The organism is Corynebacterium phoceense, from assembly GCF_900092335.1.
Taxonomy (GTDB): domain Bacteria; phylum Actinomycetota; class Actinomycetes; order Mycobacteriales; family Mycobacteriaceae; genus Corynebacterium; species Corynebacterium phoceense.
The window spans coordinates 33,773-81,075 of the sequence record NZ_LT596207.1 but is presented as its reverse complement, the minus strand read 5'-3'; the positions used below and the strand labels follow the sequence as shown (position 1 = coordinate 81,075).

59 protein-coding genes and 1 pseudogene are annotated in these 47,303 nt (G+C 64.3%); 45 read left to right on the top strand and 15 right to left on the bottom strand.

Going from position 1 to position 47,303, the window contains the following annotated elements; all coding sequences use genetic code 11:
- The 4 genes from BN9444_RS00475 to BN9444_RS00460 form a co-directional block, all read right to left on the bottom strand.
- Positions 1–735: Asp23/Gls24 family envelope stress response protein (locus tag BN9444_RS00475; protein ID WP_141681476.1), on the bottom strand; the 735-nt coding region annotated here is incomplete at its 3' end.
- The gene (locus BN9444_RS00470) at positions 735–926 is read right to left on the bottom strand and encodes a hypothetical protein (protein ID WP_066489099.1); all 192 of its coding nucleotides are present in this window, start codon (positions 924–926) and stop codon (positions 735–737) included. The genes BN9444_RS00475 and BN9444_RS00470, both read right to left, overlap by 1 nt.
- 25 nt (positions 927–951) lie before the next feature.
- Positions 952–1,281 carry a hypothetical protein gene (locus BN9444_RS00465; protein ID WP_066489096.1) on the bottom strand — a complete coding sequence of 110 codons (330 nt, stop codon included), beginning with the start codon at positions 1,279–1,281 and terminating at the stop codon, positions 952–954.
- Between the two features lie 6 nt (positions 1,282–1,287).
- Positions 1,288–1,764 (bottom strand): Asp23/Gls24 family envelope stress response protein, encoded by a 477-nt coding sequence (locus BN9444_RS00460; RefSeq protein ID WP_066489094.1) that lies wholly within the window; start codon positions 1,762–1,764, stop codon positions 1,288–1,290.
- A gap of 695 nt (positions 1,765–2,459) precedes the next feature.
- On the opposite strand from BN9444_RS00460, the gene rpsJ reads away from it, so the two are divergent.
- The 12 genes from rpsJ to BN9444_RS00400 all read left to right on the top strand — a co-directional run bounded on the left by rpsJ (position 2,460) and on the right by BN9444_RS00400 (position 8,287).
- A complete protein-coding gene (gene rpsJ / locus BN9444_RS00455) occupies positions 2,460–2,765 on the top strand; it encodes a 30S ribosomal protein S10 (RefSeq protein WP_003848085.1) in 306 nt (101 codons plus the stop codon).
- Between the two features lie 36 nt (positions 2,766–2,801).
- Complete coding sequence (rplC, locus tag BN9444_RS00450; protein ID WP_066489092.1) at positions 2,802–3,458, top strand: 50S ribosomal protein L3; 657 nt, start codon at positions 2,802–2,804, stop codon at positions 3,456–3,458.
- The gene (gene rplD / locus BN9444_RS00445; protein WP_066489091.1) at positions 3,455–4,117 is read left to right on the top strand and encodes a 50S ribosomal protein L4; all 663 of its coding nucleotides are present in this window, start codon (positions 3,455–3,457) and stop codon (positions 4,115–4,117) included. Before rplC ends, rplD begins: the two co-directional genes overlap by 4 nt.
- On the top strand, positions 4,117–4,419 hold the full coding sequence (gene rplW, locus BN9444_RS00440) for a 50S ribosomal protein L23 (protein ID WP_066489088.1): 303 nt from the start codon (positions 4,117–4,119) through the stop codon (positions 4,417–4,419). The genes rplD and rplW overlap by 1 nt, the downstream gene beginning before the upstream one ends.
- 26 nt (positions 4,420–4,445) lie before the next feature.
- Positions 4,446–5,282 carry a 50S ribosomal protein L2 gene (gene rplB, locus BN9444_RS00435; protein ID WP_066489085.1) on the top strand — a complete coding sequence of 279 codons (837 nt, stop codon included), beginning with the start codon at positions 4,446–4,448 and terminating at the stop codon, positions 5,280–5,282.
- Between the two features lie 13 nt (positions 5,283–5,295).
- Positions 5,296–5,574 (top strand): 30S ribosomal protein S19, encoded by a 279-nt coding sequence (gene rpsS / locus BN9444_RS00430; protein ID WP_066489082.1) that lies wholly within the window; start codon positions 5,296–5,298, stop codon positions 5,572–5,574.
- Positions 5,575–5,577: 3 nt separating this feature from the next.
- Complete coding sequence (gene rplV / locus BN9444_RS00425; protein WP_066489072.1) at positions 5,578–5,940, top strand: 50S ribosomal protein L22; 363 nt, start codon at positions 5,578–5,580, stop codon at positions 5,938–5,940.
- A complete protein-coding gene (gene rpsC / locus BN9444_RS00420; protein WP_066489069.1) occupies positions 5,940–6,686 on the top strand; it encodes a 30S ribosomal protein S3 in 747 nt (248 codons plus the stop codon). The genes rplV and rpsC overlap by 1 nt, the downstream gene beginning before the upstream one ends.
- A 3-nt stretch (positions 6,687–6,689) precedes the next feature.
- Positions 6,690–7,106, top strand: a complete 417-nt coding sequence (gene rplP / locus BN9444_RS00415) for a 50S ribosomal protein L16 (protein WP_066489064.1) — start codon at positions 6,690–6,692, stop codon at positions 7,104–7,106.
- Positions 7,106–7,336 (top strand): 50S ribosomal protein L29, encoded by a 231-nt coding sequence (gene rpmC, locus BN9444_RS00410; protein ID WP_066489061.1) that lies wholly within the window; start codon positions 7,106–7,108, stop codon positions 7,334–7,336. Before rplP ends, rpmC begins: the two co-directional genes overlap by 1 nt.
- Positions 7,337–7,339: 3 nt before the next feature.
- Positions 7,340–7,621, top strand: a complete 282-nt coding sequence (gene rpsQ / locus BN9444_RS00405) for a 30S ribosomal protein S17 (protein WP_066489059.1) — start codon at positions 7,340–7,342, stop codon at positions 7,619–7,621.
- A 63-nt stretch (positions 7,622–7,684) separates the two neighbouring features.
- Positions 7,685–8,287 (top strand): LppP/LprE family lipoprotein, encoded by a 603-nt coding sequence (locus tag BN9444_RS00400; RefSeq protein WP_066489058.1) that lies wholly within the window; start codon positions 7,685–7,687, stop codon positions 8,285–8,287.
- Positions 8,288–8,337: 50 nt separating this feature from the next.
- Here BN9444_RS00400 and BN9444_RS00395 read toward each other — a convergent pair whose 3' ends face one another.
- From BN9444_RS00395 to BN9444_RS00385, 3 genes are all read right to left on the bottom strand, one after another.
- Positions 8,338–9,150, bottom strand: coding sequence for a hypothetical protein (locus tag BN9444_RS00395; protein WP_068801238.1), 813 nt, complete (start codon positions 9,148–9,150; stop codon positions 8,338–8,340).
- Between the two features lie 263 nt (positions 9,151–9,413).
- Positions 9,414–10,064, bottom strand: coding sequence for a sortase family protein (locus BN9444_RS00390; protein WP_233423525.1), 651 nt, complete (start codon positions 10,062–10,064; stop codon positions 9,414–9,416).
- 231 nt (positions 10,065–10,295) lie between these two features.
- Positions 10,296–11,192: a carbohydrate kinase family protein gene (locus tag BN9444_RS00385; protein ID WP_066489052.1), complete on the bottom strand. Its 897-nt coding sequence runs from the start codon at positions 11,190–11,192 to the stop codon at positions 10,296–10,298.
- A 23-nt stretch (positions 11,193–11,215) separates the two neighbouring features.
- On the opposite strand from BN9444_RS00385, the gene BN9444_RS00380 reads away from it, so the two are divergent.
- The 8 genes from BN9444_RS00380 (at position 11,216) to BN9444_RS00340 (ending at position 20,066) form a co-directional block, all read left to right on the top strand.
- Positions 11,216–12,532: a glycoside hydrolase family 32 protein gene (locus BN9444_RS00380; RefSeq protein ID WP_068801237.1), complete on the top strand. Its 1,317-nt coding sequence runs from the start codon at positions 11,216–11,218 to the stop codon at positions 12,530–12,532.
- A 137-nt stretch (positions 12,533–12,669) separates the two neighbouring features.
- Positions 12,670–14,655 carry a sucrose-specific PTS transporter subunit IIBC gene (locus BN9444_RS00375; protein ID WP_066489041.1) on the top strand — a complete coding sequence of 662 codons (1,986 nt, stop codon included), beginning with the start codon at positions 12,670–12,672 and terminating at the stop codon, positions 14,653–14,655.
- Positions 14,656–17,071: 2,416 nt separating this feature from the next.
- Positions 17,072–17,440 carry a 50S ribosomal protein L14 gene (gene rplN / locus BN9444_RS00360; protein WP_066489032.1) on the top strand — a complete coding sequence of 123 codons (369 nt, stop codon included), beginning with the start codon at positions 17,072–17,074 and terminating at the stop codon, positions 17,438–17,440.
- A gap of 3 nt (positions 17,441–17,443) precedes the next feature.
- Positions 17,444–17,758 carry a 50S ribosomal protein L24 gene (gene rplX, locus BN9444_RS00355; protein WP_066489030.1) on the top strand — a complete coding sequence of 105 codons (315 nt, stop codon included), beginning with the start codon at positions 17,444–17,446 and terminating at the stop codon, positions 17,756–17,758.
- A gap of 2 nt (positions 17,759–17,760) precedes the next feature.
- The gene (rplE, locus tag BN9444_RS00350; RefSeq protein ID WP_066489028.1) at positions 17,761–18,312 is read left to right on the top strand and encodes a 50S ribosomal protein L5; all 552 of its coding nucleotides are present in this window, start codon (positions 17,761–17,763) and stop codon (positions 18,310–18,312) included.
- 124 nt (positions 18,313–18,436) lie between these two features.
- Positions 18,437–19,222 (top strand): formate/nitrite transporter family protein, encoded by a 786-nt coding sequence (locus tag BN9444_RS00345; RefSeq protein ID WP_068801235.1) that lies wholly within the window; start codon positions 18,437–18,439, stop codon positions 19,220–19,222.
- 5 nt (positions 19,223–19,227) lie between these two features.
- Positions 19,228–19,389 (top strand): 3-hydroxyacyl-CoA dehydrogenase NAD-binding domain-containing protein, encoded by a 162-nt coding sequence (locus BN9444_RS14920; protein ID WP_230383983.1) that lies wholly within the window; start codon positions 19,228–19,230, stop codon positions 19,387–19,389.
- Positions 19,356–20,066: a 3-hydroxyacyl-CoA dehydrogenase NAD-binding domain-containing protein gene (locus BN9444_RS00340; RefSeq protein ID WP_231732357.1), complete on the top strand. Its 711-nt coding sequence runs from the start codon at positions 19,356–19,358 to the stop codon at positions 20,064–20,066. Before BN9444_RS14920 ends, BN9444_RS00340 begins: the two co-directional genes overlap by 34 nt.
- 13 nt (positions 20,067–20,079) lie before the next feature.
- Here BN9444_RS00340 and BN9444_RS00335 read toward each other — a convergent pair whose 3' ends face one another.
- From BN9444_RS00335 to BN9444_RS00320, 4 genes are all read right to left on the bottom strand, one after another.
- Positions 20,080–20,622 (bottom strand): hypothetical protein, encoded by a 543-nt coding sequence (locus BN9444_RS00335; RefSeq protein ID WP_068801234.1) that lies wholly within the window; start codon positions 20,620–20,622, stop codon positions 20,080–20,082.
- Positions 20,619–21,452 (bottom strand): formate dehydrogenase accessory sulfurtransferase FdhD, encoded by an 834-nt coding sequence (fdhD, locus tag BN9444_RS00330; protein WP_066513058.1) that lies wholly within the window; start codon positions 21,450–21,452, stop codon positions 20,619–20,621. The genes BN9444_RS00335 and fdhD overlap by 4 nt, the downstream gene beginning before the upstream one ends.
- Complete coding sequence (locus BN9444_RS00325; RefSeq protein ID WP_066513056.1) at positions 21,452–21,697, bottom strand: DUF6457 domain-containing protein; 246 nt, start codon at positions 21,695–21,697, stop codon at positions 21,452–21,454. The genes fdhD and BN9444_RS00325 overlap by 1 nt, the downstream gene beginning before the upstream one ends.
- Before the next feature lie 77 nt (positions 21,698–21,774).
- Positions 21,775–24,066 carry an FdhF/YdeP family oxidoreductase gene (locus tag BN9444_RS00320; RefSeq protein ID WP_068801233.1) on the bottom strand — a complete coding sequence of 764 codons (2,292 nt, stop codon included), beginning with the start codon at positions 24,064–24,066 and terminating at the stop codon, positions 21,775–21,777.
- Between the two features lie 352 nt (positions 24,067–24,418).
- Between BN9444_RS00320 and rpsH the strand changes: the two genes are divergently transcribed.
- The 7 genes from rpsH to BN9444_RS00285 all read left to right on the top strand — a co-directional run bounded on the left by rpsH (position 24,419) and on the right by BN9444_RS00285 (position 27,480).
- Positions 24,419–24,802: a 30S ribosomal protein S8 gene (rpsH, locus tag BN9444_RS00315; protein ID WP_066489007.1), complete on the top strand. Its 384-nt coding sequence runs from the start codon at positions 24,419–24,421 to the stop codon at positions 24,800–24,802.
- A gap of 14 nt (positions 24,803–24,816) precedes the next feature.
- Positions 24,817–25,353: a 50S ribosomal protein L6 gene (gene rplF, locus BN9444_RS00310; protein WP_066489003.1), complete on the top strand. Its 537-nt coding sequence runs from the start codon at positions 24,817–24,819 to the stop codon at positions 25,351–25,353.
- A 3-nt stretch (positions 25,354–25,356) separates the two neighbouring features.
- Positions 25,357–25,758, top strand: a complete 402-nt coding sequence (gene rplR / locus BN9444_RS00305; protein ID WP_066488998.1) for a 50S ribosomal protein L18 — start codon at positions 25,357–25,359, stop codon at positions 25,756–25,758.
- Positions 25,759–25,798: 40 nt separating this feature from the next.
- The gene (gene rpsE, locus BN9444_RS00300; RefSeq protein WP_066488996.1) at positions 25,799–26,440 is read left to right on the top strand and encodes a 30S ribosomal protein S5; all 642 of its coding nucleotides are present in this window, start codon (positions 25,799–25,801) and stop codon (positions 26,438–26,440) included.
- A 3-nt stretch (positions 26,441–26,443) separates the two neighbouring features.
- Positions 26,444–26,629 carry a 50S ribosomal protein L30 gene (gene rpmD / locus BN9444_RS00295; protein WP_066488994.1) on the top strand — a complete coding sequence of 62 codons (186 nt, stop codon included), beginning with the start codon at positions 26,444–26,446 and terminating at the stop codon, positions 26,627–26,629.
- A 3-nt stretch (positions 26,630–26,632) separates the two neighbouring features.
- The gene (gene rplO / locus BN9444_RS00290; RefSeq protein WP_066488981.1) at positions 26,633–27,085 is read left to right on the top strand and encodes a 50S ribosomal protein L15; all 453 of its coding nucleotides are present in this window, start codon (positions 26,633–26,635) and stop codon (positions 27,083–27,085) included.
- A gap of 65 nt (positions 27,086–27,150) precedes the next feature.
- Complete coding sequence (locus BN9444_RS00285) at positions 27,151–27,480, top strand: CoA transferase (protein ID WP_068801232.1); 330 nt, start codon at positions 27,151–27,153, stop codon at positions 27,478–27,480.
- A 325-nt stretch (positions 27,481–27,805) separates the two neighbouring features.
- Here BN9444_RS00285 and BN9444_RS00280 read toward each other — a convergent pair whose 3' ends face one another.
- Complete coding sequence (locus tag BN9444_RS00280) at positions 27,806–28,372, bottom strand: HNH endonuclease signature motif containing protein (protein WP_068801231.1); 567 nt, start codon at positions 28,370–28,372, stop codon at positions 27,806–27,808.
- Between the two features lie 109 nt (positions 28,373–28,481).
- On the opposite strand from BN9444_RS00280, the gene BN9444_RS00275 reads away from it, so the two are divergent.
- The 11 genes from BN9444_RS00275 (at position 28,482) to rplQ (ending at position 36,793) form a co-directional block, all read left to right on the top strand.
- Positions 28,482–28,736 (top strand): hypothetical protein, encoded by a 255-nt coding sequence (locus BN9444_RS00275; protein ID WP_068801230.1) that lies wholly within the window; start codon positions 28,482–28,484, stop codon positions 28,734–28,736.
- 779 nt (positions 28,737–29,515) lie between these two features.
- Positions 29,516–30,841, top strand: coding sequence for a preprotein translocase subunit SecY (gene secY / locus BN9444_RS00270; RefSeq protein WP_066486322.1), 1,326 nt, complete (start codon positions 29,516–29,518; stop codon positions 30,839–30,841).
- The gene (locus BN9444_RS00265) at positions 30,841–31,386 is read left to right on the top strand and encodes an adenylate kinase (RefSeq protein WP_068801229.1); all 546 of its coding nucleotides are present in this window, start codon (positions 30,841–30,843) and stop codon (positions 31,384–31,386) included. Before secY ends, BN9444_RS00265 begins: the two co-directional genes overlap by 1 nt.
- An 84-nt stretch (positions 31,387–31,470) precedes the next feature.
- Positions 31,471–32,259: a type I methionyl aminopeptidase gene (map, locus tag BN9444_RS00260; RefSeq protein WP_066511123.1), complete on the top strand. Its 789-nt coding sequence runs from the start codon at positions 31,471–31,473 to the stop codon at positions 32,257–32,259.
- Positions 32,260–32,376: 117 nt separating this feature from the next.
- Positions 32,377–33,168: a L,D-transpeptidase gene (locus tag BN9444_RS00255; RefSeq protein ID WP_066486305.1), complete on the top strand. Its 792-nt coding sequence runs from the start codon at positions 32,377–32,379 to the stop codon at positions 33,166–33,168.
- 198 nt (positions 33,169–33,366) lie between these two features.
- Positions 33,367–33,585 carry a translation initiation factor IF-1 gene (infA, locus tag BN9444_RS00250; protein ID WP_004566852.1) on the top strand — a complete coding sequence of 73 codons (219 nt, stop codon included), beginning with the start codon at positions 33,367–33,369 and terminating at the stop codon, positions 33,583–33,585.
- 211 nt (positions 33,586–33,796) lie between these two features.
- The gene (gene rpsM, locus BN9444_RS00245; RefSeq protein ID WP_066486295.1) at positions 33,797–34,165 is read left to right on the top strand and encodes a 30S ribosomal protein S13; all 369 of its coding nucleotides are present in this window, start codon (positions 33,797–33,799) and stop codon (positions 34,163–34,165) included.
- Positions 34,166–34,168: 3 nt separating this feature from the next.
- Positions 34,169–34,573 (top strand): 30S ribosomal protein S11, encoded by a 405-nt coding sequence (rpsK, locus tag BN9444_RS00240; RefSeq protein WP_066486287.1) that lies wholly within the window; start codon positions 34,169–34,171, stop codon positions 34,571–34,573.
- A gap of 29 nt (positions 34,574–34,602) precedes the next feature.
- Complete coding sequence (gene rpsD / locus BN9444_RS00235) at positions 34,603–35,208, top strand: 30S ribosomal protein S4 (protein WP_066486284.1); 606 nt, start codon at positions 34,603–34,605, stop codon at positions 35,206–35,208.
- Between the two features lie 69 nt (positions 35,209–35,277).
- Positions 35,278–36,288 (top strand): DNA-directed RNA polymerase subunit alpha, encoded by a 1,011-nt coding sequence (locus tag BN9444_RS00230; protein ID WP_068801228.1) that lies wholly within the window; start codon positions 35,278–35,280, stop codon positions 36,286–36,288.
- A 49-nt stretch (positions 36,289–36,337) separates the two neighbouring features.
- Positions 36,338–36,793: a 50S ribosomal protein L17 gene (rplQ, locus tag BN9444_RS00225; protein WP_066486273.1), complete on the top strand. Its 456-nt coding sequence runs from the start codon at positions 36,338–36,340 to the stop codon at positions 36,791–36,793.
- Between the two features lie 113 nt (positions 36,794–36,906).
- Here the strand turns inward: rplQ and BN9444_RS00220 are convergent, their stop codons facing one another.
- On the bottom strand, positions 36,907–37,254 hold the full coding sequence (locus BN9444_RS00220) for a hypothetical protein (protein WP_068801227.1): 348 nt from the start codon (positions 37,252–37,254) through the stop codon (positions 36,907–36,909).
- 189 nt (positions 37,255–37,443) lie between these two features.
- Here BN9444_RS00220 and truA point away from each other — a divergent pair, with 189 nt between their 5' ends.
- The 3 genes and pseudogenes from truA (at position 37,444) to BN9444_RS14915 (ending at position 39,438) form a co-directional block, all read left to right on the top strand.
- Positions 37,444–38,301, top strand: a complete 858-nt coding sequence (gene truA / locus BN9444_RS00215) for a tRNA pseudouridine(38-40) synthase TruA (RefSeq protein ID WP_066511117.1) — start codon at positions 37,444–37,446, stop codon at positions 38,299–38,301.
- 62 nt (positions 38,302–38,363) lie between these two features.
- Positions 38,364–39,191 (top strand): annotated as a pseudogene (eccB, locus tag BN9444_RS00210) (type VII secretion protein EccB); the annotation flags it as partial.
- Complete coding sequence (locus tag BN9444_RS14915) at positions 39,082–39,438, top strand: type VII secretion protein EccB (RefSeq protein ID WP_233423539.1); 357 nt, start codon at positions 39,082–39,084, stop codon at positions 39,436–39,438. The pseudogene eccB and the gene BN9444_RS14915, both read left to right, overlap by 110 nt.
- Positions 39,439–39,651: 213 nt before the next feature.
- On the opposite strand, the gene BN9444_RS15420 is transcribed toward BN9444_RS14915, so the two are convergent.
- Positions 39,652–40,197 (bottom strand): S8 family serine peptidase, encoded by a 546-nt coding sequence (locus BN9444_RS15420; RefSeq protein WP_068801226.1) that lies wholly within the window; start codon positions 40,195–40,197, stop codon positions 39,652–39,654.
- A gap of 89 nt (positions 40,198–40,286) precedes the next feature.
- Positions 40,287–41,030: a type VII secretion integral membrane protein EccD gene (eccD, locus tag BN9444_RS00200; protein ID WP_478219557.1), complete on the bottom strand. Its 744-nt coding sequence runs from the start codon at positions 41,028–41,030 to the stop codon at positions 40,287–40,289.
- A gap of 223 nt (positions 41,031–41,253) precedes the next feature.
- Between eccD and eccCa the strand changes: the two genes are divergently transcribed.
- From eccCa to BN9444_RS00180, 4 genes are all read left to right on the top strand, one after another.
- On the top strand, positions 41,254–44,934 hold the full coding sequence (gene eccCa, locus BN9444_RS00195; protein ID WP_066486359.1) for a type VII secretion protein EccCa: 3,681 nt from the start codon (positions 41,254–41,256) through the stop codon (positions 44,932–44,934).
- A 1-nt stretch (position 44,935) separates the two neighbouring features.
- Complete coding sequence (locus BN9444_RS00190; RefSeq protein ID WP_066486255.1) at positions 44,936–45,973, top strand: type VII secretion-associated protein; 1,038 nt, start codon at positions 44,936–44,938, stop codon at positions 45,971–45,973.
- 190 nt (positions 45,974–46,163) lie between these two features.
- The gene (locus BN9444_RS00185) at positions 46,164–46,481 is read left to right on the top strand and encodes a WXG100 family type VII secretion target (RefSeq protein ID WP_066486252.1); all 318 of its coding nucleotides are present in this window, start codon (positions 46,164–46,166) and stop codon (positions 46,479–46,481) included.
- A 94-nt stretch (positions 46,482–46,575) separates the two neighbouring features.
- The gene (locus BN9444_RS00180; protein WP_066486245.1) at positions 46,576–46,863 is read left to right on the top strand and encodes a WXG100 family type VII secretion target; all 288 of its coding nucleotides are present in this window, start codon (positions 46,576–46,578) and stop codon (positions 46,861–46,863) included.
- The last annotated feature ends 440 nt before the right edge of the window (positions 46,864–47,303 follow it).

The window sequence follows — 47,303 nt, the reverse complement described above, 5'->3', positions numbered from 1 at the left end:
GGTGGAGACCGCGCGGAGCGGCGCAGACGCGGCGGAGTGCGCGGCGACCTCGACCGGGAGCGGCACGAAGTCCGGTGTCGCTTCGGGCGAGCGCACGGCAGGTGCTGTGGGAGTGTCCGGCGAGACGATATGCACCGTGTTCGTCGTGGTGGTCGGGCGCAGTGGACGCGGCTCGGGTATCGCGGGCGAGGCGATGCGCGAAGGTGCGGCCTCGGGATGCCACGGTTGCTTCGTCACGTGCGCGGCGACGTTTTCTGCGGTGACGCGCTCGCCCGGGATGGTGTGCCCGACGATGACGTTGACGCGAGTGGGCTGGAAGCCACTCATGGCGACGACTTCCTCTGCGATGGCGGAGCGTACGCGCGCGGCAATGTCGGTGACAGGCGAGGGCCATACGGTGGCGATGGCGACGTCGATGGCCACGGTCCACGTGTCCGGGTCCATCTGGATGGCCATGCGCGGAAAGTTCTGTCCGCCGATCTTCTTCCACGTGCCCGAGACCTTGGCGGTGCCGGGAACGCGCGCGATAGCGGCCGACACGATATATTCCATCGTGCGCAGGCCGAGCCGGTTGGAGCCGTGATGGTGGGCCGTGTCCATGATGGCGGGTGCCGAGACGGCGTCATCAGCATTGATGCCTCCGGGAGCAGCGGCGGCCGCCGCGTTGAGTCCCGGTGTGATGGTCTCCGGCGTGACATTCGTCCACGCGCCGGGGGAGGGCGAGGCATGCGTCATTATCCGCGACCCTTGCCAATCATCTGGTTCCACAGATCCAGCACGTTGAGCTTGCCATCGAAGTGGGCGCCGGCGAGCCCGCCCACGACGGCCAGCACGACGGAGAGGAGCAGAAGCTGCCACCCGCCGAAGTAGGCCAGGAACGCGAGCGCGATGCCTGCCACGATGCCCAGCGTGGTGTAGTTCTTCATCGGAGGCCTTTCTTTACTGTGTTTTCTATCGTGTCGTGTGCTTATCGGGCGCGGCAACGTCGGCGATGACGACGTCGAGGCGCGTGAGTTCCGGAACGGCGCGGCGAGCCGCAGCCTGGACGGCGGGGCCAAGCTCCGTGAGCGGTGGGCCGTCGAAGGCGGCGACCACGTGCGTCTCGATCTGTGTGTCGTCCTTCGGACTCAGGAACCGCAGGCCCGGAATACGCTCGCCCGGAAAGAGCAGCGCCACCTCTCCGTAGCGCCCCGGCGCCAAATCTGCGACGCCGGGCACCGCGCGCAGCGCGGTGACCAGGTCGCGTGCCTGCTCGAGGGATAAAAGGAAGCGTTCCGCCATGCGGGCTTAGGCTTGGGGCTCGACGGCGGTGGAGGGGGCATCGGCAGGCTCGGCCTCCTTGGGCAGGCGCACGTCGTGGACGGTGACGTCCACGCGATTGACCTCCAGGCCCGTCATGCGCTCGATGGCGGTCATGATATTGCGACGGATGGCCTCCGCGAGCTCGTGGATGGCGACGCCGTACTCCGCGATGATGGCGACGGCGACGGTGGCCGCGCCGTTCGCGACCTCGACGTCGACGCCCTGGCGGACGTCCTCAGTGCCGCCGAAGGACTCGCGAATGGAGCCCATCATGCGGGCGCCGCCGCCACCGAGGGCTGCCACGCCGGAGACCTCGCGGGCGGCAATACCGGCGATCTTGGAGACGACCGTGGTCTCGATGGTCGTGGTGCCGAACTCGGTCTCGAGATTCTTATTGACGTGCTGCTCGGTGGTGGCGGGCTCGGTGCTCTGCGTGGCTTCCGGCGTGGTGTTCTCGGCCATGGTGTGGTGCCCTTTCTTAACGTGCGAATGCTTTATATATAAGGATAGGCCCGGGGCCGCCGGGCGCGTGGTATCTACCGTAGTGCGAAACGCGCTTTCCGTGGGGGCGGTCGCGCGACGTTGCCGCAGGTTGATGCTTAAACGTGATTTTCGGCACTTTGCTGGCAGAGGTTTGTCTTATGTGGCGCGACGTGCTTAAATACAGGGGTTGCTTTAACAGGGCAATGCAAGCCAGGCGCGAGCGAGCTCGCGCGTTAGGTTGGGCATTGACGCTGGTAGGGCGAACATGACGCCTTTGCAGTTGTAGCGGGATTTCCTTCGGAATCAACGGCAACGAGAAGGTCTGTTTATCGGGTAAGGCCCGCGACTTAAGTAGTGGCACACCCCGAGAGGCAGAACCAGAGAAGGGGCATGGCAAATAAACAGCGGCAGTATACGAATGGATTTAAGCGTTTCACGCCCCAATCCCTTCCTATGTGATTGACATTCGGGTCTTGTACCCCGTCATAAGCACTGCGACTGGTTATTGAGCCGGCTCGCATCTTGTGGTCATCATGGATTTAAATCAACCACTGGCGTTGAGCCTGGACCTTGTCTGGACAACGTTATAGAGAAATCGAGAAGCAATTTCCCACCGCTTCACGCCCCGGATACGCCGGGAATGTGAATGTGGGGAAGCGAGGAAGAGGATAAGCGTGGCGGGACAAAAAATCCGCATTCGGCTGAAGGCCTACGACCACGAGGCAATTGACGCTTCTGCAAAGAAGATTGTCGAGACCGTCACCCGTACGGGTGCTCGTGTTGTCGGCCCGGTGCCGCTCCCCACCGAAAAGAACGTATACGCCGTTATTCGTTCTCCGCACAAGTACAAGGACTCTCGCGAGCACTTCGAGATGCGCACTCACAAGCGCCTCATCGACATTCTCGACCCGACTCCGAAGACCGTTGATGCCCTTATGCGCATCGACCTTCCGGCAAGCGTCGACGTCAACATTCAGTAGCGTTCGACTAGAGAACTAATTGGTGGAGAACTAACAATGAGTGAAAACGAGATCAAGGGCATTCTGGGCACGAAGCTCGGCATGACCCAGGTCTTCGACGAGGACAACCGCGTTGTGCCGGTCACCGTCGTCGAGGCTGGGCCGTGCGTCGTTACCCAGATTCGTACCGTTGAAACCGATGGCTACAACGCCATCCAGATCGCCTTTGGCGAAATCGCCCCGCGCAAGGTCAACAAGCCGGGCACGGGCCACTTCAAGAAGGCTGGCGTGACCCCGCGCCGCCACGTCGCCGAGATCCGCATGGACGACACCTCTGCATACGAGGTCGGCCAGGAAGTTAAGGCTGACATCTTCGAGGGCATCACCTTCGTCGACGTCACCGGCACGACCAAGGGTCACGGCTACGCCGGCGCCATGAAGCGCCACGGCTTTGCCGGCCAGGGCGCTGCCCACGGTAACCAGGCTGCTCACCGTCGCGTTGGCGGTATCGGCGCCTGCGCTACCCCGGCACGTGTCTTCAAGGGCACCCGCATGGCAGGCCGCATGGGCCGTGACCGCGTCACGACCCAGAACCTGAAGATTCAGAAGATCGATGCCGAGTCCAACCTGCTGCTCATCAAGGGTGCTATCCCGGGTGCGCGCGGCGGCCTCGTCACCGTTAAGACCGCAGTGAAGGGCGGTGCACACGCATGAGCAACCTCAAGCTAGACGTCCTGACCGCTGACGGTAAGACCAACGGCTCCGTTGATCTGCCGGCCGAGATCTTTGACACCGAGGCATCCATCGCTTTGATGCACCAGGTTGTCAACGCTCAGCTTGCAGCAGCACGCCAGGGCACCCACAAGGCCAAGACCCGCGGCGAGGTCCGCGGTGGTGGCCGTAAGCCGTTCCGCCAGAAGGGCACCGGCCGCGCACGCCAGGGCTCGATCCGCGCACCGCACTACACCGGTGGCGGCATCTCCCACGGCCCGGTTCCGCGCGACTACGCCCAGCGCACCCCGAAGCGCATGATCAAGCAGGCCCTCTTCGGTGCCCTGTCTGACCGTGCACGCAACGAGCGCATCCACGTCGTCGAAGAGCTCGTTCCGGGCCAGACGCCCTCGACCAAGTCTGCTAAGGCTTTCATCGAGCGCATCTCCTCGAACAAGAACGTGCTACTGGTCCTCGGCCGTGAAGACGTGACCGCTCGCCGCAGCGCCAACAACCTGCCCAACGTCCACATCCTGGACGCTGGCCAGCTCAACACCTACGACGTCCTCAACTCGGACGACGTGGTGTTCTCCGTTGAGGCTCTGCACACCTTCGTCACCCGCGCAACTGGCGCTGACAAGAAAGCAGAGGAGGAGAACTAATGGCTAAGATCGCTAACCCGCGCGACATCATACTCGCACCGGTCGTCTCCGAGAAGTCCTACGGTCTGATGGAGCAGAACACTTACACGTTCTTCGTCAACCCGGACTCCAACAAGACCCAGATCAAGGATGCCATCGAGCAGATCTTCGGCGTTGAGGTCGACTCCGTGAACACCGCAAACCGTGCCGGCAAGCGCAAGCGCACCCGCACCGGTTTCGGCCAGCGTAAGTCCACCAAGCGCGCCTACGTGACTCTGCGTGAAGGCAGCGACGCTATCGACATCTTTGGCGCTCAAGCGTAAGAGAAGGTCGAGGTAAAGGAAAAACTATGGCTATTCGTAAGTACAAGCCGACAACCCCGGGTCGCCGCCAGAGCTCCGTCTCCCAGTTCGAGGAGATCACTCGCTCGACCCCGGAGAAGTCCCTGCTGCGTCCCCTGTCTAAGACCGGTGGCCGCAACAACTACGGTCGCATCACCACCCGCCACATCGGCGGTGGCCACAAGCGCCGTTACCGTCTGATCGACTTCCGTCGTTCGGACAAGGACGGTATCCCGGCCAAGGTCGCTCACATCGAGTACGACCCGAACCGTACCGCCAACATTGCACTGCTGCACTACCGTGACGGTGAGAAGCGCTACATCATCGCCCCCAAGGGCCTGACGCAGGGCACCATCGTCGAGTCGGGCGCTAACGCAGATATCAAGGTGGGCAACAACCTGCCGCTGCGCAACATCCCGACTGGTACCACGATCCACGCAGTCGAGCTCAAGCCGGGCGCTGGCGCTAAGCTGGCCCGCTCTGCTGGTGCCTCCATCCAGCTGCTGGGTAAGGAAGGCAAGTACGCCATCCTGCGTATGCCGTCTTCTGAAATCCGCCGCGTCGACATCCGTTGCCGCGCCACCGTGGGTGAGGTCGGCAACGCTGACCAGATGAACATCCGCTGGGGCAAGGCTGGCCGTATGCGCTGGAAGGGCGTTCGCCCGACCGTCCGTGGTGTCGTTATGAACCCGGTCGACCACCCGCACGGTGGTGGTGAGGGTAAGACCTCCGGTGGTCGCCACCCGGTGTCCCCGTGGGGTCACAAGGAGGGTCGCACCCGCAACCCGAACCGTTACTCGAACAACATGATCGTGCGCCGTCGTCGCCCGAACAAGAAGCGCTAAGAGGAGGTAAACAATGCCACGCAGCCTTAAGAAGGGCCCGTTCGTCGATGAGCACCTCCTCAACAAGGTGGATGCTCAGAACGAGGCCGGCACCAAGCAGGTCATCAAGACCTGGTCTCGCCGCTCGACCATTCTCCCCGATTTCATTGGCCACACTTTCGCCGTCCACGACGGTCGCAAGCACGTGCCGGTGTTCATCGAGGACTCCATGGTCGGTCACAAGCTCGGTGAGTTCGCACCAACCAAGACCTTTAAGGGTCACGTCAAGGCCGACACGAAGGGACGTCGATAAGCGATGAGTGACACCATCACCTCCGCATCCGCAACGGCCCGCTACGTCCGCGTCACCCCGATGAAGGCACGCCGCGTCATCGATCTGGTTCGCGGTAAGTCAGTAGCAGAGGCACTTGCCATCCTGAAGTACGCTCCGCAGGACGCCGCTAAGCCGGTGGCCAAGGTTGTCGCTTCCGCGGCCGCCAACGCTGAGAACAACTTCGGTCTGGATCCGCGCACGCTCGTTATCTCCGAGGCTTACGCCAACGAGGGCCCGACCATGCGTCGTTTCCAGCCCCGCGCACAGGGTCGCGCGTTCATGATCCGCAAGCGCACCAGCCACATCACCGTGGTTGTCGAAAGCCAGAAGGAAGGTGCCAAGTAATGGGCCAGAAAATCCATCCTCACGGCCTCCGTCTGGGTATCTCCACCGAGTGGAAGACCCACTGGTTCGCCGACAAGGACTACGCCAACTACGTGGCTGAGGACATCAAGATCCGTCAGTACCTCGAGAAGGGCCTCGACCGCGCCGGCATCGCCGACGTCGTCATCGAGCGCACCCGCGACCGCGTTCGCGTCGACATTCACACCGCCCGCCCGGGCATCGTGATTGGCCGCCGTGGCGCTGAGGCCGACCGCATCCGCCGCGAGCTCGAGAAGCTCACCGGCAAGATGGTTGCCCTCAACATTCTCGAGGTCAAGCAGGTCGACGCCAACGCGACCCTCGTTGCTCAGTCCATCGCTGAGCAGCTGGTCAACCGCGTTGCTTTCCGTCGTGCCATGCGTAAGGCCATCCAGTCCGCTATGCGCCAGCCGCAGGTCAAGGGCATCAAGGTGCTCCTGTCCGGTCGTCTGGGCGGCGCCGAGATGTCCCGCAACGAGCGCTACCACGAGGGTCGCGTTCCGCTGCACACCCTGCGCGCAGAGATCGATTACGGCACCGCAGAGGCTCACACCACGTTCGGCCGCATTGGCGTCAAGGTGTGGATCTACAAGGGTGACGTCATCGGCGGCGTCAAGGAGTCCGATTTGAACGCTCCGGCTGCTGGCCGTGGCCGCGGCGACCGCAACGGTCGCCCGCGCCGTGGTGGCCAGCGCCGTCAGCGCGCACAGCAGAAGCAGGAGGGCTAATCCATGCTGATTCCTAAGCGCGTTAAGTACCGCCGCCAGCACCGCCCGACTCGTACGGGTGTGTCCAAGGGCGGTAACCGCATCGCTTTCGGTGACTACGCCATCCAGGCTCTCGAGCCGGCATACATCACCAACCGTCAGATTGAGGCCGCACGTATTGCCATCAACCGCCACGTCAAGCGTGGTGGCAAGGTGTGGATCAACATTTTCCCGGACCGTCCGTTGACCCAGAAGCCGCTCGGCGTGCGTATGGGTTCCGGTAAGGGCCCGGTTGAGAAGTGGGTCGCCAACGTTAAGCCGGGCCGCGTCCTCTTCGAGATGTCCTACCCGACCGAGGAAGTTGCTATCGAGGCTCTGCGCCGTGCGGCTCAGAAGCTTCCCTGCAAGGTCCGCATCATCAAGAAGGAGGACCAGTTCTAATGGCAACCGGTACCCCCGCGCACGAGTTCCGTGAGCTCGACAATGCTGAGCTGGAGACCCGCCTCAAGGACGCGAAGGAAGAGCTGTTCAACCTTCGTTTCCAGAAGGCCACTGGCCAGCTGACCAACAACCAGCGCATCGGCACTGTTAAGCGCGACATCGCCCGCATCTACACCGTTCTTCGCGAGCGCGAGCTGGGCCTGTCCGTTGTTCCGGGAGCTGAGGCTTAAATCATGAGTGAGGCAAACGTGAACGAGAAGAAGGAGCGCGGTGCGCGCAAGACCCGCACCGGCATCGTGGTTTCCGACAAGATGAACAAGACCATTGTCGTCGAGCTCGAAGACCGCAAGCAGCACGCCTTGTACGGCAAGATCATGCGTTCTAACAAGAAGGTTAAGGCGCATGACGAGAACGAGACCGCCGGCATCGGCGACCGCGTTCTCATCGCCGAGACTGCGCCTATCTCCAAAGATAAGCACTACCGTCTCGTCGAGATCGTGGAGAAGGCTAAGTAAACTAGCCCCACGGTAAACGCCCCAGCACCCCTGGTGTTGGGGCGTTTCGCTATAGTGGGCCCCATGTCCCGCACCCTATTGCTCCCCGTGATCCTCACCGCTGCGGCGCTCACGGCCTGCTCCGCGGGCTCCTCAGAGCCCACCACCGTGACGGTGACCCAAAGCCCCCAGCTTTCCGATGCCCCCTCCGCGGCCCCGCAGGCTCCCTCCAGCATCGCGCAGCCTACTGCTGACCAACCGCTGCCTGACACCCCACCCACCGAGGCCCCCTCCTGTGCGCCGGTCACGGGGGAGCAGGCTGTGGCGGAGAATATCGGCACGTTGGAGAAGTACAACGGCTGGGAGTGGGATGCCGAGTACGCCTACACGGACGACTTCGATCCGTGCCTGGCACTGTCCTACATCGTGGTCCCTATCGTGGGCGGCACTTCTTCTTCGCCGTACCACGTCATGCTCTTCCACAAGGGCGAGTACCTCGGCACCGCGACGCAGGAGCCACGCGGGTTCGCGCCCAGGATCACGCAGACGAGCGATGACTCCATCTCCGTGGGCTACGTCTACGTCCGCGAGGGCGATTCAAATGCCGCGCCCAGCGGGCTTAACGAAGTGCAGTTCACGTGGGACGAGGCTGAGCAGCGCGTCGTCATGACGGGCTCGCCGGACTAAAACGCGAAAGGCCGCCACCCCGAGGGGTGGCGGCCTGTTCTCGTTGTGTCCTAGGCGAACTTACGGCGTGCGACGAAGGCAGCCGCGCCGAAGACAGAGAACACGAGCAGCGCGAAGAGGGCGCGTGCTGCGGTGTTGGAGCCGGTCTCAGCGTTCATGCCGCGCTCGCCGGACGGGACCTGGCCCTGGGTGTCTGGGGTCGGGGTGACGGGCTGGCCAGACTGCTCCTGGATCTCCTTGATGTGGCCCTTCTTCAGGTCCTTGGAGATACGGATTTCTTCCTCGGTCGGGGTAGAGTCCTTGCGGGACTTGTCCTGGACGTAGGTGGAGCCGTCCTGGTTGAGATACCAGGTGATGCCGCCGATGACGAGCAGCGGCGGGAGGACCTTGCCCGCGATCTCGCCGGCGTCGAAGTTGCCGCCAGAGCGCTCGGACTTCTTCTCGACGACCGGGACGCCCGGGACCTCGTAGCCCTTCTCGCGGTAGCAGTTCTGATCTTCCTCGATGAGCTTCTTGATCTCGCCGGAGCGGGTGAGCTCCACGTTGTTGAGCGGCATCTCGGAGGCGGCGCGCTCGGCGGTGTCGACCCATTCGCCGGAGCCGTGCAGGTAGACAACCTTGTTGCCCGTGAGCACGTAGGACTGTGCCTTGTCGGAGGTCTCAGCCTTCGGCGGCGTCGGCGCGCACTCGAGCTTGGTCGGAACGACCGGGGTGGCCGGGGTCTGGCCCAGGACCTGCGGGGTGACGGTGGGCTGCATGTCTGCGGCCGACGGCATGTCAGACGCAAGGGCAGTAGGGGCGGCTGCGAAGGCGATGACGCCGGACATGGCGACAGCAGCCAGGGAAGTGCCGAGACGCTTCATGTTTACTCCTGTGAAAAAGAAGGGACTGTGGAAGAAAAAGACTGTAGTCAAAGCTGCCGTTCCTTATGTCACAACAGCAACATGGGAAACACTAATCTCAGAAATAAGCAACTGTGTGCATTGCTTTCGGCGTGTCGCGGCAGGAAAAATCCCCGCGCGTGGCGGGGATGGTCGGGTCGGCGTTCCTCCTGTGCATGGCAGTGCGCGGCGGCGTCGCGCGGATTTCCTGGGAGTTTTCGCCCGTGCGGGTGATTCGGTGCGGCTTAGGCTGACGCGGGGGCTGCGGGCCCGGCGCCGTTCGAAGCGTCTGCACCGTCAATGACGCCCTCGTAGGACCAACCGACGACGGCGTTCTTCACCGACGCCTCGAGGAGATTCGCCGGCTGGATGCAGCTGATGGTGAGCAGCCGGCCCGGCATGGGCCCGGTGCCCCACACGTCCGGGTCATCCGCGAGGCCTTCTTTGACCGGGTCGTGGAAGTCCGTGGCGGAGTACATGAGCCACTTCTCGCCGGAGGCTGCGGTACGCACGTAGAGCTTGTCGCCCTCGTGGACCTTGTGCTCGTTACGGGTGCCGTCGTAGAGATTATTAAACACGGCGGGCACACCCGCGGCGGTGTGACCGGCGATGACCACGATGTCCGGTGCGTCCGTCCCCGGCAGCGAGTACGGCCGGTCCGCGGCGGTGTAGGTGCAGGCCTTGTCGAGCGATGCTGGGTCGAGCGCGTTGTCCTTCGTGCGGCACGCGCCCTCGTCGAATTGCGCGCGGACGTTGATGGCGGGGATATACATCTCCACTGCGGCGGCCTGCTCGATGGTTGGCGCCTCCACGGTCGTCGTGGGGGCTTCGCTCAGTGCTGCAGGGGCTTCCGGTTCCTGATGCCGCAGCGCGAAGAACGTGAGCGCGAGCAGCACGATGAGGACGAGTCCTAAGATGAGGGCGACGCGCGGAATACGCGGACCGGCTGCCGGCGCGGGGTGCGGGCTGAGTCGGGGCGGGCGCGTCGNGTGTCGCGACGGGTGCCGCGGCCGTCACCGGACCTGCGGTGGGGGTCGGTGGGGTACGGCATGGGAGACTCCGGGGGACGGGCGCGAAGCGCGAGACGAGTGGGTTTATTTTACGCCCGCGCGCTGCCCGTGGGACGTCTAACGCGCGGCGGCGATCTTCTGCTGTACCTCCGCGCGCGTGGGCGGGTTGGCACCGCGGCGCGAGACAGTCACGGAGGCTGCGCCCGCGGCAAACGTCAGGATGTCGCGCCACTCAGCGACTGTGAGTTCCTGAAGGTCCGGGGCGCGCAGCTCGCGACGGGTGATCTCGGCCAGGAGCGTGCCCATGATGGTATCGCCCGCGCCGATGGTGTCCGCCACATTCGTGCGTACGGGCGGGACGTGGACCTCGGCGCGCGAGGTCTTCACTGCAAGGCCGTCGCCGCCCAGCGTCGTGACGACGACGGGCACGTGCTTGAGCGCGTCCTCGCCGAGGAAGTTCACCTCGTCGTCGCTGAGCTTGAGCAGCGTGACGAACGGGAAGAGGCTCTTCAAGAATGCGCGGTGTTCGTCCGTGGCGTAGAAAGGGCGGATATTCGGGTCGAGCGCGACCATGGTGCCGCGGCGCGAGAACTGCTTGAGCAGCTCCGCGTAGCGCGAGGCGCCCGGCTCCAGTGCGAGCGAGACGGTGCCGAAGCACGCGATATCCGCCGGAGCATAGACTGGCTCGACGAGGCGGTCCGCGGTGCCCTCGATGTAGAAGGTGTAGGAGGCGGAGCGGTCGCCTGCCAGGGACGTCACCGCGAGGGTCGTGGGTTCCTCGCCGCGCTGGACGTAGGTGGTATCCACGCCTTCGTCGCGCAGGCGCGCCACGAGCGTGTTGCCAAAGCCGTCCGTGGACAAGCGCGACTGGAAAGCGACGTCGGCGCCTTGGCGCGCGGCCGCAATGGCAACGTTAAACGGGCCGCCACCCAGAGCCGGCGTGAGGTCGTGCAGGGGACCGGGCGCGACGGGAACGAGATCAACGAGACCCTCGCCGCAGACGTGAATCTTCATAAAATTAAATACTATCGGAGCGTATGAGTTACCGCCCTCACTTTCATGTATCCCCGCTCGCTGGCCGCCTCAACGATCCGAACGGCATGTTCGTCGACGGCGCGGACCTCCACCTCTACTACCAGCACGACCCCGGCTATCCCCACGCGCCCAAGCGCACAGGCTGGGCACACACCGTGGTGAGCCTCACGCGCCCGGAGCGCCCGCGCCACTTTCCTAATGTGTTGTACCCCGATCATCCCTATGACGCGCACGGCTGTTACTCCGGCGGCGCCGTGCGCGACGGCGACGACCTCTGGCTCTTTTACACGGGCAACCTCAAAGTCGACGGCCGTCGCATTCCCAGCCAGAACCGCGTTCGCGTCACCGACCTGGGCCCCGAGGGCGGCTTCTACGAGCTCGACCCCAACAACCCAGTGATCCCCGATACCGAACCCGGTTTCACCGGTCACTTCCGCGACCCCCAGATTGTCCGCGAGGCCGACGGCCGCTGGCGCATGGTCCTCGGCGCGCAGCGCGAGGATGAGACCGGCGCGCTCGTCATGTACCGCTCCACCGACCTCGCGCACTGGGACTTCGAGGGCGAGGTCACCTTCGTGGGCGACGTCCCAGACGCCTACATGTGGGAATGCCCCAATCTCCTCGAGCTTTCCGATGCCGCCACCGGTGCCACGTCGCATGTTCTTGTGTTGTGTCCGCAGTTCCCGGGCCGCGACGAGTGTGGTTACATCGTGGGCCACCTCGAGGGCACGACGTTCACGGTGACCGAGGGCTACCGCATCCTTGACCACGGCCACAATTTCTATGCGCCGCAGCTCATCGCGTATGACGAGGGCGCGGTGCTCGTCGGGTGGATGGGAATGCCGGCCCGCGACGCCACGCCTACCGTCGAGGCCGAGGGCTGGGTCCACACACTCACTGTCCCGCGCCAGGTGACGCTGCGCGACGGCGCGCTCTACCAGGAGCCTATGTGGGACATTCCGGGCTCGTTCACGACCCGCGAGCCTGGCACGTACGAGCTCACCGCCGCGGGCGAGGTGTGCCTGCGCGTCGACTGGGACGGCGCGCAGCTCACCGTCGCCCGCCCGCGTTTCGCGGGCGATGCCGTGGAGCCTGGGACGGCGGCGCTGTCGGTGACGCCGGAGGAGGCGGCATCGGCAGGCGCGGCGGTCGTGCCGGGGGAGTGGGACACGCGCACGGCCGAGTGCGGCGCGGGCGAGCTCGTCCTCAGCGCTGACGGCTGCGCCGTGGAAATCTTCGGTGGCGACGGTCAGGCGGCCTTCGCCGTGCCCGTCTTCGCGCCGGGCGGTGCAGTCTGGGACGGCTGGCGCCGCGTATAAAGCACGATATTTCCAAGGTGAAAGAGGTCAATCTCACGCCCGAGTAGTTGGATTTATGCCCGGAGTGTCAGGTCTAATAGAGAAGAAAGCTTTTGCTTTGTCTCACATTAGACATGGTCAAGAAGTAAGGAAGCTCCATGGACCATAAAGAAGTAGCCGCGCGCATCCTCACCGCGCTGGGCGGCGAGGACAATATCGTGGCGATGGCGCACTGCGCCACCCGCCTGCGCACCGTCATCAAAGACGAGAAGAAAATCGACAAGCAAGCCCTCGACAACGACCCTGACCTCAAGGGCATTTTCGAGGCTGGTGGCATGTTCCAGGTCATCGTCGGCCCGGGCGACGTCAACGTCGTGTTCGACGAAATCAACAAGGCGACGTCCAAGGACATCGCCGTGTCGACGGATAACCTCAAGGACATCGCGGCGGACTCGGGCAACCGCTTCTCGCGTGCCGTGAAGGTGCTGGCCGATATCTTCGTGCCGCTCATCCCGATCCTGCTTGGTGGCGGTCTGTTGATGGCCCTGAACAACGTCCTGTCCCAGGCAGGTTTGTTCGGCGATCAGTCCGTCATCGAGATGTACCCGGCGCTCGCAGATGTTGCCGGCCTTATTAACCTGCTGGCCTCCGCGCCGTTCGCGTTCCTGCCCGTCCTCGTGGGCTTTACCGCAACGAAGCGCTTTGGCGGCAACGAGTTCCTCGGCGCGGGTATGGCGATGGCCATGGTTATGCCGGACCTCGTCAACGGTTACAACGTGGCTGCGACCATCGAGGCCGGCGAGATGCCGTACTGGCACATCTTCGGCCTCGACGTCGCGCAGGCCGGCTACCAGGGTTCCATTCTCCCGACGCTCGTTATTTCCTGGATCCTCGCGACCATCGAGAAGTGGCTCCACAAGCGCCTCAAGGGCACCGTGGACTTCATGCTCACCCCGCTGCTCACGCTGTTGGTCACGGGCTTCATCACGTTTGTGCTCATCGGCCCATTCCTGCGTACCGCGGGCGACTGGCTGGGACTGGGCTTGGCGAACCTCTACGAGTTCGCGGGTCCTGTGGCCGGCTTCCTCTTCGGTCTCGTCTACTCGCCGATCGTGATCACGGGTCTGCACCAGTCCTTCCCGCCGATCGAGACGATGCTGTGGAACGAGGGCGGTTCCTTCGTCTTCCCGACGGCGTCCATGGCCAATATCGCCATGGGTGGCGCAGCTCTGGCCATCTACTTCCTGACCAAGTCTGACAAGATGAAGGGCCTGGCCGGCGCGTCCGGTATCTCCGCCCTCTTCGGTATTACTGAGCCCGCTATCTTCGGTGTGAACCTGCGCCTGCGCTGGCCGTTCTACATCGGCATGGGGGCTTCCGCTATTGCCTCCATGATGATCGCCATCCTCGACGTCAAGGCCACCGCGCTCGGTGCCGCAGGCTTCATCGGCGTCGTGTCCATCCGTCCGGAGGACTACGGCCAGTTCCTGCTGTGCTGCGTGCTTTCCCTCGTGGTGTCCTTTGGCGCAACCTTTGCGTATGGCCGCGTGCTTATCTCCCGCAATGGCACCATTGATCCTGACGCGACCGACGTCCCGGCCGCTGCCGCCGACGGTGCCGCCCCGTCGGCTGTCGCCGATCCGAACGCTTTCCGCATCGCCTCGCCGCTGTCCGGCACAGCCATCGCGCTGTCTTCCGTGTCTGACCCGATGTTTGCCGCGGGCAAGCTCGGCGCCGGTGCCGCCGTGGAGCCGACCGTGGGCACGCTCGTCGCGCCCATCGACGGCAAGGTGACCGTCACGTTCCCCTCTGGCCACGCCTACGCCGTGCGCGGCAAGGACGCCGCGGGCAAGAACGTGGACATCCTCATGCACATCGGTTTCGACACCGTGAACCTCAAGGGCGAGCACTTCACCCCGCACGTGGAGAAGGGCGACGAGGTCAAGGCCGGCGACGTCCTGTGCGAGTTCGACATCGAGGCCATCAAGGCCGCCGGCTACCCGGTGACCACTCCGGTCGTCGTGTCCAACTCGAAGAAGACCGGCCCGGTGCTCCCTGCCTACAGGGCGGGCGAGACCATCGACTTCGGTGACCCGCTCGCTACGGTTGACCCGAAACCCGAGCCTGCCGATGCCCCCGCCTAACCCAGGCTAGCTTCCTCGCCGTCCAGCATGCGCTGGGCGGCGTTGCTGTTTTTCGCGACAATCAAGGAACCGAAATCCGGTAGTTTTGGACCCTTCGTTGTCGTGTGGGGGTTTAGCGCGCGGCGGCGTGGATGTCGTCGAGGAATGCGGCGTAGCGCGAGCGCAGTTCAGTGAGCGGTTCGACGATGAGCTCCTGCGAGGTTGCGGCGATTTCCTTGCGCAGGGCGCGCCGGGTGCGGGCCTTGACTCCGGCGCCGATGACGCCGCCGAAGGCTGCCGAGATGAGTCCCAACACGATGCCTAGGAGGAGGCCGCCCAGAATGAGCAGTGTGGGGTACGGCCAGCCCTCGATTTCCGGGGTGAGGTCTGCGCCGAGGAGCGGCGTGAGTGCGCCAGGGATGAAGGCCGCGGCGAGGTACCACAGCACGCCCACGAGGGCAGCGAGGAGTGCGAGCCACTGGATGAAGGTGAGGATGCCCCAAGGCTTCGAGGGCTGTGCGGGCAGGCGGGTGCGGGCGGCGGCGCGGTCGAGGGCATCGGGAAGCTTATCGGTGATGGACTCCGCGCGGTCGGCGACGGCATTGGCCCAGGCGGGGGAGAGGCCGTCCGCGGCGGCCGCGGCGTAGGCGCGCAGGCCCTNTGCGGACGGTCTGCGCGTTGTGGGCCGCGGCGACCTTGGCGATGGCTGTGCGCAGGTCGTCGACGCCAAGGCCAGTCTTCGCGGAGGTGGGCACGACCTTGACCTTGGTGAGGCCGTCCTCGCGCAGGAGCTCGGTGAGGGAGTCGGCGACGGTGGGGACGTCGGCATCGGCAAGCTTGTCCGCCTTGTTGAGGACCGCGAGGGTAACCGCCGAGTGCGAGGCGTGCGGGCGGATAAAGTCGTCGTGGATGATGTTATCCGCGTATTTTTCGGGGTCCGTGACCCAGACGAGGACGTCGACCTGGCCCGCGAGGCGCGTGGCGATCGCACGGTTGGAGGCTTCGACGGAGTCGAAGTCCGGCAGGTCGAGGAGGATGAGTGGGCCGGCCTTGGGAGCGAAGTCGCCGGGCCGGTTGCGACGGTCTTCGACGTCGAGCCAATCGAGCAGCGCGGAGGAGCCCTCGGGGTGCCACACGGCGGCGAGCGGCGCGGACGTGGTGGGGCGGCGCGGCGAGGAGGCACCGANAAGTATCCGAGGTACCCACGAAGTCCTGCCAGCGGGCGAGGACCTCGGTGCGCAAGAGGTTGCCGTCGCGGGTGGCTTCCTCGACGTGGGCGCGGGCGTCGGCGTAGTGCCCGGCGACGACCTCGTCGATGAGCGCGGCGAAGTCCGTGCGAGACTGCTGCTCCGCGGCGAGCGTCTCTGTGCCTGCTGCGACCTTGGCCAGGGCGCCTGCGACGGTGCGGGCGGCCAGCTGGCGGCGCGCGGCGGTATCGGCAGCCAAGCGTTCGAGATATGCGCGCAGGTCAGCCGTGCGCGCGGCCGGCAGCAAGCCCTCGAGAGGGCCTTGGTCCGGCACGACGAAGAACTCGGCGCCGAGGTTGTGCTCGGCGAGCATACGCTGCAGGTCCGCGGGGACGGTGGTGAGCGCGTCCTCGTCGACGCGGTTGAGGACCACGACGACCTTGATGTCGCGGGCGGCGGCGTCCTCGAGGAACTGCCACACGAGGTGATCGGCGTAGCGCGCCGGCGTCGTCACGAAGATCCACAAGTCCGCGGCGGCGAGGAGCTGCGAGGCGAGGGCGCGGTTCGTGTCGTCGATGGAGTCGAAGTCCGGCGCGTCGATGAGTGCGAGGCCCGCGGGCACGGCCTCGGTGGACACGATGCGCAACGTCGTCGCCTGTGGGTTCGCCCCGCCGTGCTCGCGCGCAAGCCCAGGCAGGACGTGCGACGCGCCGAAGTACTCCGCGTCCGAAGGATGCGCGATAAGCGAGGGCTGCCGCGTCGTCGGTCGAATGACGCCCGACGTCGTTACCTCTTCGTGGAGCACACCGTTGACCAGCGTGGACTTGCCGGAGCCGGTGGAGCCGCCCACGACGGCGAGCAGCGGAGCGTCGAGGTTAGCCAGGCGCGGCGCGATATAGTCATCGACCTGATGGAGCAACGGCGCGGCGCCGGGCAGGGGCGAGGCCGCGAGGGCGGCGCGCAGCCGGTCTAGACCGGAAAGAGATGTGTCAGTCACGCGCTCCATTGTTGCAGCTCGCACACATAAACGGGGGATTTGGCCCAGGTGGGGTGGATATGGTTGAATATTCAGGTTGCTTGTGGCCGTTCGGTACCGGCGGTTGATTTCCGAACCGCCAGCCCCGAGACCCCTCGACAGCACGGCCCCGCCGCGCAGGTTCGTTGTAGAGTCGCAAGCCGCATGTACGTAGACCGCGTGTGTCAAGGACGGAAATCTTGGCGCACATTAATCCAGGTCAAGGAGACCCATAGTGATTCAGCAAGAATCGCGTCTGCGCGTCGCCGACAACTCTGGTGCACGAGAGATTCTGTGCATCCGCGTTCTCGGCGGCTCTGTCCGACGCTTCGCTGGCATCGGCGACGTTATCGTCGCGACTGTCAAGGACGCTGCCCCCGGTGGCAACGTCAAGGAGGGTGAGGTCGTCAAGGCCGTCATCGTCCGTGCAAAGAAGGAGACCCGTCGTCCGGACGGCTCCTACATCCGCTTCGACGAGAACGCTGCCGTTCTGCTCAAGAACGACTCCGAGCCCCGCGGTACCCGCATCTTTGGCCCGGTTGCTCGTGAGCTGCGCGACAAGAAGTTCATGAAGATCGTTTCTCTCGCACCGGAGGTGATCTAACTTATGAAGATCCATAAGGGCGACATGGTTGTCGTTATTTCCGGTCCGGATAAGGGCGCTCAGGGCAAGGTCATCGAGGCCTACCCGGCCCGCGAGCGCGTCCTCGTTGAGGGCGTCAACCGCATCAAGAAGCACGTTGCCAACTCTGCCGACGAGCGCGGCGCACAGTCCGGCGGCGTCGTCACGCAGGAAGCTCCGATCCACGTGTCCAACGTTGCCATCGTTGACTCGGAGGGTAACCCGACCCGTGTCGGTTACCGCTTCGACGAGAACGGCAAGAAGGTCCGTATCGCGCGTAGCAACGGGAAGGACATCTAATCATGAGCGAGAACTACACCCCGCGTCTGAAGACTCGCTACCGCGAGGAAATCAAGAACACCCTCAACGAGGAGTTCAAGTACGACAACGTCATGCAGATCCCGGGCGTCGTCAAGGTCGTCGTCAACATGGGTGTCGGCGACGCTGCTCGCGACTCCAAGCTGATCAACGGCGCTCTCGATGACCTGACCAAGATCACCGGTCAGAAGCCGCAGGTTCGCCGCGCACGCAAGTCCATCGCAAACTTCAAGCTGCGTGAAGGCATGCCCATCGGCGCCCGCGTCACCCTTCGTGGCGACCGCATGTGGGAGTTCTTGGACCGCCTGCTGACCATCGCGCTGCCGCGTATTCGCGACTTCCGTGGTCTGTCTGACCGTCAGTTCGACGGCCGTGGCAACTACACCTTCGGTCTCTCCGAGCAGTCCATGTTCTACGAGATCGACATCGACTCCATCGACCGCCCGCGCGGCATGGACATCACGGTTGTCACCACCGCCACCACGGACGAGGAAGGCCGCCGCCTGCTCAAGGAGCTCGGCTTCCCGTTCAAGTAAGCTTCGCTTACCCGCCCCAGCTTTCCGATGCCCCCTTTCCGGCACTGTAGGCTGGGGTTTTGCCATGTCTGGGGGTAGAGTATATGGGTCCATCTCATTTAACTCTGCAAGGACTAACACGAGCATGTCTCTCAATGACTCTGTGGCCGCCGCGGTCACGAAGAAAACCACACTTCTCGCCGAGTCGCCGGCGCGCTTTAGCGTCCGCGCGATCCTCGCCGGCGTGTACCTCACTATCGGCACTGCGTTCGCCGGCGTCGTAGGGCAGGCGGTGGAGGGCAACTTCCTAGGCCTCGGCGCCGTCGCCTTCGCCGGGCTTTTCGGCCTCGGTCTGTTCGCGATTATCATCCTCGGCGCGGATCTCGCGACGGGCAACATGATGTTTATGATCTATGGCGCGGCGAATAAGCAGGTCTCGTGGGGCAAGGCCTTCTGGCTCATCGTCGTCACCACCTTCTTCAACCTCGTCGGCTGCATCATCTTCGCCGCGGGCATGGGCCTGTCAGCCAAGCTCGGTGCGATGCCTGTCGACCACCTCATCGTGACGCTGACGGAGGGCAAGCTTGCTAAGGACCCAGGCGGCCTTCTCGTCGAGGGTATGCTTGCTAACTTCGTGGTCAACATGTCGATCGTGGGCGGCATTTTCGCCAAGGAGATCGTCTCGAAGTTCATCGTCATCGTCCCGCTCATCGCGGCCTTCGTGGGCATGGGCCTCGAGCACGTCATTGCCAACTTCTGCCTGGTTACCCTCACCTTTTTTGGCGCGGCGGAGTTCCCAGCTGACTTTACGATTGGTGCGGTACTCACCAACTGGGTCATCGTCTGGATCGGCAACGTGATTGGCGGCGGCTTCCTCATCGGCGGCGTCTATGCTTGGCTCAACAAGGGCCCGGAGGCATACCGAGACTAGAGCTCATGAGCACAGCATTGTTAGTAGGCGGCGGACTGATTGGCTTCTCGTTTGCGCGGCGCTTCGTCGACGCGGGGTGGGAGGTGCGCATGACCGACGTGCGCGAAGAACTCGCAGACGCGGTGAAAGACGAATTCGGAGGCGCGGTACGCTTCTCCACGGCGTAGACTTCGTCCAGGAGGCGGGCCCAGAGAAGCTCGAGTTCAAGCGCGAGATTTTCGCGCGGCTCGCATCGCTTACGGAAACGGCGGTTTTGGCGAGCTCGACCTCGGCCATCCTGCCGTCGAGGATCGCGGAGGGGAATCCGGCCGCGGACCGGATCGTGATCGGGCATCCGTTTACGCCGCCGGCGCTCATGCCGGTCCTCGAGGTCGTGCCGGGACCTGCGACTTCTCCAGAGACCGTCGACCGGGCGCTGGAGGTTTACGCGGAGCTCGGTTTCGAGCCCAGCGCGCTGAAGAAGGAAATCCCGGGCTTTGTCGGCAACCGCATCCAGAAGGTGGTCATGTGGGAGGCCATCTCGCTCGTGCAGCAGGGTGTTATTGACGCCAAGGACCTAGACACCATCGTGCGCAATTCGCTGGGCTTGCGCTACGCCGCGACCGGACCGTTCGAGTCTAACCGCCTGGGCGGCGGCCCGGACGGCATCAAGTCCATCATTGAGCACATCGCGGGCGCGTGGGACACCGAGCTCGTCGCGGGTGTGCCGGACATGTCGGACCTCGATGAGGTCTACGCGCAGGTCGATGCCGCCTACGGCAACGACGAGGCGACCTTCGAGGCCGGCACCCAGCGCCGCAATGCGTTGTTGCGCGGCTTCCTCGACGTGCGCGAGACACACTAGGAGCTACTAGGGGCTATTCGGTGCGAAGGATGCGCTGCGCGACCTCGACGTCGGGGTTCACGGCGCGTAGAGCGTCGAGGATGTCGTCGCCCGCGAGACGCAGATCGTCGTCTGTGAGTGGATCGAGCGCCTCGAGGAGGAAGAGCGCGTCCGTCGTCTCCGCCGTGGGGGCTAGGCGGTGCTCCGGCCGGAAGCGACGTGCGGCGGTGCCAGCTACGTCGCGGACGGTCGACGTGGCGACGTCGACGCGCACAGCGCCCTCGAAGCCGTCGAGAGCGAATACCGTGACTGGCAGCTCGAAGCGGCGGGCGACCGCGGTGCCGAGAGGGACCAAGGGGGCATCGGAAGGCTGGGCGCCGAGCTCGAAGAGCGCGGGGTCGAGGCCGAAGTTCTGCCAGGCCGCGCGCCACGCGGCGACGTGGGGCTGGAATGCCGAGGGCTCTGTGGCGGCATCGGTGGTGGGCGCCTGGGCACCGCGGACCGCGATGAGCAGGGCGCGGTAGTCCGGGCGTGGCGAGTCGAGCTCGACGTCGACGAGGAAATCGATGAGGCTCATTTCTTCAGCTCCCCGGAGTAGAGGTTGAAGCGGTCGCCGCGCGCGAAGCCGACGAGGGCCATGCCGGTCTCGCGGGCGGTCTCCACGGCGAGCGAGGACGCTGCGGAGACAGCGACGAGCATGCCGAAGCCGGCCATGGCGGCCTTCTGGACGAGCTCGAAGCTGGCGCGGGAGCTCATGACGAGGATGAGATCGTCCGCGGGCAGGCGGCCTTCCATGAGCAGATGGCCGATGACCTTGTCCGCCGCGTTATGGCGGCCCACGTCCTCGCGGATGACCACGCGTTTGCCGTCGAGCGTGAAGGCGCCCGCAGCGTGGATGCCGCCGGTCTTGCGGAACTGCTTCTGTCCCTCGCGTAGCTTGTCAGGCAGCTGTGCGACGACGAGCGGGTCGACCGGGATGTGGGGGATGGGGTAGCGGGTTTTCTTGGCGAGCTCCTCGATGGACGAGGTGCCGCACACGCCGCACGAGGAGCTGGTGAGCGTGAGACGCAGGTCTTTGAGCGAGATGACGTTGTCGTCGCGCATCTCGACGTCGAGCAGGTTGTACGTGTTGACGCCGTCGCGCGTGGCGCCCTCGCAGTATTTGGCGGACTCGATGTCGCGGGCGGCCTGAATGTGTCCTTCGGAGTGAAGGAAGCCGTGAGCGAGCTCGATATCGTGGCCCGGCGTGCGCATGGTCGTGGTGAGCGTCTGGCCGTCGACGCGGATTTCCAGCGGCTCTTCGCCGGCGACGGAATCAGCGCGGGTGTCGACTTGGATGACCTCGGTGCGGTCCTCGTTGAGCCGCACTTTGGTCACCGCGAAGTTGGAGGTTACGCGGCCCGCCACTACTGCACGGCCTCGTTGAGTTTGGCGATATTGGCGCGGGCTTCCCCGACGTCCTTGCTGGCCAGGCCCACGACGAAGGCGGTGAGCGGCGCGGCCGGGCGCGAGCGGTTGTGGGCGACGTTCTTCGTAAGGTCGAGGAGCTCGCGGATGAGCGCGGTGGCGTCTTTGGGGTCAAGACCGAGCGTGGTGGCGGCTTCCTCAAGCCATTCGTGGGCGGTCTGGATGGGATCCTTGTCTTCAGTCATGAACTCAACTGTAGTCGTGGACCCGCCCAAGACCGCGAAAGTCCCGCTCGGGGCGGGACTTTCAGGCGGTGGCGGGCTTAGAGATTGTTGGCGTTCTGGCCGGTCGGCTCGAGGTGGACCACGAGTGACTTGGAGACCGGGGTCTCCGAGCCCTTGGCCATGTGCTCGACCGGAACCAGGATGTTGAGCTCCGGGAAGTAGCCGCCCACGCAATCCTTGGCGATGTTGTACTCGACCAGACGGAAGTTCGGCGCGACGCGTCGGCCGGACTCGTACTCGGAGACGACGTCGACGATGTCGCCGTCCTTGAGGCCTCGCTGGATGAGGTCTTCCTTGCGGATGAAGATAACGCGTCGGCCGCCGCGGACACCACGGTAGCGGTCATCGAGACCGTAGGAGATGGTGTTGTACTGGTCGTGACTGCGCACGGTGGTAAGCAGCAACTGGTCGCCTTCGAGCTCGATAGTGTCGGTCTCGTTGATGGTGAGCTGCGCCTTGCCGTCCGAGGTGTTGAAGATACGCTCGCGGGCCGCGTGCGGGAGCATGAAGCCGCCGGGGCGCTTCAAGCGCTCGTTGTAGTTTTCGAAGCCAGGGATGACGTTCGCGATGTGGTCACGGATGACGTCGTAATTGTCCATCATGGGCTTCCAGAAGGCGTCGCCGAAGGTGCGCTCGCCGACGTTGCAGATGATCTGCACCTCGGAGTGGAGGTCCAGGTCGCGGTTGGCGCGGCGCTTAGGGAAGGACGCGGAGACCTTGGAGTCCGAGGCCTCGACAGAAACCTTCTGCGGGCCGGAGGCCTGGATGTCCACGTCGGTGCGGGAGCGTACCGGCAGGATGAGGGACTTCTCGCCCGGCCACGCGCACGTGCCGTTGAGCTTCGTCAGCATATGGGCCGAGAGCTTAGTGGCGGTCATGCCGTCCTCGAGCGCCGTGGTGTCCGACATCGCGCGGATGTAGTTGCCGCCCAGCGACATGAAAAAATCCACGTTCTTATCACGCAGCTGCATGCCCGCGCCGGTGGAGGAGACGCCGTGCTTGCGGGGGACGTCGAAGCCGAACTCCTTTTCCAGGTTGGCGAGGAACCACTCCGGCATCTTCTCAGAGATACCCATGGTGCGGTCGCCCTGGACGTTGGAGTGGCCACGGAACGGGGCGGAGCCGGCGCCCGGCTTGCCGTAGTTACCCGTGAGCAGCAGGAAGTTCATCATCTCCTGGATGGTGGCCACGGCGTTGCGGTGCTGCGTAACACCCAGCGTCCACGCGAGGACGACGGTCTCTGCCTTCTCGACGTAGTCGACGATCTTCTTCACCTCGCGCTGGGAGACGCCGGAGCCGCGCTCGAGGGTGGCATCGTCAAGCGAGTTAAGGTGCGCGATGGTCTCGTCGACATTCGAGCAGAACTCGTCGAGGAACTTGCGGTCAAGCAGGTCGCGGCGGATGACCTCGCGGTTGATCTGCTGGAACAGCGCGCGGTCGCCGTCGAGGCGGACCTGCACGTATTCGTCGCTGATCTTGTCCGCGATGCCAATCGCGCCCTTAACGGACTGGGGCTCTTTGAACTTCATGAGGCCCGTTTCCGGCATGGGGTTGATGGTGATGAACTTGCCGCCGTTCTCCTTCTGCTTCTTAAACGCAGTAAGCGAACGCGGGTGGTTCGTGCCGGGGTTCTGGCCTACGGAGATGATGAGGTCCGTGTTGTACATGTCCTGCATGACGATGGAGCCCTTGCCCACGCCCACGGTCTTGGCGAGCGCCACACCCGTGGAGTCGTGGCAGAGGTTCGCGCAGTCTGGCAGGTTATTGGAGCCGTGGCGGCGGCCCAGCACGCCAAAGATAAACGCGGACTCGTTGACCGCGGTGCCAGAGGTGTAGAAGATGGCGCGGTCCGGATCCGTCGCCTTGAGCTGCTCCGCGATGAGATCGTAGGCCTCGTCCCAGCTCACCGGGTGGTACTTCTCGTCGCCGCGCGAGCGGTCGTAGAGCATGGGCTCAGTGAGGCGGCCGAGCTGGTCGAGCTCGTAGTCCGTCATCTCGCGCATCTGCTGCACGGTGGTGTTCGCGAAGAACTCGCGGGTAACGCGCTTGGGCGTGGTCTCCTGGGCGATGGCCTTCGCGCCGTTCTCACAGAACTCGACAAAGTTGATATCGCCCTGCGCTGGCTCCGGCCAGGCGCAGCCGGGGCAGTCGATGCCGCCGTGCTGGTTCATCTTCAGCAGCGGCACGAGCGCGCGGTTAGGGATGGCCTTTTCCATGGCGTGGTACACGCCGCCCACGCCGGCTGCGGCGGTGACGCGGTTGCCGATGCGTGGGTTGTCGAAGCGGTTGGCCACTGGATTGGCACGGGAGACAGTTGCGATGGGAGTCATGGCCACAGTCTACCGACAAGCAGCGAGAATTTTGGAAAAACCCAGGTCGCCGTGTAACGTAAACCCTTGGACTCATGCCCGGGTGCTGTTTGCGCAGCTCACGGCGTTATGGGATACCAAAATTCAAGAATTTCATTTCAACTTTGTTGTAGGCCCACCGCCCCGCCGTGGCGGACCGTGTATGCATCAAAGGGCAGCGAGCGCCGGCGGTATTGACCGTCCGGGGCGATAAGTGGCCCGAAATCACACGGACAACGCACGTCCTTTTTATTGAGGGCGCGGGGTGGCGTCGCGTCAACGCGATGCGCACTTACGCGGGAACCGCAACGAGAAAGGTAACGGTCACTTAACCATGACCATGACTGATCCTATCGCCGACATGCTGTCGCGCGTGCGCAACGCAAACCACGCGCACCACGACACCGTGTCGATGCCGACCTCCAAGATCAAGGCCAACATCGCCGAGATCCTGAAGAAGGAAGGCTACATCGTTGATTACACCGTCGAGGGCCGCGAGCTCTCGCTCGAGCTGAAGTACAACAACCGTGAGCGCTCCCTGTCGGGCCTGCGTCGCGTGTCGAAGCCGGGCCTGCGTGTGTACGCAAAGTCCACCAATCTGCCGAAGGTCCTGGGCGGCCTGGGCGTGGCTATCATCTCCACGTCCCAGGGTCTGCTCACCGACCGTGAGGCTCAGGAGAAGGGCGTAGGCGGAGAAGTTCTCGCCTACGTCTGGTAAGGGAGGATTGACACATGTCTCGTATCGGTCTCGCACCAATCACCGTCCCGTCCGGCGTTGACATCAACATCAACGGCCAGGATGTAGAGATCAAGGGCTCCAAGGGCACGCTGCACGTCGCCATGCCGGAGCCGATCACCGCTGTCGTCGAAGACGGCGAGCTCAAGGCCGTCCGTCCGGACGACGAGCGCAAGCACCGCGCTCTGCACGGCCTGACTCGCTCCCTGCTCAACAACGCCGTCGTTGGCGTTACTGAGGGCTACACCATCAAGCTGGAAATCTTCGGCGTTGGTTACCGTGTTGCGCTTAAGGGCAAGGACCTTGAGTTCTCGCTGGGCTACTCCCACCCGATCCTCATCAAGGCACCGGAGGGAATCACCTTCGCAGTCGACGGCGCTACCAAGCTGTCGGTTTCTGGTATTGACAAGCAGCAGGTCGGACAGATCGCCGCGAACATCCGCCGTCTGCGTAAGGACGATCCTTACAAGGGCAAGGGTATTCGTTACGACGGCGAGCAGATCCGCCGCAAGGTCGGAAAGACGGGTAAGTAAGCAATGGCAAACACTGAGAATTCCAAGCGCACCCCGGTCGGCAAGGACATTTCCACGCGTCGTCGTGAAGCCCGTGCTCGCCGCCACTTCCGCATCCGTAAGACCCTGCGCGGCACCCCTGAGGCACCGCGCCTGGTCGTGCACCGCACGTCGCGTCACATGCACGTGCAGGTCATCGACGACCTCGCTGGCCACACGCTCGTTGCTGCTTCCACCATGGAAGCCGACGTGCGCGCCATCGAGGGCGACAAGAAGGCCAAGGCCGCTAAGGTTGGCGAGCTCGTTGCTGAGCGCGCCAAGGCTGCTGGCATCGAGAAGGTCGTCTTCGACCGCTCGGGCTACCAGTACCACGGTCGCGTCGCCGCTCTGGCAGACGCCGCACGTGAAGGTGGTCTGAAGTTCTAATGATCAACGCAAACGGAAACATCAACGGAAGGAACGCCTAATGTCGGACCGTGAACAGCGTGACGGCGGACGCTCCGCCGAGAACAACGGTCGTAACAACGACCGCAACAACGGCGGCCGTCGTAACGACCGCCGCAACGACCGTCGCAACCAGCAGGATGCTGAGCGCGACAAGTACATCGAGCGCGTTGTGACCATCAACCGCGTCTCCAAGACCGTCAAGGGTGGCCGCAACATGTCGTTCACCGCCCTCGTGGTCGTGGGCGACGGCCAGGGCATGGTTGGCGTCGGCTACGGCAAGGCCAAGGAAGTTCCGGCCGCCATCCAGAAGGGCTCCGAAGAGGCTCGCAAGAACTTCTTCCGCGTCCCGATGATCGCCGGCACCATCACCCACCCGGTTGAGGGTCGCGACGCCGCCGGCATCGTCATGATGAAGCCGGCTGCCCCCGGTACTGGTGTCATCGCTGGCGGCGCTGCCCGCCCGGTGCTCGAGTGCGCCGGTGTCCAGGACATCCTCGCGAAGTCCTTGGGTTCCGACAACGCCCTCAACGTCGTCCGCGCTACCGTGGACGGCCTCAAGCAGCTGGTCCGCCCCGAAGAGGTCGCTGCCCGTCGTGGCAAGACCGTCGAAGAGGTCACCCCGGCCCGTATGCTGCGCAAGCGCGCAGGTCAGGAGGCATAAACAATGGCTCTGAAGATTACTCAGGTAAAGGGCCTGGTGGGCACCAAGCCGAACCACCGCGCGAACATGGAGGCTCTCGGCCTCAAGCGCATCGGTCAGTCCGTTGTTAAGCAGGACACCCCGATCATCCGCGGCATGGTTCAGAAGGTTCGCCACCTGGTCACCGTCGAAGAAGTGGCAGGGGAGTAAACCATGGCTGACATCATCAAGCTCCACGACCTGCGCCCGACCAAGGGCGCTAACAAGCCGAAGACCCGCGTTGGCCGCGGTGAGGCATCCAAGGGTAAGACCGCTGGTCGCGGTACCAAGGGCACCAAGGCTCGTAAGCAGGTTTCGGCCGCTTTCGAGGGTGGCCAGATGCCGATCCACATGCGTCTGCCGAAGCTCAAGGGCTTCAAGAACCCGAACCACGTCGAGTACCAGGTTGTCAACGTTGCCGACCTGGCCAAGGCGTTCCCGAACGGTGGCGACGTCACGAAGGCTGACATCGTCGCAGCTGGCCTGGTTCGCAAGAACCAGCCGGTTAAGGTTCTGGGCAACGGTGAGCTCAGCGTCAAGCTGAACGTCACCGCTGACAAGTTCTCCAAGTCCGCAGTGGAGAAGATCGAGGCTGCCGGTGGTTCCACTACCGCTGCCGCGAAGTAACTAAGCGGAAACGTCGCGCCCCACCGTCATGGTGGGGCGTGTCGTGCGTTTTGTAGGCTTCCACTATGCAACCGCACAACGTGACAGGATTCCTCGTTCCCGTCATGACCTCGTGCAATGCCGTCAACACCATGCGCCTCGATGGCGCGGTCGTGTCGCTCTTTGGCGCCGATTCCGGGTTCGTTCCTACCCGCGACGGCTGGGCCTACATCCAGCTTTCCGATGCCGCCCCGCGTCTCCGTCCCAGTCCCCTCAAGGTCCTTGACCTCACGCGTGTGCTGGCGGGGCCGAGCGCAGGGCAATTCCTCGTTGGATTCGGCGCTGACGTGCCGTGCATCTATCCGCTGACGAAGCTGGAGATCCCCGCTCAGTGCCTGGCCACCGGTCATGGCTAGAGCAGTGCCGTCGCGGACGGGCGATGTGGTGTTGTGCGGGTACCGTCCGGGTTCGTGTAGGCAGACCGCCGCGGCTTCGATTCCCCGGTGCAGGCTGCGTGCGGCATCGCGGACCTCTACTCGGCGGATAGCCGGCTCGGATGCTTCGGTGCCCGAGCCTGTGGCGCCGGAGGAGTTTGCGTACCGGTACGGGCGTGTGGCAACGGTACCGTCATTGACCGGACCGGGGAACCTGCCAGGGCCGCACGCCCAAGCGCCGTTGTCCTGGGCAGACTGAAAACGGCATGCTGAAGTGCCCGCCCTTCGGGGCGGGTTGTCTGTTGGTCTAGTTGCAGGGGATGTCGGGTCCGAATTCCCGGCGTTTGTAGATTCGCCCGTCTGAGCCTTTGTAGTAGACGTCGCCGTCTCTCTTTTTCATGTTGTGGTATTCGCACAGCATGAGGATGTTGTCCAGGTTGGTCTCCCCGCCTTTCGCCCAGGCTTTGAGGTGGTCGGCCTGGCACATCGAGAACGGAATCTTACAGTCCGGGTCCATACACGTGTGCTGGACCGCCGCTATCATGTCGCGTTGGGCTTGGGTGAAGTAGCGTTTGAGGCGGTATTGCTTCATCGGCTCGTTGCGCGCGTTGACAATCGTGGCAAGTCCCACGCCGGCGAGGAGTTCTTCCATGAGTTCTGCTCCGGTGCGCCACGTGCCGTCTGTGGCGCGCACGAGGATGTCCTCGCCGTCGCCGCGCAGAATCATCTCCAGGTCGTGGAGGTTGACGAGGATGTGGATCATGCGTCGCGGCGCGGTGAGCTGCGTGCGGTTTTCTACGTGCTTCTTCAAGCCCTCGTAGAGGCCATCGTAGTTGCCGGGTTCCACGCCGGGCAGCCCATGGATATAGTCCATAAGCCANGGCGAGGAGTTCTTCCATAAGTTCTGCGCCGGTGCGCCACGTGCCGTCTGTGGCGCGCACGAGGATGTCCTCGCCGTCGCCGCGCAGAATCATCTCCAAGTCGTGGAGGTTGACGAGGATGTGGATCATCCGCCGCGGCGCGGTGAGCTGCGTGCGGTTTTCTACGTGCTTCTTCAAGCCCTCGTAGAGGCCATCGTAGTTGCCGGGTTCCACGCCGGGCAGCCCGTGGATGTAGTCCATAAGCCACGCTTCGGTGGAGCGGATGACCAGTCGGTTGCGCCCGTCCTGGGAGACGCCGACGGTGGCCTCGTCTTTGGTTTCGGGTGGGGTGGTGTGCTGCGCTGCGACCTTGTCTAGGTCTTGTTCGCGGGTGCCGCACAACAACACGCGGAGGTCGTTGGGGTTGTCGCCTTTCTTGGAAAGCCGGTCGATTTTGGCCAGGACCCGGATGCCGTGGCCGAGGCGGCGGGCAGCGTCGCGGGCTTCGCCGATGCGTGGATGGGAGTCCAATGGTAAGGACGCGTTCGAGACCGCGTACCGGGCTTCGCCGATGCGTGGATGGGAGGCTTCCCAAAAGGTGCGCACGAGAGGCATGTAGAAGTCGGCGTCGGCGGTCGATAGGCCAGCGTCCCAGTAGTCGGTGCGGCGCCAGCCTGTAAGTTCGCGCAAGGAGTCGACGTTTTCTTCCTTGAGCCGAGAGACGAAAGAGTTCATGGCTTCGACGCTAAACAACGCATGTCAAGGCCCGCTAGGGTGAAAACTCAATCTGTGGAAAACTGCCCGAAATCGCCAACTATAGTGTGCAACCGACAAAGTTCTCCACAGGCACGTACGCGCCGGTCTTGACTATCGCAACGACGGGCCACTATTGTGGCGCACCCTGATCGTGGCGGGGGAATTCGACGGGATCGCCGTGGACATGGCGCCGTGAGATATGCGGTTATTGTGGCGGTTGCGCGCGATGCTGGTAGGGTAGTGAGGTCATAAGTTTCAACCGTCCCTAAGGATTCGCTGAATCGTCGCGCGGTGCGCGGCGTGGGCAGGGTCCGCTGGGGTAGATGAGTTCCCCCTCTCAGGTCTCCGCGCCGTCCATGAGCGTGCGGCGCGACTGCCGAGAGGGCAGGAGGATAAAAGTAGTGTCCGCCATTTTCCAGGCCTTCAAGGACGCCGACCTGCGTAAGAAGATCATCTTCACTCTCGTGATGATCATCCTCTACCGTGTCGGCGCGCAGATTCCGTCCCCGGGCGTCGACTACGCGTCGATCGCCGGTCGACTGCGTACCTTAACTGAGGAGCAGGGCAACCTGTACTCGGTCATCAACCTCTTCTCGGGCGGTGCGCTATTGCAGCTGTCCATCTTCGCCATCGGCATCATGCCGTACATTACGGCGTCGATTATTGTGCAGCTGCTTACCGTGGTTATTCCGCGCTTCGAGCAGCTCAAGAAGGAAGGCCAGTCCGGACAAGCGAAGATGACGCAGTACACGCGTTACCTCACGGTCGCTCTGGCGCTGCTGCAGTCCTCCGGCATCGTGGCGCTCGCTGACCGTCAGCAGCTGCTGGGCCAGGGCGTTGAGGTCCTTACCGCGGACCGCAACATCTTTACGCTCATCATGCTCGTTATCACCATGACCTCGGGCGCCGTGCTCGTCATGTGGATGGGCGAGCTCATCACGGAGAAGGGCATTGGCAACGGTATGTCGCTGCTCATCTTCGCGGGTATCGCGACCCGCCTGCCTACCGATGGCATTAACATCCTCCAGAACAATGGTGGCCTCGTCTTCGCGATGATTGCCGTCGGCCTCATCGTTCTCGTTGTGGGCATCACCTTCATCGAGCAGGGCCAGCGCCGCATTCCCGTGCAGTACGCCAAGCGTATGGTCGGCCGTCGCCAGTACGGTGGTTCCTCCACTTACTTGCCGCTCAAGGTCAACCAGGCCGGCGTTATCCCGGTCATCTTCGCGTCCTCGCTCATTTACATGCCGGTGCTCATCACGCAGATCGTCAACTCGGGTTCCGCAACGGTGCCGGATAACTGGTGGCAGCGCAATGTCATCGCGCACCTGCAGGCGCCGAGCTCCTGGCAGTACATCGTGGCGTACTTCGTGCTTACCATCTTCTTCTCGTACTTCTACGTTTCTGTGCAGTACGACCCGAACGAGCAAGCAGACAACATGAAGCGCTACGGTGGCTTCATTCCGGGCATCCGCCCGGGCCGCCCCACCGCGGAATACCTTGGCTTTGTCATGAACCGCCTGCTGTTCGTCGGCTCGCTGTACCTGGCCATCATCGCCATCCTGCCGAACATCCTGCTCGACCTTGGTGTTGGCCACAATTCCGCAAACGGCATGTCCGCGTTCGGTGGTACGGCTATCCTGATTATGGTCTCGGTTGCTCTGACCACCGTCAAGCAGATCGAGTCCCAGCTTCTGCAATCTAACTACGAAGGACTTCTCAAGTAATGCGTTACGTACTCCTCGGCCCTCCCGGTGCTGGCAAGGGCACCCAGGCAGCTATCCTCAGCGAGAAGCTGAATATCCCGCACATCTCGACCGGCGACCTGTTCCGCGCCAACATTGGCGAGGGCACCCCGCTGGGCGTCGAGGCGAAGTCCTACATTGATGCCGGCAAGCTGGTCCCCACGGACGTCACCGCCCGCATGGTCGAGGATCGCCTTAACCAGGACGACGCCGCGGGCGGCTTCCTCCTCGATGGCTTCCCGCGCACCGTGGAGCAGGCCGAGATCCTCACCAAGCTGCTCGCCGACAAGGGCCTCGAGCTCGACGGCGTTATCAACTACGAGGTGTCTGAGGACGTCGTCGTCGAGCGCATGCTCGCCCGCGGCCGCGCCGATGACAACGAGGAGACCATCCGCACCCGTCTCGGCGTCTACCGCGACGAGACCTTCCCGCTCATTGAGCACTACGGTGATCAGATCATCACCGTCAAGGCAGAGGGCACCGTTGAGGACATCAACGCTCGCACCCTCGCTGCCATCGGCAAGTAAGCCGTCCAAGCAGCAGTCAAGCGCCAGGGAGATATACCCTGGCGCTTGCGCAGTTTTCACCCCTCCCAGAAAGGACCCCACATCATGGCACGTCGCCACAAAAAGATGGTCGCCCGCACCCCGGGCGAGCTGGATGCCATGCAGGCAGCCGGAGAGATCGTCGGCCGCACTCTCCAAGCCGTCAGGGCCGCCGCGAAGGCTGGTATGTCGACGCTGGAGCTCGATGAGCTTGCCGAAGCCACCATTCGCGACGCCGGCGCTATCCCGACGTTCAAGGGCTACGGCGGATTCCCCGGGTCCATCTGTGCCTCCGTCAACGATGTCGTCGTCCACGGCATCCCCTCGGCCGACGTGGTGCTCGAAGACGGCGATCTCATCTCGATTGATTGCGGGGCCACGTTGGACGGGTGGGTAGGAGACAGCGCCTGGACATTCGGCATCGGAAGGCTTGGCCCCCGCGCCGACGCCCTGAATAGGGCGACGGAATGGGTGCTCATGGAAGGACTCAAGGCCATGGTGCCGGGCAACCGGCTCACGGACGTCTCGCACGCGCTGGAGCAGGCAACGTATGCTGCTGAGCTGAAGTTCGAGACCGAGCTGTTTATCGTGGATGGCTACGGCGGACACGGCATTGGCCGTGAAATGCACGAGGACCCGTATCTCGCGAACGAGGGGCGTGGCGGTCGCGGCCCGTTCATTATGGAGGGCTCCGTCCTAGCCATTGAGCCCATGCTCACGCTGGGCACGGAGGACAACGAAGTGCTGGACGACGACTGGACCGTGGTCACCCTCGACGGCTCATGGGCGTCGCACTGGGAGCACACCGTTGCAGCGACGGCGGAGGGCCCCCGTATCCTTACCCCGCGCTATTGAGGTCAGTCGCGCCGACTTCAGCTATGAACTGGGCTTCAAGCAGCCGGTCTTAAAAAGTCCCAGCGAAAACTAAGTCCTCGGCTATGTCACGGCTAGGTTTCGGTCTATACTGCCAGCATGTCGAAAAACAACCTGACGAAGGTCGCCGCGCCGCTCGCGGCCGTGGCCGTCTCCCTATCCCTCCTGGCGACCCCCGTCGCCGGCGCTCAGACTCTTCCTTCCGCTCCGTCCGTGGAGCAGATGTCCTCGCAGATTCAGATTGGCAAGTTCCTGGGCCTGAGCGAAGAACAGGCATGGGCGCAGCGCAACGATCTCATCAAGCAGATCAAGACCATCAACAATCCGCAGGTTATTCCGGTCCTCGAGCAGGCCGTCGATAACACGGTCAACGCCGTCTTCCCGGGTCTTGTCGCCCGCAAGAACGCGGAGATTCGCGCAGAGCAGGAGCGCCTCGAGCGCGAGCACGCCGCACAGGTTGCGCGCGAGCAGGCCGCCGCTCAGGAAGCCGCCCGCATTGCCGAGGAGCAGCGCAAACGCAACGAGTTCGACCGCGGCCCCTGCCCGCGTGACGCTGACGCATGCGTCGATATCGATCGCAACCGTTCCTGGCTGCAGGACGACAACGGCAACGTCACCCATGTTGCCGAGTGGATTTCCTCCGGCGCCCGCACCCCGGGGCTCGCCACGCCGCGCGGCGCCTTCAATGTCCAGTACAAGGTCAAGGACGAAGTCTCCCGCGAGTTCGGCAACGCGCCGATGCCGTACGCGATCTACTTCACCAACACTGGCCACGCCTTCCACGAAGGCTCCCCCGCGTATGATTCCCACGGCTGCATCCACCTGCAGCACCAGGACGCCGTGGCGTACTGGAACGACCTGCAGGTTGGCGACAAGGTCTTCATCTTCTAGTCTTTGTCACTCCGCGGCGTGAGCTGCGAACGCCTAGCGCCTCGTGCGCTGGGCGTTTATTTGGTTTTCGTGTCGTTCATGCGTATTATTGAACGTTGGTGTATGCGCGCGTGCTTGCACGCGGGTTGATGCACCACCGCAGTAGATACAAACATGCAGGCCACGGCGTACTTGTCCGGGCCTAGAAAAGTAGAGGTTATGGCTAAGGAAGGCGCAATCGAGGTCGAGGGTCGAATCATCGAACCCCTGCCGAATGCAATGTTCCGTGTCGAGCTCGACAACGGACACAAGGTTCTTGCTCACATCTCGGGCAAGATGCGTCAGCACTACATCCGCATCCTTCCTGAGGATCGCGTGGTCGTGGAGCTGTCCCCTTATGACCTGACCCGCGGACGCATTGTCTACCGCTACAAGTAAACACAGAAATTAAGCCTCCTTACCCAAGGCGACCATCACTGCGCGCGAGCGTGAGCTCGCGCGTTGGTCGTCCGTGCACCTCAGGCCGCGGTGGCCAGAGCCCGCACAGTAGCGTTTACCCACAGTTTCCGGCACGGTCCGGGCGAAGCGTGAACGGTGTGTGGGACGGATAGGGAGAAAACCACCGTAACAACCCGAAAGGACACGCCACATGGCACGTCTCGCTGGTGTTGACCTCCCGCGTAACAAGCGTATGGAGATCGCACTGACCTACATTTACGGCATCGGTCCGGCTCGCGCCGCCGAGCTGCTGGAGAAGACTGGTATCTCTCCGGACCTGCGTACCGACAACCTGACCGATGATCAGGTTGCCGCTCTGCGTGACGTCATCGAAGCTACCTGGAAGGTCGAGGGTGACCTCCGCCGCCAGGTTCAGGCTGACATCCGTCGCAAGATTGAAATTGGTTGCTACCAGGGCATTCGCCACCGTCGTGGCCTCCCGGTCCGCGGTCAGCGCACCAAGACCAACGCTCGTACCCGCAAGGGCCCGAAGAAGACGATCGCAGGAAAGAAGAAGTAATACATGCCTCCGAAGACTCGTTCCGGCGCGCGTCGTACTGGCCGTCGCGTCGTAAAGAAGAATGTGGCCCAGGGCCACGCATACATCAAGTCCACCTTCAACAACACCATCGTGTCCATCACGGACCCGTCCGGTGCTGTCATCTCCTGGGCGTCCTCCGGCCACGTCGGCTTCAAGGGCTCCCGTAAGTCCACGCCGTTCGCAGCTCAGATGGCTGCTGAGTCCGCTGCCCGCAAGGCCATGGACCACGGCATGAAGAAGGTTGACGTTTTCGTCAAGGGTCCGGGCTCCGGCCGCGAGACCGCCATCCGTTCCCTGCAGGCTGCAGGCCTCGAGGTTTCCTCGATCACGGATGCCACCCCCCAGCCGCACAACGGCTGCCGTCCGACCAAGCGCCGCAAGGTCTAAGCAGACAGAAAGGATAGAGGTAAAAACTCATGGCTCGTTATACCGGCCCAGCAACTCGTAAGTCCCGCCGTCTGCGCGTCGACCTCGTCGGCGGAGATATGGCGTTTGAGCGCCGCCCGTACCCCCCGGGACAGGCAGGCCGCAACCGCATCAAGGAATCTGAGTACCTGCTGCAGCTCCAGGAGAAGCAGAAGGCAAAGTACACCTACGGTGTGCTGGAGCGTCAGTTCCGTCGCTACTACGCAGAGGCCAACCGTCGTCCGGGCAAGACCGGTGACAACCTGGTCATCCTGCTCGAGTCTCGTCTCGACAACGTGGTCTACCGTGCAGGTCTGGCCAACACCCGTCGCCAGGCTCGCCAGCTTGTCTCCCACGGTCACTTCACCGTGAACGGCAAGAAGATCAACGTTCCGTCCTTCCAGGTCACCCAGTACGACATCATCGATGTCCGTGACCGCTCCAAGAAGATGGAATGGTTCGAAGACGCTCAGGATCGCCTTGTCGATGCCGTCGTTCCGGCATGGCTGCAGGTCGTTCCCGACACCCTGCGCATCCTCGTGCACCAGCTGCCCGAGCGCGCTCAGATCGACATCCCGCTGCAGGAGCAGCTCATCGTCGAGCTTTACTCGAAGTAACCCTTCGTCTAACCCACATATTCACCCTCTACCGACGTCAAATAGCGGGCGTCGACAAGGAGAAGTTCCATGCTCATTTCCCAGCGTCCTCAGCTCACCGAAGAAGTTATCGACTCGGCTCGTTCCAAGTTCACCATCGAACCGCTCGAGCCGGGTTTCGGTTACACCCTCGGCAACTCGCTGCGTCGCACGCTGCTGTCGTCCATCCCGGGCGCGGCAGTGACCTCGATCAAGATTGACGGTGTGCTCCACGAGTTCACCACGATCTTTGGTGTCAAGGAAGACGTTGCCGAGATCATCCTCAACATCAAGGGCCTCGTGCTCTCCTCCTACTCTGATGAGCCGGTCGTGATGTACTTGAGCAAGGAAGGTGCCGGCGAGGTCACTGCAGGCGACATTCAGCCGCCGGCAGGCGTGGAGATCCACAACCCGGATCTGCACATCGCCACCCTCAACGACACCGCTCGACTGGAGATGGAGCTCGTTGTCGAGCGCGGTCGCGGCTACGTCCCGGCTGCCCCGACGTCCGGTGAGATCGGCCGCATTCCGGTCGACCAGATTTACTCGCCGGTCCTCAAGGTCTCGTACAAGGTCGAAGCTACTCGTGTCGAGCAGCGCACCGACTTTGACAAGCTCATCATCGACGTCGAGACCAAGAACTCGATCACCGCACGTGACGCTCTGGCTTCGGCCGGCGGCACCCTGGTCGAGCTCTTCGGTCTGGCGCGCGAGCTCAACACGGCTGCCGAGGGCATCGAGATCGGCCCCTCCCCGCAGGAGACCGAGTACATCGCTGCTTACTCCATGCCGATTGAGGACCTGAACTTCTCTGTTCGCTCCTACAACTGCCTGAAGCGCCAGGAAATCCACACCGTCGGTGAGCTCGCTGAGTGCACCGAGTCGGACCTGCTGGATATCCGCAACTTCGGTCAGAAGTCGATCAACGAGGTGAAGATCAAGCTGAACAGCTTGGGCCTTGCCCTCAAGGACACCCCTGAGGACTTTGACCCGACCCAGCTTGAGGGTTATGACGCAGAAACCGGTGACTTCAAGGATCCGTCCGCGGGCGAATCCGAGTAAATAGTCACTAAACGCGCTTAACACTTAAAAAGCACACGAGGAGTACACAATGCCTACCCCGAAGAAGGGCGCCCGTCTCGGCGGCTCCGCTGCGCAGCAGGCTCACCTATTGAGCAACCTGGCAGCCAGCCTCATCGAGCACGGCGCGATCAAGACCACCGATGCCAAGGCGAAGATGCTTCGCCCGTACGTCGAGAAGATCATTACCAAGGCGAAGGGCGGCTCCATTGCCGACCGTCGCGAGGTTCTCAAGCTCATCCCGCACAAGGATGTTGTTGCTCACCTCTTCGATGATCTCGCACCGCAGTTCGCAAACCGCGAGGGCGGCTACACCCGCACCATCAAGCTGGACAACCGTCGTGGCGACAACGCCCCGATGTCCCAGATTGCCCTGGTGCTGGAGGAGACCGTTTCCTCCGAGGCCACCCGCGCAACCCGCGCTGCTGCTTCCAAGGCCGCTGAGGCTGAGGAGGCCACCGAGGCCGAGGCTACCGAGGAGAACTAATCTCCCCGGGGCCTAAAGCCCGCATACGCAAAGACCGCAACCCTGCATAAGGGTTGCGGTCTTTGTCGTCTGCGGAGATGTCGTCGCGCGCAGCTGGAACCTCCGGTGAAGAATTACATCTTCGGCAGGAACTGCTGGATCTGCGGCCAAAGAGCGGCGCCCAGAGCCAGGATGCCGGCGGTGATGCCCACACCGAGCAGTGCCTGCTCTTCAGTGGAGGAGGAATCCGGCTTCTGACCATCCTTGGAGCTCAGGGTCGGGAACTTCTTGGCCAGCTCTTCGTCGCTGGAGCCGTTGCCTTCCTTGCCGTCTGCGTTCGAAGAACCGTCCTGCTTACCGGACGCGGAGGAGCCGGTCTGGTCGCCGTTGTCTGCGGCCACAGCGTTCGGTGCGGCAACGGTGAGTGCGCCGGCAAGCGCGATGGCGGACACAGAGGCACCAAACTTCTTGAACTTCGTCATCGTGTTTCCTTTCGATTGGGAAATATTGTCGGTCGTACGCCCCGTGAGCGTGCTCACGTGAGGCATGGCACATAGTATGACATACTTTTGCTGGCAATAGTATTGGAATCTGCCCGCAATTGTCAGCCGCAACACAGAATGCCTATTCAGCCGCGGTACAGCCACACCGAATTGGTAGTATCCCGGAGTATGACTGCCCCCTCGCCTGATACCGTCCGCCTGCGTTTCGACCTCGCCTATGACGGCACGGACTTCCACGGTTGGGCCAAGCAGAAAGGCGGGCTGCGCACCGTCGAAGGCGTCCTCGCTGAGAAACTCTCGCTCATCGCGCAGACCGAGATCGAGCTCACCGTCGCCGGCCGCACCGACGCTGGCGTGCATTCCGCGCATCAGGTCGCCCACGCGGACGTGCCCCGCGCACTGCTCGAGTCGCGCAGCATCCACGGCGATCCGTCCACCCTCGTGCGGCGCCTGGCCAAACTCCTGCCCGAAGATATCCGCGTCCACGACGTGACGTTCGCACCTGAGGGTTTCGATGCGCGCTTCTCCGCTCTCGCCCGTCGCTACGTCTACCGCGTCACCACGTTCCCCGCGGGCTCGCTGCCCACCCGCGCGCGCGACACGGCCATGTGGCCCCACGCCGTGGACATCGACGCCATGCAAGAAGCCGCCACTGTGCTCGTCGGCCTCCACGACTTCGCGGCCTTCTGCCGGCCCAAGCCGCACGCGACGACGATCCGCGATCTGCAGTCCTTCACCTGGCACGATGTCTCAACGCCGCACGAGCCGGAGCTCTATGAGGCCCACCTCACCGCAGACGCTTTCTGCTGGAATATGGTCCGTTCCCTCGTCGGCTGTTGCCTGGCGGTGGGGGAGGGCCGCCGCGACGTCGATTTCGCTGCGGCGCTCCTCGGCGAGACGCAACGCTCGGACACATGCCCGGTCGCGCCTGCCAAAGGCCTGTCACTCACCGGCGTCGATTACCCGGCGTCGGAGGATCTCGCCGCCCGCGCCGAGGCGGCCCGCAATCGCCGCTCGCTCGAGTAGCGGGCCAGCGCGCTCCGGGTTAGGATGAGCGCACATCGCATTGCTACTCGGGGGAGTTCACCATGGCGCGTCTGCGACCGACCACCAAAGCCCAAATTTCTGGTCACCGTTTCCTGCAACGACGGCTTGAGCACGGCCTCGTCCTCGGCGATATTCGCATGATTCACGATCCCCTCGCGCGCCGCAGCCGCGCCGCCTGGATCTCCGTGGGCCTGTCAGTCCTCATCGCCGCGGGTGCTGGCCTCATCGCCTGGCTCCAGCCCAACCCGGATCCGGGTGCGCAACCCATCGTCCGCACCGCGCAGGGCCAGGTCCTCGCTAATATCGACGGCACCTTCCACCCCGTCCCCAACCTCGCCTCGGCCCGTCTGCTCACCGGTGCGCCTGCCGATGCCGCCCCCATCGGCCCCGATATCCTCGCCGCAGCATCGCTCGGTGTGCCCGCCGGGCTTGCCGATGCCCCCGGCTTCCTCAATTCTTCACCCTCCAGCACCCCCTGGGCGCTGTGCCAGGAGCCTACTCCCGAGGACACCGTCGCCTTCGTGACCTCCATTGACGCCGCCGGCGAGCCGACCGGCCGCACCATCGTTCACGCCCAGCGCCCCGTGCGTCTCCTCGGCCCCGAGGACGCTGCCCTCGTCGTGGCGGAACGACGCACGTGGCTCATCACCGAGGACGGCCGGCGCCCGCTAGATGAAGACGAGCTTGCGACAACCATCGCCCGCGTCGTCGGCATCGAGCCGGACGCCCCGCGCCGCGCGGTGCCGCCGGAGTTCCTCAATGCCGTTTCGGAGCTGCCAGCCTTCGCGCTGCCCGCTGACCTCCCGGAGGTCTGGGATTCCGGCCACGGCTTGTGGGCGCACACGGACGACGGCGTCGCACCGCTCACCGCCGCGCAAGCCGAAGTCCTCGTCGCGTCNCGCCGTGGACACGGGCCACGGCCGTCTCGTTGTTTCCGCGACCGGCACCCGCCACACCGTCCCCTCGCAGGCCGAATGGGAGGCACTCGGCTTGAACGCCGCGGCCAGCGCGCCGTGGGACATTGTGCGCCTGTTGCCGGAAGGCTCGGAGCTATCCCGCGTCGCTGCCCTCGCGGGTGATACAGGTGCCGTTTCTCAAGGAGAATCGAGCAAGTAGCGACTCTGTAAAAGGTAGACCCACCCTTGCTACAGCGTATTAGGGGGGTTGTATTGCCACCGTTCATAATTCTTACCGCTCACGGTGACCTGCGCCAGGTGTCCTCGTAGCGGATAGTTACAGTCTGTACGCCGAGCTGATTGCGTTGCGCTGAGTGGCACAAGGTCTCTCCAACCCTTTTCTACTCTGGATGTGAGAAACCGGAGATAGTACTCATGTTACGTGGCGGGCGTTGAAGCAATCCTCCTCACGAATTCGTCGCGGGCGTAACGCCGCTGCACACGCGATGGCGAGAGCAAGGAAGGCGAGCGACCCTGCTAGCCACGCCAAACGCCGCGCGGGCTCCGCGTCTCGCTGTGCGGGGTGCGCCACGAATGCAGGACGCACGACGCGGCTCTGGGAGAAAGTTGTAGCGCTCACGGCAGCGAGCGGATCGACGAACCCAGAGCCCGGATGTGCCGTTGCGTGCAGGCGTTCGCGCAGCTGCGCCGGGGTGGCGTCGGGGAAGCGCTNACGGGCGGCGATGACCCCGGCAACGACGGTGCCGTGCATGTCGCAGTCGAGATGCGGGTCCGGGGAATCCGGCGCGACGAGGTCCGGCCCGGACTCCAGGCGGGCGAGCTGATCATGGCGTGCGACTCCGGTGTCGATGACGGCGACGCGCACGCCGCGACCTGTCGCCAAGGCGTGGAGCCGGGCACGGTAGTCGGCTTGTTGCGCGGTGGGCGCGGGCGAGCCCTCCCCGGGCACCGGGACCATGCAGGCAGTCGCGGGTTCTTGGGCCAAGGCAGGAGGGACAAGTGCACACGCTGCGGCAATGCCCGCGACGAGAACAAGGCGGCGCATGGCTAGCCCAGCCCGCGAATCAGGACGAAGACGCCGGCGATATGCAGCGCCAACGGCACGATGGCGGTGAGAGCCAAAGCCTCGGCGCGTTCGAACCACACGAGCGTGGTCGGCTCGAGACGCGCGACGCGCGGTGCCCAGAGGCAGGCCGTCGCAGCTGTTGCAGCAATGAGGACGGCGGCGATGAGCAGGACCCACGTGCCAGTGGCAAACCCGGCACTCACGGCGATAACGGCAAGCGCGCAGAGGGCGATAACTCCGCCGGCGGCCCCCACCATGAGTAGCCACGTCCCGCGTGCCGAGGCGTGACGAGCGGCGTGGAGAAGAAAGGCGCCGCTCATCGCCGCGGCGAGTCCCGCGACCCAGCCACCGGGCAGACCCGCTGCGACGCCACGCACGAGGAATCCCAGTGCGGGTATGCAGGCGAGGGCACACGCGAGGAGAGCACCCTCGTAGAGCTCGCGGGCGCGCCGGGCACGGGAGTCAGCGAGAGGATCGAGGATATCCCCGAGCTCGTCCTCGGTGGGCTCCTCGCCGGCGGTGGGGAGCTGGGGTACGCGCAACCCCGCCGCGCGCGTGGCGAGCGNGGCGCGCCACGGCGTGGACAGCAGCGGCGCGCCGAGAAGATCGGTGACTTCGCCTAAGACCTCGTCGAGGCTGGCCTCGACGGGCAATGACACGTCGATTTGTTTGTGGAAGCGGCCGGCGTGCGCGCGGACGGTGACGCGCACGCTCGTAGCGGTCATCATGGCGGAATTTTCCCCCGGTATTTTTCGTGGTGGCGCCCCAGAAATGTTCTGGGACGGCTGGGCGTCCCCCTTGCCCAATGGCTCACATTGTGGCTTACTTGTAGGCGCATGTCCACCGCTACGGCGGCGGACGGGCCGTGAGCAGGGGGCTTACGGCTGGGGGATGCCGGTTGTGGGGTGGCCCCAGTACCTGGACCAGTTCTACGAGGGGGATTATTCCATGCCCGTGACCACCATTCCGCGCGCGCCGCGCGACCCGGCACCGCCGCTGCCCAGCGGCTCTTTACAGGCCGAGGCTGTGCCGGACGCCGCGAAGCCCAAGCCCGTGCCGCTCGTGCGTCTGTTGTTGCCCGTCGTCATGATCGTGGCCATGCTCGGCATGGTCGCGCTCATGGTGCTCGGCGGTGGCGGGCGCGAGCTCAACCCGATGATGCTCATGTTCCCGCTCATGATGCTTGCCTCCGTCGCGACGATGTTTGCGCCGCAGGGCTCCGCCGATGATCCGAACGAGCGGCGCCGGACCTACCTGCGGCACCTCAAGGCGTTGCGCGGCAAGGCGGAGGAGCATGCCGCTGCCCAACGCGCGCATGCGGTCCACCACCATCCGCGGCATGACCAGCTGGTCGCGTGGGTGGGCTCCAACCGCCTGTGGGAGCGCGACGCGCAGGATGACGATGCGCTCGCGGTGCGCGTGGGCGAGGGTGCGGTGGCACTGTGCACGCCGATTACCTTCCCTGATATCGACGCGCCCGAGGACGTCGATCCAGTGTGCACGGTAAGCCTGCGCCAGCTCGTCCATTCCGCGGGGCAGCTGCCGGGAATGCCCATCGTCATTCAGCTGCGTGCGTTTCGCTTCCTGGGTATCGGCGGTCCAAAGGCACGGGAGCTTGCTCGAGCGATGGTCATGGAACTCGCCGCAGCGCACGGCCCGGAGACGGTGGGCATCTCGGCGCTGGGGGAGGGCTGGGAGTGGCTCAAGTGGCTGCCCCACACGCGCGAGCCCCGGGCGGCGCGATATCACGTGCTGCTCGTCGACTCGGTGACGACAACGGGCCTGGAGGACTTCTTCCACGACGAGACGCTCACGACCATCATCGACGTGGGCGCCCGCCCGTCCACGGCGTTGGGCTTGCGCGCGGAGCAGGAGGGACTCTTCCTCGTCACGGATGTGACCGGGGCCTTGCGCGTTGTTACTGAGGCCGGCGATGAGGAGCTCGGGCTTGCCGATGCCGCCCCGGAGGCCGCTGCCTTGCACCTCGCCCGTCAGCTGGCGCCGTGCCGGCGCCCCGAGGGTGCGGTGTCCACCGCACGCGTCACGGACGGGGACTTGCTGCGGTTGCTGGGGCACCGGGACATCGGCGAGCTTGCCGCGCGTTTGTGGCCGGGGCGTGCGGGACGAGAAAGACTCAATGTGCCCTTGGGCGTGGACACGGACGGGGTGCCGGTATACCTCGACATCAAGGAGGCCGCGCATGGGGGCGCGGGCCCGCACGGTCTGTGCATCGGCGCGACGGGTAGTGGAAAGTCCGAGCTCCTGCGCACGTTCGTCACGGCTCTCGCGGCGACGCATAGCCCGGACGAGCTCAACCTCGTGCTCGTCGATTTCAAGGGCGGCGCGACGTTCTTGGGCTGTGATACCTTGCCGCACACGGCGGCGGTGATTACCAACCTGGAGGAGGAATCCATCCTCGTTGACCGCATGTTTGACGCGATTTCAGGCGAGCTCAACCGCCGCCAGGAACTGTTGCGCGCGGCGGGCAACTTTGCGAACGTGGGCGACTTCAACGCCTCTGAGGATGCCGTCGCCCGGTACGGGCCGCTGCCTGCGCTCGTCATCATCGTCGACGAGTTCTCGGAGCTGCTTGGGCAACATCCGGACTTCGCGGACCTTTTCGTGGCGGTGGGCCGTCTGGGCCGTTCGCTCCACGTCCACCTGCTGCTCGCCTCGCAACGGCTGGAGGAAGGCCGGTTGCGCGGGCTCGATTCGCACCTGTCGTACCGCGTGGGTCTCAAGACTTTCTCCGCAGCTGAGTCGCGCCAGGTGCTGGGCATTACGGACGCCTATGCGCTGCCCACTAAGCCGGGCGCGGGCTACCTCAAGACGGGCGCGGAGGAACCCGCGCGCATGCAGGCCGCGTATGTCTCGGGTCCGCTTGCGCGCCGAGTCCTCGCCGCGGCGGACGGGCCAGTGCGCGGCAGGGTGACGCTCTTCCATAGCTGGGACGCGACAGGTGAGGCCTCTCCGCATGCGGCGGAGGAAGAGACGCAGCTCGACCACTCGACGACTTTGCTCGATGCCGTCGTCGACGTGGCGCGTGCCGAAGCCACCGCGCGGGGCCAGGCGGCGCACCGCATCTGGTTGCCGCCGTTGCCGCCTGTCATCGAGCTGCCGGAGGTTGTCGCGGGAGCCGAACCCGGTTCTGGGGCGGGCCTGGCCGTGGCGCTGGGCATCGTGGACCGGCCGTACCACCAGCGTCAAGATCCGCTCGTGGTGGACTTGGCTGCGGCGGGCGGGCACCTCGCCGTGTGCGGTGGCCCGCAGTCGGGGAAGTCGACGATGCTGCGCACCGTGGTCGCCGCGTTGGCCGCGGGCCGGTCACCGTCTGCGGTGCGCTTCTACGTCATCGACTGCGGCGGCGGGCAGCTCGCGACGCTCGAGCGCCTGCCGCACGTCTCCGGCGTGGCGACGAAGCACGAGCCGGAGAAGCTCCGCCGGATCGTCGACGAGGTGACACAGCTGGTGGCGGACGCCGCGGCTGACGCGACCGCGACTCGCTCGGGCGACGTCTTTCTCCTCGTCGACGGCTGGCACCACGTGGGAACTGCAGGTGCGGACTTTGAAGACGTCGGCGAGCGGCTCACTCAACTCGCCGCGGACGGGCCCTCTGCGGGGGTGCACCTCGTCGTTTCCACTCCGCGCTGGACGACCATGCGCCCGGCCGTGCGCGACCTCATCGCGCACCGCCTCGAGCTGCGTTTGGGCGAGCCCATGGATTCGCTCATCGACCGCAAGGCGCAGGCGGCATTGCCCGTCGCGCCCGGACGCGGGCTCACCCAGGACGGCGAGCCCATGCTCATCGCCCGCAGCAGCAACCAAGACCTGGCGCATATCGCAGACGTGTGGGCCGCAGTGGAGCCGGCGCCGCGTGTGCGACTTCTGCCGGAGGAGATTCTGCTTGCCGACCTCACCTGCGACGCGGCAGGAAATGCAGTGGGGATTCCGGTGGGCATCGGCGGGCCCCGCCTGGAACCGATGGCCTGGGACGATGCGGCGACAGGCCACCTGGTGTGCGTGGGCGCGCCGGGTTCGGGCAAGTCCCAGCTGCTGCGCACTGTCATTGCGGGAATCGCCGCGCGGGGCCGCGACGCTGCGCGTATTGTGCTCATCGACCATCGGCGCGCACACCTCGGCGCCGTCGAGGAGTCGTTGCTCGCGGCCTATTCCGCGCAGTCACTCGCCACCGAGGAAGCGCTGCGCGCGACGGCGACAACGCTACGCGAACGTCTGCCGGGGTCGGAGGTCACCGCCTCCCAGCTCGCGCGCCGCGACTGGTGGGAAGGGCCAGATATTTACGTGGTCATCGACGATCTTGACTTGGTTTCCGACGTCGCACTGCGGCCTCTCGTGGAGTTGTTGCCGCACGCCCAAGACATCGGCCTGCACGTCGTGGCCGCACGCAAGTCCGGCGGCATCGGCCGTGCGCTCTATGGCGGATTCCTGGCAGCACTGCGCGACCAGCTGCCCTGCGCGCTGGTACTCGACGCGGACAAGGATGAAGGCCCCATCTTTGGCATCAAACCGCGGCCCCAGCCTGCCGGCCGCGGCCAGTGGGTGGTGCGCAATGAAGACCACGGCCTTATCCAGGTAGCGCTTGCTACCGCCCCTGAGGAAGGAGCCTGACATGGCTGATCTCACTCTCACGGTGCTCGATACCGCCACCATCTACGAAGCGCATGAATCCATTTTCCGCTATGACCTCCCCGGCACTGGCGTCGTGGAAGGCTGGGCTTTGGCCGGTGTGGTCGAACAGGCCGCCAAGCTCGTGGGCCCCGCCTGGCCTTCCGTCGAGGTCATGGTGTGCGCCGACCCCTCGGCCTCAGCCGTGGGGCGCGAGGCCGTGGAGATCATCACTCGGCATATTCGCCTGGAGGGGGTGCGCATTATTGAGGACACTCCGAAGCCGTCGGTCGCGACGCCCTCTCGACCACGGACCACCCCGCCGGCGCCTGATGCGGGCGCGGCGCAGGAACCTCCGCGTTCTGTACGTGGCCGTCGGCGAAAGAGCGATACAAAGAAAACTGCGCGGAGTGGTCTGCGTGCACTCGGGATAGAACCCCTCCACCTCGGCGTGTGCGCCGTTGCCCTCGTGCTGGGCGGCGGTGCTTTATGGGGAATGTTGCGGGTCGATTCGGATGCGGCGCCGAAAGCGGTCCCTGCGTCAACCCCTGCGTCAACCCCAGCGTCACTCTCAGTCGTGTCGCCGCAGCCTTCTGTCCCGGAAAGCGCACGCATGCTCACGCCCACGAGCAGCGCCGTTTCAGCGGATGCCGGGGCGCCGGTGGAAGTAGCCGGCATGCGCCTTACCTTGCCGCGTGGCTTCGGGTGGACCGAGGATGCAGGGCTGGTCACGCTCAGCGGCCGTGATCCGCACCTGCGCGTGCTCATTGCCGCGGATCCGCTCTATTCCGTTCCGGGGCAGGCCATCCTCGATGAGGTCCGCGCACAGGTCGAGGCTGAGAAGGAGCTTTCGCAGCTTACGGAGACGAACGGCCGCGTGGCGTATGTCGAAGACCCCGGCGACGGGTCCATCGTGGCGTGGACGACGTGGATCGACGGCGACCATCAGCTCTCCGTTGGGTGCCACAGCAAGGAGACACCGACGGTCGCGCACAAGGCGGCGTGCCGGATTGCGACGGAGTCTTTAGAGAAACTGCCCTGAGCACAGGACCCTGTGGGCGCGCGGGAAAAGTTGTGCGCGGCAGGGAACCTTTTGCGCGGAAAGCCAGTCCAATACTCACGAGAAAGCACCCCGGGGGACAGAAACGCCGGGGGGAGCGCTCATCTGGTCCGGCGGCGTGTTGCCCTGGGCCAAGCCCGCTACTTCTACTCCATGTCTCGAAAGGACAATCATGACTCAGCTCTTTAGGACTGAAGCCGACGTAATGGTCGCCACTGCCGGCCGCGTGGACTCCACCAACTCCGAGGTCCAGGGTGAGCTCACCCGCCTCCAGGGCGTTGTGGACTCCGTGCGTTCCAGCTGGGACGGCCGTGCGCAGGTCTCCTTTGACAACCTCATGCAGCGCTACAACACGGCAGCCCAGCAGCTGCGCGAGGCGCTCACCGCCATCAGCGACAATATCCGCACGAATGCCCGCCACTTCGACACCACTGAAGACGAGAACGCACAGGCGTTTAGCGCCGTGGGCGGCGCGGGCCTGGCGCTGTAGCCACGGCGCATCAGCTGCCGCGCAGCGCACGCCGCGTCATTTACGCGCGGGCGCCACATAGAACAGTCACTCTTTATCTCACAGAAGGAAACTCATGTCTGCCATTAAGTACGAATTCGGCGCCATCTCCGGTGCCGCTGCCGATATCCAGTCGACCTCTCAGCACATCAACTCGCTGCTCGATGACCTCAAGTCTGTCATCGCTCCCATGACGTCCACGTGGGAGGGCGACTCCGCTGCGGCGTATGCAGCCGCCCAGGACAAGTGGGACCGCGCCGCCGCAGAACTCAACACCGTGCTCGCCACCATCTCCACCACGGTGGCCGACAGCAACGACCGTATGTCCGACGTCAACCGTCGAGCAGCGGCGAGCTGGGGATAGGTCGCGGCCCGTGCAGGCGAAGCGTTCTCGGTGCACCGTTAGAGGGAATGGACAAACGAGGGCATGCGTGATGGGGACGCTGCCTTGGATACGAGACGCACGTTCGCACGGACCGGGCTGAAACAATCGGCTACTGCCTGAACAAACCTGAAAATTACGCTGTATTCTTTCGCTTTCCTGCGGCCGCTGGGGCGGCCGCGCGCGGGCGGCGGGCTTACCTGGGGAGGGGCCCTCCGTGCCGGATGGCGAAGCGGGGAATACGGCGTTTTGGGTTTTAGCCGCTGGTCGGGTTAGAATTTTCATCCTGTGTGTTCTTCGCGCGCGCTGTGATGTGCTGCGCGAGCTTCCTCCTACAGGTCTCCACCGGCCGCTGCAGTGGGGAAGTCAAGGTTCACAGCGATGGCCGGCAGCCTACTTAAGAGACTTTTAAAGGAGTCATC

Bases quoted from the DNA above. Each gene is read 5' to 3' on its own strand.
- BN9444_RS00470 (WP_066489099.1), bottom strand. From the start codon at position 926: ATGAAGAACTACACCACGCTGGGCATCGTGGCAGGCATCGCGCTCGCG.
- BN9444_RS00465 (WP_066489096.1), bottom strand. From the start codon at position 1,281: ATGGCGGAACGCTTCCTTTTATCCCTCGAGCAGGCACGCGACCTGGTC.
- BN9444_RS00460 (WP_066489094.1), bottom strand. From the start codon at position 1,764: ATGGCCGAGAACACCACGCCGGAAGCCACGCAGAGCACCGAGCCCGCC.
- rplC (WP_066489092.1), top strand. From the start codon at position 2,802: ATGAGTGAAAACGAGATCAAGGGCATTCTGGGCACGAAGCTCGGCATG.
- rplD (WP_066489091.1), top strand. From the start codon at position 3,455: ATGAGCAACCTCAAGCTAGACGTCCTGACCGCTGACGGTAAGACCAAC.
- rplW (WP_066489088.1), top strand. From the start codon at position 4,117: ATGGCTAAGATCGCTAACCCGCGCGACATCATACTCGCACCGGTCGTC.
- rplB (WP_066489085.1), top strand. From the start codon at position 4,446: ATGGCTATTCGTAAGTACAAGCCGACAACCCCGGGTCGCCGCCAGAGC.
- rpsS (WP_066489082.1), top strand. From the start codon at position 5,296: ATGCCACGCAGCCTTAAGAAGGGCCCGTTCGTCGATGAGCACCTCCTC.
- rplV (WP_066489072.1), top strand. From the start codon at position 5,578: ATGAGTGACACCATCACCTCCGCATCCGCAACGGCCCGCTACGTCCGC.
- rpsC (WP_066489069.1), top strand. From the start codon at position 5,940: ATGGGCCAGAAAATCCATCCTCACGGCCTCCGTCTGGGTATCTCCACC.
- rplP (WP_066489064.1), top strand. From the start codon at position 6,690: ATGCTGATTCCTAAGCGCGTTAAGTACCGCCGCCAGCACCGCCCGACT.
- rpmC (WP_066489061.1), top strand. From the start codon at position 7,106: ATGGCAACCGGTACCCCCGCGCACGAGTTCCGTGAGCTCGACAATGCT.
- rpsQ (WP_066489059.1), top strand. From the start codon at position 7,340: ATGAGTGAGGCAAACGTGAACGAGAAGAAGGAGCGCGGTGCGCGCAAG.
- BN9444_RS00400 (WP_066489058.1), top strand. From the start codon at position 7,685: ATGTCCCGCACCCTATTGCTCCCCGTGATCCTCACCGCTGCGGCGCTC.
- BN9444_RS00395 (WP_068801238.1), bottom strand. From the start codon at position 9,150: ATGAAGCGTCTCGGCACTTCCCTGGCTGCTGTCGCCATGTCCGGCGTC.
- BN9444_RS00385 (WP_066489052.1), bottom strand. From the start codon at position 11,192: ATGAAGATTCACGTCTGCGGCGAGGGTCTCGTTGATCTCGTTCCCGTC.
- BN9444_RS00380 (WP_068801237.1), top strand. From the start codon at position 11,216: ATGAGTTACCGCCCTCACTTTCATGTATCCCCGCTCGCTGGCCGCCTC.
- BN9444_RS00375 (WP_066489041.1), top strand. From the start codon at position 12,670: ATGGACCATAAAGAAGTAGCCGCGCGCATCCTCACCGCGCTGGGCGGC.
- rplX (WP_066489030.1), top strand. From the start codon at position 17,444: ATGAAGATCCATAAGGGCGACATGGTTGTCGTTATTTCCGGTCCGGAT.
- rplE (WP_066489028.1), top strand. From the start codon at position 17,761: ATGAGCGAGAACTACACCCCGCGTCTGAAGACTCGCTACCGCGAGGAA.
- BN9444_RS00345 (WP_068801235.1), top strand. From the start codon at position 18,437: ATGTCTCTCAATGACTCTGTGGCCGCCGCGGTCACGAAGAAAACCACA.
- BN9444_RS14920 (WP_230383983.1), top strand. From the start codon at position 19,228: ATGAGCACAGCATTGTTAGTAGGCGGCGGACTGATTGGCTTCTCGTTT.
- BN9444_RS00335 (WP_068801234.1), bottom strand. From the start codon at position 20,622: ATGAGCCTCATCGATTTCCTCGTCGACGTCGAGCTCGACTCGCCACGC.
- BN9444_RS00325 (WP_066513056.1), bottom strand. From the start codon at position 21,697: ATGACTGAAGACAAGGATCCCATCCAGACCGCCCACGAATGGCTTGAG.
- BN9444_RS00320 (WP_068801233.1), bottom strand. From the start codon at position 24,066: ATGACTCCCATCGCAACTGTCTCCCGTGCCAATCCAGTGGCCAACCGC.
- rpsH (WP_066489007.1), top strand. From the start codon at position 24,419: ATGACCATGACTGATCCTATCGCCGACATGCTGTCGCGCGTGCGCAAC.
- rplF (WP_066489003.1), top strand. From the start codon at position 24,817: ATGTCTCGTATCGGTCTCGCACCAATCACCGTCCCGTCCGGCGTTGAC.
- rplR (WP_066488998.1), top strand. From the start codon at position 25,357: ATGGCAAACACTGAGAATTCCAAGCGCACCCCGGTCGGCAAGGACATT.
- rpsE (WP_066488996.1), top strand. From the start codon at position 25,799: ATGTCGGACCGTGAACAGCGTGACGGCGGACGCTCCGCCGAGAACAAC.
- rpmD (WP_066488994.1), top strand. From the start codon at position 26,444: ATGGCTCTGAAGATTACTCAGGTAAAGGGCCTGGTGGGCACCAAGCCG.
- rplO (WP_066488981.1), top strand. From the start codon at position 26,633: ATGGCTGACATCATCAAGCTCCACGACCTGCGCCCGACCAAGGGCGCT.
- BN9444_RS00285 (WP_068801232.1), top strand. From the start codon at position 27,151: ATGCAACCGCACAACGTGACAGGATTCCTCGTTCCCGTCATGACCTCG.
- BN9444_RS00280 (WP_068801231.1), bottom strand. From the start codon at position 28,372: ATGGACTATATCCATGGGCTGCCCGGCGTGGAACCCGGCAACTACGAT.
- BN9444_RS00265 (WP_068801229.1), top strand. From the start codon at position 30,841: ATGCGTTACGTACTCCTCGGCCCTCCCGGTGCTGGCAAGGGCACCCAG.
- map (WP_066511123.1), top strand. From the start codon at position 31,471: ATGGCACGTCGCCACAAAAAGATGGTCGCCCGCACCCCGGGCGAGCTG.
- BN9444_RS00255 (WP_066486305.1), top strand. From the start codon at position 32,377: ATGTCGAAAAACAACCTGACGAAGGTCGCCGCGCCGCTCGCGGCCGTG.
- infA (WP_004566852.1), top strand. From the start codon at position 33,367: ATGGCTAAGGAAGGCGCAATCGAGGTCGAGGGTCGAATCATCGAACCC.
- rpsM (WP_066486295.1), top strand. From the start codon at position 33,797: ATGGCACGTCTCGCTGGTGTTGACCTCCCGCGTAACAAGCGTATGGAG.
- rpsK (WP_066486287.1), top strand. From the start codon at position 34,169: ATGCCTCCGAAGACTCGTTCCGGCGCGCGTCGTACTGGCCGTCGCGTC.
- rpsD (WP_066486284.1), top strand. From the start codon at position 34,603: ATGGCTCGTTATACCGGCCCAGCAACTCGTAAGTCCCGCCGTCTGCGC.
- BN9444_RS00230 (WP_068801228.1), top strand. From the start codon at position 35,278: ATGCTCATTTCCCAGCGTCCTCAGCTCACCGAAGAAGTTATCGACTCG.
- rplQ (WP_066486273.1), top strand. From the start codon at position 36,338: ATGCCTACCCCGAAGAAGGGCGCCCGTCTCGGCGGCTCCGCTGCGCAG.
- BN9444_RS00220 (WP_068801227.1), bottom strand. From the start codon at position 37,254: ATGACGAAGTTCAAGAAGTTTGGTGCCTCTGTGTCCGCCATCGCGCTT.
- truA (WP_066511117.1), top strand. From the start codon at position 37,444: ATGACTGCCCCCTCGCCTGATACCGTCCGCCTGCGTTTCGACCTCGCC.
- eccCa (WP_066486359.1), top strand. From the start codon at position 41,254: ATGCCCGTGACCACCATTCCGCGCGCGCCGCGCGACCCGGCACCGCCG.
- BN9444_RS00190 (WP_066486255.1), top strand. From the start codon at position 44,936: ATGGCTGATCTCACTCTCACGGTGCTCGATACCGCCACCATCTACGAA.
- BN9444_RS00185 (WP_066486252.1), top strand. From the start codon at position 46,164: ATGACTCAGCTCTTTAGGACTGAAGCCGACGTAATGGTCGCCACTGCC.
- BN9444_RS00180 (WP_066486245.1), top strand. From the start codon at position 46,576: ATGTCTGCCATTAAGTACGAATTCGGCGCCATCTCCGGTGCCGCTGCC.